This is a genomic window from Alteriqipengyuania flavescens (genome assembly GCF_030406725.1).
Taxonomy (GTDB): Bacteria; Pseudomonadota; Alphaproteobacteria; order Sphingomonadales; family Sphingomonadaceae; genus Alteriqipengyuania_B; species Alteriqipengyuania_B flavescens.
In genome coordinates this window covers 1,700,011-1,757,681 of record NZ_CP129107.1, presented here as the reverse complement: position 1 = coordinate 1,757,681, position 57,671 = coordinate 1,700,011, and the positions used below count along the sequence as shown (strand labels likewise).

The window sequence follows — 57,671 nt, the reverse complement described above, 5'->3', positions numbered from 1 at the left end:
AACGCGAACCGAAGCCCTTCCGGGTCCACGGTAACTAGGGGAGCGCCCCCCGCAGCGACGGGCTCGCTTCCGGCGATATAGCGCTGCAGCCGGGCACGCGCGGCTGCGCGCGCGGCCTCGATCCGGGTAATGGCATCCTCGATTTCGAGAAGCTCGCGCCGGATCGCGAGACTTTCGGCAGGTCGAGCCGATCTCGAAGCGACGGCACTGACGGCGACCGGAACGAAGTCCCTCAAGCCGTCCAGAGAGTCGCGCGCAAGAGCGAGGCGCTGCTGGGCATAATACAGGCCAATCCAAGCCGTCCCCGCCTCGGCGAGGATGGAACGTTCGGACAAGCCAAGACGGGCTTCGGCAATACCGATTTCGGATCCGGCAAGGCCGTATCGTGCTCGCCGCCTGGCAAGATTGGGAATTTCCTGCTCGATGCCCACCGCGAGCTGCGTCGGTAATTGCGCATAGGGATCAAATGCCGCAGGTCCGGTGACCGGCAAGTTCATCACGCCTGCACGAACGCGAGGATCGGGCAATTCGTCCGCTGCGTCCGCGGTATCGCGCCTCGCCTGAATGCGCAAAGCGCCCGCTTCAAGCATGGGCTGTTCCGACGGCGCCGCCGCAAGGGTTTCTTCATAGCCGACCGACTGCGCTTGGGCAGCCTGCGCGACCAGCAGGGCCGATAACGGCACCCAACCAATTCGCCAGTTCATAAATCTCACTCGTGCAGAGCGAGCTGACGACATAGCATGCCGCACCGGCGAAGACCGGTTCGTGCGGCTGCATCGTTCGTTAGTCTCGCAAAAGGCGCAGCGCGCCTCCAGGAAAAACTAGACGGTGAGGATTGGTTTTGGAGGAGGCGATTCCGGTCGCGGTGAATCTGTTTCAAACCACGGGGCCGCAGAAACAAGGTAGCTCGGTACCAAACGAAGGGGCGCACCCTCCATTTCAGTCGCATTCGACAGAGCCAGAGGCGGCAGGCAATTCATGGCAATCACGCAATCGAGCGTCATGCTGGAACATGGTCCTGCCGGATCGGTGGATGTATCGCTATCGGCCATCTCGGCACAATCGCTCATCTCCGCCGCCTCGATCTGAGCAAGGGCTGCCGCATTCGCTCCAACCTGGACAAAGAGTCCGAAGCCAAAAAGGATCAAGGTCAAGGTACGAGTGAACTTCACCGGCCCGAGATAGTCGGGGGCGAGGCGATTGGCAAGTAACGAGCGATTGCGGACGGGGACCGATCAGATCGCCCCGTCCGCTTTAAGCGCGTAAAATAAATAGTCTTTTGCGACTAGCAGCATCCCGCCGAAGCTGGCTCCGAACTAGCTTCGGATACCTCGCGCACGAGGTCACCCGTTTCCTTCTCAGCTGCGCTTCTGGCGATATCGGCCTGCGCAACGATGCCGCAGCATTTGCCTTCGTCATCGACCACCGGAAGCCGCCGAACCTGATTGTCTTCCATCTTGGTGCAGCATTCGTCGACGCTTGCATCGGCGGTGACAGTAACAGGTGATGATGTCATCACCTCCTCAACGCGTTGGTCGGAGGAATTGCCTTTGGCAACACAGCGGCAGGCGATGTCCCTGTCGGTCACCACGCCCACCAACGCACCGGAATCATCGACAACGGGGATTTCGCCGCAATCATTATCGACCATCAATGAAGCTGCCTCTTGCACGGTGCTCGATGGACTGCAGCATGCGGGGTTAGCTGTCATTACATCTTGGGCTTTCATGGCTTATCTCCTCATTCGTAATCGAGCTTTCAATGGAGGAAACGAGGCATTCCGAGTGTTAGTTCCGCGCATGTCGGCCACCTGTGGGGCGTAGAAGCTATCCCGTTCTGAGATTTCTGTCCGGCGTCGCCTCTTATAGCGGAGGCTTGGGTTCCGACTGCATCAGCAATGTAGATAACCAAGGGTTCGCAGCCGGATGTCAAACGCGTCGCAAATATAACCATCTTGGCCGGTTATCTGCCAAATTCGTCGACCTTGCGGTGCTCGGTACCCTCTTCGTCATGGCGATCCTTATGCGCATCTCGCAAAATGTCGATGCCGCCGTAAAGCGCGATACCCGCAACGGCGACGCCCACGACAAGATCGGGCCAGTTCGCGCCGGTAAGCATGACGATGATGCCCGCAATGATGATCCCACCGTTAGAGATGAAATCGTTGAAGCTAAAGGTCGTGGCAGCGCGTAAATTGACGTCCTTCTTTTTCATGTTCTGGAGCATTCGCAGGCAAACCAAATTCACCACACCTGCCACCGCCGCCATCACCATCATCATCACACCGCCGGGATCAGAGCCTTCGAGGAAGCGCCGAATGGCATCGGCGATGACGCCGCCAGCGAAGATGAGGAGCATGATACCGGAAAAGCGCGCGGCGCCGCGCTTCCAGGTTCGAGAACGGGTTAACGCCAGCAGGCTTAATAAATAGACGATCGCGTCTGACGAATTGTCCAGGCCATTTGCAAGCAATGCGTTGGAATCAGCGAAATAGCCGACAACGAAAAAACCTATAGCGATCGCCACATTGAGCCAGAGGACAATCCAAAGCGTATGCCGCCTATCGTCTGTGTCGAGCTCAAGTTCTGCATCGCCGCTCATGTGATACTTCCTCCACTGCGACACCAAGCTTTGGCAGCGACCGGCATGGACCGGCTCATAAGACTGTTGTGGTCGAAACTTCGAGAATTTGCGTGGGCTCGAAGTCTGAACGACGGCTTGTCTTCTGCAATTTTCAACATTTGACATCTCCAACTCATTCCGGTCATGTCACATCTTTTAATTCCCGCCGCTCTTCGCGCGTTACGTTGCGTCGCAAACGGTCCCACCATTTCTCGCGCCAGCTGCGCTCGTCATCCGAACGGTGCAGGACGAGACGTGCGATTGCAGGCAGAACGAACAGAGTCAGCGCAGTTGCGGTAATCAGTCCGCCTATAACCACCGTAGCCAATGGACGCTGCACTTCCGCGCCTGTTCCGGTGGCGATCGCCATCGGCACGAAGCCGAGCGAGGCCACCAGTGCGGTCATCAGCACCGGTCGCAGACGCGCAAGCGCGCCATCGGCGATGGCTTCATCCAGCGGCATCCCCTTTTCCAGACGCTGGCGGATGGCGGTCATCATGACGAGGCCATTGAGCACCGCCACGCCCGACAGGGCGATGAAGCCGACCGCGGCCGACACCGAAAACGGCATGCCTCTCAAAGCCAGTGCGAAGACGCCGCCAGCGAGGGCCATGGGTATGGCGCTGAATACCGCAAGCGCCGGAACCCAGCCTCCGAGCGCCATGAACAGGAGGAGCAGAACGAGGGCGAAGCAGACAGGGACAACTATAGCTAACCGTGCCTGTGCTTCTTGCAGGTTTTGATACTGGCCACCCCATTCGATGAAAGATGCGGGCGGCAGATCAACTTGGGCCGCGACACCGGCCTGTGCTTCCTCAACAAACGACCCGAGGTCACGTTCGCGCACATTGGCTGATACGATCACGAGCCGACGCCCTTGTTCGCGGCGGACCTCCGCGAGGCCGTCGACCACCTGAAAATCGGCCAGCGTGCGCAGCGGAACGGTGACACCGTTTTCAAGGACGATCGGGAGAGCCCCGAGCTGGTCGAAATCGTTTCGGGTGGCATCTTGCAACCGCACAACGACGTCGAACCGGCGATCGCCTTCGAATACGAGGCCAGCAGGCCGTCCCCCAAGCGCGATCGCCACCGATTGGGCCACCTCCTCGACAGTCAGTCCGTATCGCGCGATGGTCGGGCGATCAAAAGCGATGTCGAGCGTGGGAAAGCCGCTAACCTGTTGAACGCGAACGTCTGCCGCACCCTCGACATCACGCATAACATCGGCGACATCATCGGCTGCGGTCGTCAATTGCGCCAAATCGTTTCCATAAATCTTGACGGCAAGGTCGCTGCGGCTTCCTGCAATCAATTCGTTGAAGCGCATTTCGATAGGTTGGGTAAATTCGTACAGGTTGCCGATCAGCCCTTCCAGATCCTCCTCAATCTCTGAGATAAGCTCTTCTTTGTTCTTGGAGGGGTCTGGCCATTCGTCCCGCGGACGAAGCATGACGAAGGCATCGGAGATATTCGGGGGCATGGGGTCGCTCGCCACTTCTGCGGTACCGGTTTTCGAGAAAACCAGTTCAACTTCGGGAAAACGAACAAGCCGATCTTCAAGCCGCCTTTGCATCTCGACCGAGCGTTCGATGGGAGTCGAAGGAATGCGTATCGATTGGACCAGAAGATCCCTCTCGTCGAGCTGCGGCGTAAACTCGCTACCGAGAAACCCAAACGTGACAGCCGCGACCGCGAAGATCCCGACCCCGGTGCCAATAACCGGCCAGGGCCGCGCAATAGCCTTGCGAACTGCTGGGCCATAACGCTCCTTCGACCAGCGAATGGGCTTGACCTCCTTTTCGGTAAGCTTCTTGTTGAGCAGCACCGCGATCATCGCAGGGACGAAGGTCAGCGACAGCACGAAGGCCGAAGCCAGTGCGAGCATCATCGTGATCGCCATAGGCGAGAACGTCTTGCCCTCGATCCCGGTAAAAGTGAGCAGCGGCGCGAAGACGAGGAAGATGATCGCCTGTCCGTAAACGGTCGGTTTGATCATTTCCTGCGCTGCCAGACGCGTCTCGGTCAGCCGCTCGCCCAACGTGAGCAAGCGTCCCTCGCGATGCTGTCGCGCCGCGAGCCGCGCGACGCTGTTCTCGACTATAATGACAGCACCGTCGACGATCAGCCCGAAGTCCAGCGCCCCAAGGCTCATCAGATTGCCCGAAACACCGAGCCGGTTCATCCCCACCGCCGCCATCAGCATCGACACGGGAATAACCAGAGCTGTGATGATCGCTGCTCGAATATTGCCAAGCATTAGGAACAGCACTGCAATCACCAGCAGCGCGCCTTCGAGCAGGTTTCTCTCGACCGTTGCGATGGTCGCATCGACAAGAGACGAACGGTTGTAGACGATCTCGGCCTCTACCCCTGCAGGAAGCGAGGCGCGGACTTCGTCAAGCCGTTCAGCCGCCTCGGCCGATACCGTGCGGCTGTTCTCGCCGCTGCGCATCAAAACCGTTCCGACCACAGCTTCTTCGCCGTTCAGCGAGGCGGCGCCTGTTCGCAGATCGCCGCCGATTTCGACATCGGCGACATCGCCAATACGGATAGGCACACCTTCGCGGGTAGCGATGACGGCTTGTTCAATATCCGCGATCCCGCCGAGCCGTGCATCGACCCTTACGAGCAGAGCCTCGTCTGCGCGACTGACGAAGTTGGCACCTGCCGCCAGATTCGCCGCTTCGAGAGCATCGATCAGCGAGTCGAAAGAGAGGCCGTAACCTGTCAAACGGGCCGGATCGGGCTGAACCAGAAATTGCTTTTCGAAGCCTCCGATCGAGTCGACCCCGGCCACTCCGTTGACGGAGCGCATCAACGGTGCGACGACCCAATCCTGAACTGTGCGCAAATAAGCCGCCTTGGCCACTTCGCTTTCGAGGCGGTCGCCACGTTCGGTGATGAAGCTGCCATCGGACTGCCAGCCTGTCCGGCCGCCAGTGGTCGCACCCTTGCCGCCGGGATGCTCATACTCGATCGTATACATCAGCACTTCGCCAAGCCCGGTGGAAATCGGGCCCATCGTGGGCTCCGCGCCCTCGGGCAGCGAAGCTCCGATCGGCGCGAGACGCTCGTTTACCTGCTGGCGGGCGAAATAAAGGTCGGTCCCCTCCTCGAAGATCGCGGTGACTTGGCTGAAACCGTTGCGCGAGATCGAGCGGGTCATTTCCAGCCCCTCGATCCCGGCAAGACCGGTTTCGATCGGAAAGGTCACCTGCGTCTCCACCTGTGAGGGCGAAAGCGCGGGCGCACTGGTATTGATCTGGACCTGCGTGTTGGTGATGTCCGGCACCGCGTCGATCGGCAGGCGCAGCAAATTGAACGCGCCGTAGATCGCGGCGAACACCGTCAGGATGATGATCGCCCACCGGAAGCGCACGGCGACATCAAGAACCATCCCGATCAGGCCGTGGCGTTGGCTACCCTCACTCGAAGGCGTCGATACATGATCAGTCGTCATCTTCGACGTTCTCCTTTCCGAGTTCAGACTTCAACAGGAAGGCGTTATCGGTCGCGATTCGCTGCCCGGCGGTGAGGCCAGACAGGATCGTCACCATTCCGGCGGACCGGCTGCCGACTTCGACTTCTCGCGCCTGGAACCCACGCTGCGTTCGCACGAAGACGACATCGCGGCCTTCGAGCACCTGCACGGCATCTTCGGGAACTGCGATGCGGCTCCGGTCCACTTCGCCCGAAGGACGAATGCGCGCCTGGAGGAAAGAACCAGGCTGAAGGCCGGGAACAGCGCGCGTCAGACCGAGTACAGCGGTGGCACTGCGGCTTTCGAGATCGAGCGATGGTGTGACCGAGCGCACACGTGCACCAATCTCGCGGCCATCGCCGACGATCAGCGCCGCCTCGTCGCCAGGCTGGATGCGCGCGGCGTCTTCTGAAGGCAACGCCACCTCAATCTGGAGACCGTTCGGGTTGACGACGCGGTAAAGCTCCTCGCCGGCATCGACGAATGAGCCGAGCACGATGGGGGCAGCGGTGACGCGGCCCGAAAGTGGACTCGTCACCGCGAGCGAACGTCCATCGCCGCTTACACCTGCTGCCGCGACAGCAGCCTGAGCACGGTTCAGTTCGGAACGCGCGACGTCCAGATTGGCGCGGGCGGCTTCGAGATCCTGGCGCGCTGTTACATTCGCATCGAACAGGCGCCGCTCGCGTTCATAGGCAGCCGAAAGCTCGGTTACCCGGGCACGGGCAACGCTAAGCTGCGAAGCGAGAGCCGCGGCATCGGCGCTTTCTATACGTGCGACGGTCTCGCCTTGACGGACATAATCGCCAAGCGTCTTGCCAACGCTGCGAACAACACCAGATGCGCGCGCATCGATCCGGGCGCTAGCGGTCGGGCTCGCTGCGACGGTCGCGGGGAATACCAGTTCAACTGCCGCACCGGTTTGCACTGCGGCTACCTCGATTTCGGCCGCGCGAATCTGTTCTTCTCCGATCAGGACCAAGCCCTCTGGCAATTCGGCTTCAGCCGCTTCCTCGTCGGCATGAGTGTCAACCTGGCCATCTGGCCAGAGCATCAGCAACAGTGCTGCCGCAAGAAGGGCGATTCCGGCGATGATCGCCAATTTTCTACGGGTCATCTGAAAATTCCTCATTGTGCTGCAAGCCTGATAAGCTCGGCGGCAGCCTGTCCCCGGTCTTCCTGCGCGGCGATCAAAGCCTCGCGGATGGCATCGCGCGCTTCTGCCGCGCTCAACACCTCGATCAGCGGGAAGCGACCGTTGCGGTATCCGATGCGGACGAGCCGCAGCGCCTCCTCGGCCTGCGGAAGTGAGGTTGTTGAAAGTGTTTCAACGCGCGTTTCGGCGGCGAGATATTGCGCTCGCGCGCGGGCCACCGATTGTTCGAAGTCGGCCAGGGCCACCGCCTCGCGAGCATTGGCTGCACGTAACCTAGCTTGGGCAGCGGCAATATTGCCCTGGTTGCGATCGCGAAAAGGAAGCGGAATTGAAACGCCAACAAGGAACGCGTGGTCGTTACTTTCCTCGAAGCGCCGAACACCGGCCGAAACGACTGGGTCGGGGATGCGCAAACTGCGCTCGCGCTCGATTTCGGCGGCCGCCGCCGTGCTTTCTGCACGCGCCACCTGCAATTGCAGACCTGTCGTCGAGATCAGCACCGTCACTGGCGGCTCAATATCGGGAAAATCGCCAGGCACGAGTGGTGGCGTTCCTTGCTCGCCCCATAACGAGGCAAGCGCCGTGCGTGCCGCTACGCTGGCCGCTTGCGCCGCCTGAAGTTCCGCTCTCGCTTCCGCGAGGGCAGCCTCCGCGCGCAAGGCACGCAGCGGTGGTTCGCGGCCCACCTCGACCAGCACACCGGCTATGCGCGCAAGTTCTTGGTTACGCTCTACCACGTCGCGGGCGAGGTCGACACGCGAAGCTGCAGCAGCCGCCGCAACATAACGCTCGCGAACGAGGAAGCCGAGCTCGGCATCGGCAAGCTCGGCTCGCAAGCCCGCCAGCTGCGCCTCTGCCTGGGCAGCCCCGACACGTGCGCCGCGCTTGCCGCCCAGCTCGATCCGCTGCCCTACCGCAAGCGTGTACTCGGTCGCTCTCAGCCCGGAAAAGGCACCGCTGCCAGCAAACTCCTCGACCTCGAGAGAGACTTCAGGGTTGGGCTGAAGTCGGGCCTGCTCCACGAGCAAACGCGCGGCCTCGGCGTCCGCCCGAGGACCGACGATGCGTGGATTTAACTCCCCTTCCGTGGTTTCGCTAACTACGCCTGTCCGGGTCAACGCGTCTTCCAGCGATAGAAGCTCTTGCCCATGTGCGACCATGGGCGTGGCAATCGCGGCGATGGAGAGCCCTGCAATCAAGGCGCCCCGCCAACTTGTGGCTGACATTTTTGAATATTTCCTCTGCTGATGATCCGGTGTGCGCTGCGTGGGACAGCGCGATTCAACCTGTCAGCTTCGAGGAGGGCGTTGGGGCAGACCGTGCGCCTCGCCGGCTATTTTCACGTCTGGGAAAGAGGTAGTAATGATGACGGCTTCGCCGAACGCTTGACCATGACTATCGGATACCAATGCTGCGAACAGGTGGTGGCAATGCCCATGCGCACAGCCCTAGAGCTGCGGACCATCTTGCTCAGACCCGTCACTGGTATCCGCATCAATCGTTTCGTTCGCATAGATTGCCGAAGACATTTCATCGCCGCATTGAGCGGCTTCCACCACCGGCGACACCATCAGCGCCGCCACCGCCAAAACAGCGGCGACAATTCTAACGGAAATCAATCCATGCAGCTCAAACATCTTGGCGCCTCAAGCGAACCTAAATCGGATTCGGATTTTCAAATAACCCCTCCAGCGACTGTAGGGGCAAGCGGTTTTTCGCGCCCTCGTACCTCAGTGGGTTCTCAATGCAGCGAAATGGATTGCCGGAGCGGATGGATTCCGGCGGTGTTTCGCCACCTTCATAGCTTCTGATCGCACCGCCGCGGCACTCAGGGAGCTGAGAACGCACGGCTTCGGGTTCTTTTCTTCGCGGGCACAAAACTGGGGCGGGATTGAGAGAGCGTCTCAATGATCTTGCAGTCCGACAAGTCGCCGCCTTTGCAAGACACCACTACGTTTTCCAGCTCTGCACGCAGTGCTTCAAGATGGGTGAGGCGCTCTTCGATACTAAGTAGATGTCGTTTCGCAATATCACTCGCCTTATCGCACTTTCCATTAGGCGTGTTCTTCAGTTCCAGGAGAGAGCGTGCTTCCTCGATGGAAAAGCCCAGTTTGCGCGCCTGCCGGATGAAGGCCAGTCGTTTAACATCCCGCTCCGTATAGGTTCGCTGGCCCGCTGCCGTACGTTCGGGTTCAGGCATCAGTCCGATGTCCTCGTAAAACCTGATCGTATTGACCTTGGTCCCGGTGGCCTTTGCCAAACCTCCGATAAGCATGAATCTACTCCTTAGACACTTAACATCGCGAAACATTCGCGATTGCAGCTTGCCTCTACAGCCACTGGAGGTGCTAGCTAGTGTCCCATGTTGGAAAATGAAACATCGGATTGTGGCTGCACCGGCGATACGCAAAGAGCAGGTGTGGACCCGGCCTATCGCCGCGCGCTCTGGATAGTGGTCGTGCTCAATTTGGGATTCGGTATTGTCGAGGCCTTCGGCGGATTTCTGGCGGACAGCCAGGCGCTCAAGGCTGACGCCCTCGACTTCATCGGCGATGGATCGATCACGCTGATCGGCATCCTGGCACTTGCGTGGAGTGCCCGCGCGCGCGCGCGGGTCGCGCTGGCACAGGGCCTGTTTCTGGGCGCGCTGGGTCTTGGAGTGATCGGTCTGGCGGTCTGGCGCTCGCTTAACGCGGTCGCGCCTGAAGCCAGCTTGATGGGCGGGATCGCGGTCGCGGCCTTGATAGTCAACATCGCGGCGGCGCTTGTGCTCATGCGGTTTCGCGAAGGCGACGCACATGTATCCGCGATCTGGCTTTTCAGCCGCAATGACGCGATCGCCAATGTCGGAGTGATCATCGCTGCTGCCCTAGTCGCCTGGACCGGACAAGCTTGGCCCGATCTGCTGGTCGCGGCGGTGATCGCCCTGATCTTCCTGCATTCGGCTTACCTCATTGTAAAGCGCGCGACCGACGAACTTCGCGCGCAGCATGCTCCTGCACAGAGAAAGGCCGCCTCCAAATGACGCTACGTGCTTTTGCGGTCCAATTGATTGCTTTCCTGTCGATCGCAGTCGCAATGCCCGCTTCTGCAGGCACGCATGGCGCGGTTCAGACGACCTGGCGCCTGCTCGATTACATCGCCGTGGATTACACTGAGGCCGTCAGCGACGGTGAAGTCACGAACGAGCTGGAATATGCCGAAATGCAGGAATTTTCTGCCTCGGTAGCCAAACGCATGGCTGCTCTGCCCGCAAACGCGCAACGTGCCCAACTGGTTGCGGACGCAGAGGCTCTCGTCGAGTCAATCTCGGCGAAGGTGGAGCCTGCTGTCGTCGCGCGCGACGCGCGCAGATTGGCAAGCGAGCTGATCGCGGCGTTTCCCGTTCCGCTTGCGCCCGAGGCGGCACCCGACCTCGCGCGAGGTGCCGCACTGTACGCCCAGAACTGCGCAAGCTGTCATGGCCCAAGCGGTGGCGGCGACGGCCCTGCCGCAGAGGGACTCGATCCCCCGCCAATCGCTTTTGGCGACGTCATCCGTGCCCGCGAGCGCAGCGCTTTCGCGCTCTATCAGGTCATCGGACAAGGGCTGGAAGGAACGGCCATGCCGGGCTTTTCCGATCTCCCGGCGGAAGATCGCTGGAGCCTTGCCTATTATTCAGGGTCGATCGCATTTGAGAATGTAGAGCGCGGCAGACGGATCTGGAACGACGATCCGAAAATCCGGGCGCGTATTCCTGACCTCGCCGCTCTATCCGGCCTTACCCCGGCAGCCCTTGGCGAGGCGATCGGCACCGAGCGTGCCGATGCCGTTATGGCCTATTTGCGGGCTCATCCCGAAGCCGTGGCCAGCGATACGACCGGCTCACTCGCTTTGGCACGCGAACGCTTGCAGCAAAGTCTTGCCGCTTACGAAGCGGGTAATAAGGCCGAAGCGCGCGAACTCGCGCTCTCGGCCTATCTCGATGGCTTCGAACCTTTGGAAGCCGTTTTAAGCACGCGCGATGCAGACCTGCTCGCATCTGTCGAAACCGGCATGGCCGAGCTTCGAGCGGCAATAGGTCGCGGGGATCCGGTGGCCGCCGTCGCCCAAAGGGTGAATGCGCTCGACGTTCTTTTCTACCACGCCGAGACGGTTCTCGCCCCGGACAATGCCAGTGAGGCCTCGGCATTCGCAGGAGCCTTTGCGATCCTGTTGCGCGAAGGGCTCGAGGCGTTGCTGATCGTGATCGCGATGATCGCGTTCCTGCGCAAAGCCGAGAGAACCGAAGTTCTGCCCTTCGTCCATGGCGGATGGCTGTCGGCCCTTGTCGCCGGTGGCCTGACTTGGGTGGCAGCGACTTACCTGATCGGCATAAGTGGGGCAGGTCGCGAGCTGGTAGAGGGGTTCGGGTCGCTTTTTGCCGCTCTCGTACTGTTGTCGGTTGGCATTTGGATGCACGGCAAATCGCAGGCCGGCGAATGGCAACGCTATATCCAGAAGACCATGCAGCACGCTCTGTCGCGCAGGTCCGCATGGTTTCTGTTCGGGCTGGCGTTCCTCGTGGTTTACCGGGAGGTCTTCGAGACGATCCTGTTCTTCGCAGCGCTCTGGACCCAGGGTCATGCCGACGCAATTTTTGTCGGCGCCGCCTCCGCAATCGTGTTGCTGGCGCTGATCGCCTGGGCGATGCTGCGCTACAGTCGGCGACTGCCGATCGGAACCTTCTTCGCCTACAGCTCGATCCTGATCGGCATTCTTTCCGTCGTTCTGGCCGGGAAGGGCATCTCGGGCCTCCAGGAAGCCGGACTTTTGGGGATCACCCCGCTTCCGAATCTGCCCCGCGTTCCGATCCTAGGCATTGCACCGGCACTTGAACCGGTAGCCGGGCAAATCATTACGCTCGCCCTCATTGCTCTGGGGTACTGGCGCAACAGAAGGAAAGGCATGCAAGTCCGGACACCGCAAGCCGAGGCCGGTTGACGGCGCTCCGGGCAATGGGAAGCAATATGATCGACAGACGTTCCATTCTTGGCGGTGCGGTGCTCGGCGCAGGTGCATTCGGAATAGCCGCATTTACCGGGCGCGATCTGTTGACCGGCCGGAATGCGACGCTTGCTTCAGCAACGGCGCGCTCGCAACTTCGCATTCCTCCTCTTTATTCGGGCGAGCGAAAAAGCGGCGAGAGGGTTTTCGATCTCAATCTACGCCACGGCGTCTCGCGATTTTTTGAAGGGATCGAAACGCCGACCATCGGTATCAACCAGTCCTACCTCGGCCCCACGCTTGAGCTGAACGCCGGCGATACGGTGCGGATGAATGTCACGAGCGATCTGCCCGAAACGGCGACCGTCCACTGGCACGGTTTTCATCTCCCTGCGCGCGCCGATGGCGGACCGCATCAACCGATCGGGCCGGGAGGCAGCTGGACCGCGCGTTTCGATGTCCGCCAGCGCGCATCGATGTTCTGGTATCATTCGCATGCGCACCGTCGCTCGGGGCCACAAGTTTACCAGGGGTTGGCTGGGATGATCTATGTCCGCGACAACGCCAGCGAAGCGCTCGATCTTCCAAACGATTATGGGGTCGATGATATACCGCTGATCGTGCAGGACCGCGCGTTCGCGAGCGATGGAAGCTTCATTTACTCCACGCGAATGCACAATGTTATGATGGGAATGATGGGCGATACGATGCTGGTCAACGGCGTCGTCGAGCCCGTCTTCGAGGCAAGGTCCGATCGCCTGAGGCTACGCCTGGTCAATGGCTCGAACGCACGCTTTTACCGTTTCGGGTTCGACGATGGCCGCAGCTTTCATCAGATCGGCACCGACGGCGGTTTTCTCGCCGCGCCGCTGCCAACCGACAATGTTGTTCTCGCTCCCGGCGAACGCGCGCAGGTAATCGTCGATGTCAGTGATGGAAGGCCGGTTTCGCTGCTTGCGGACGGCCTCGAAATCATGGGCATGGGAAACATGGGCCGGGGGATGAGAGGGTCCGGGCGCATGCGCGAGTCCGACGGGCCGATGGGCAACTGGATGATGGGCGAGCGAGGTGGCCGGAACGGTATGATGGGCGAACGGGAGCGCCGCGATGGGATGATGGGCGGCATGATGGACGAGCGGCGTCAATTCACCGTATTGGACATCCGACCTGCCGAGGGCCGGACCAAGGCCATCGTGATGCCTCGCCGGCTTGCCACATTGCCCCGGATAGATCCCGGCGATGCGGTCCGAACGCGCCGGTTCGTTCTCGATATGGGCATGGGAATGCGCATGATGCGTGAAGGCGGTTTTACCATCAACGGCAAATCGATGGACATGCAGCGTATCGATGAGACGGTGCGGGTAAATACCACCGAAATCTGGCAAGTCGAGAATGCCTCCATGATGGCGCACCCGTTTCACATTCACGACGTGCAGTTCCGTATCCTCGACCGGAACGGCCGTGCGCCTGATGCGGCGGAACAGGGGCTAAAGGACACGGTTGTCGTCTATCCAGGCGAGACCGTGCGGCTCCTTTTGCGGTTCGAGGACTACACCGACGCTGATTTGCCTTACATGTACCACTGCCACATTCTCGAGCACGAAGACGCGGGAATGATGGGGCAATTCACCGTCACAGTCTGAATCACCCGCAGAGCAAAAGACTCTTCACCGACAGCCCCTCAGGCCCTTACCAACGCGAGAACCATTCCATGAAAGCATCCGATCTTCTTGTCGCCGCGTTGGAAGCCGAAGGCGTCGAATATATTTTTGCGGTTCCGGGCGAGGAGAATTTGGATTTGCTTGAATCGCTACGCACCTCGTCGATCCGCCTGATCGTTACCCGGCACGAGCAAGGAGCGGGGTTCATGGCGGCAACCTATGGACGCCTAACCGGTAAAGCCGGCGTATGCCTTGCCACGCTGGGGCCGGGGGCGACAAACCTCACGACGCCGGCAGCTTATGCCGCTCTGGGCGCTTTCCCTCTGGTCATGATAACCGGCCAAAAACCCATCAAGGTCTCGAAGCAGGCGCAGTTCCAGATCGTCGATGTCGTCTCGCTTTTCACCCCATTATGTAAGATGGCGAAGCAGATCGTGAATGGGGAGCGCATTCCTTCGCTCGTGCGCGAAGGTTTCAGGAGAGCTCAGGAAGAGCGACCCGGTGCAGTTCTGCTGGAGCTGCCCGAAGACATTGCCGAGGAAGAAACCTCCGAACCGGTCGTTGCGCCCCACCCCCGCCAATATGCGGTGGCCGGAGATGCCGCGCTAGACGAAGCTGCCGAGCGAATTCTCGCCGCGGATCGCCCGCTGCTTTTGGTGGGTGCCGGGGCCAACCGACGTAGCGCCTGCAAGGCGCTCCGAAAGTTCATCGACGATACCCAATTTCCGTTTTTTAATACGCAAATGGGCAAGGGAGTGCTCGATGAGGCAAGCCCCCTGTATCTGGGAACGGCGGCTCTATCGTCGGATGACTATGTTCATTGTGCCATCGATCGCGCAGACCTGATCGTCAATATCGGCCATGACGTGGTCGAGAAACCGCCCTTCTACATGGAGCCTGACGGACGCACCGTTATCCATATAAATTACAAGGCCGCAGAGGTCGACCAGGTCTATTTTCCGCAGCTGGAGGTCATCGGCGACATTGCCGGATCGATCGAGCGACTGGGAAACCGGCTACGCGGAAAACACCCTAGTGACCCGGCAGCCTACGCCAATGTCCACGAAAATATCGCCGCGCACATCCGCCAAGGCAGCGACGATGGCCGCTTTCCGATGGTGCCCCAGCGCATCGTTGCAGATGTGCGGACGGTCATGGGCCGGGATGATATCGTCGCGCTCGACAATGGTATCTACAAGATCTGGTTCGCCCGCAACTATATCGCGCATGAACCCAACACCATTCTGCTCGACAACGCGTTGGCGACGATGGGAGCGGGTCTCCCCTCGGCGATGATGGCAGCGATGCTCTCGCCCGAACGCCGCGTGCTCGCCGTGTGCGGCGATGGCGGGTTCATGATGAATTCGCAGGAGGTGGAAACCGCGGTCAGGCTCGGCCTCAACCTCGTGGTGCTCATTCTCAACGATGCCGCTTACGGGATGATCCGGTGGAAGCAGGAACAGCTAGGCTTTCCCGATTACGGCCTGAGTTTCGCCAACCCTGACTTCGTCACCTACGCGAAAAGTTATGGCGCCACGGGCCACCGGATCGACAGCAGCCAAGCGCTGCTTCCGACCTTGAACGACGCATTCGAAAGCGGCGGCGTTCACCTCGTGGATCTGCCGGTAGATTATTCGGAGAACCGAAAAGTTCTGATCGAAGAGCTGAGCGCGATGGAGTGCCCCCAATGACCTGGCAGGTCCTCAATCCTTACGACCAGAAGTGCATCGGCAGCGTGGACCTGGTCGACTGGTCGAAGATCGACCGCTGGCTGGACGAGGCGCGTACGTTGCACGAAGACCGGCAGGCCTGGATTCCGGTTCACGAGCGGATTGCCATCTTGCAGCGTGCGAGCTCGCTCATGCACGAGCGTGCAGAGAGCCTCGCAATGCAGATCGCGCGCGAGGGCGGAAAACCGCTTGTCGACGCCCGTGCGGAAACGAGCCGCGCCGTTCAGAGCGTCGAACTCTGCGTGCATGAACTGTTCGCGAGCGGCGGACGCCAGATTCCGATGGAGCTGACCGAGGCGGGCGCAGGCCGAACAGCCTACACCTTTCGGGAGCCGATCGGGCCCGTGGTCGCGATTTCGGCGTTCAACCATCCCCTTAATCTGATCGCCCATCAGGTTGGCCCCGCTGTCGCGACGGGATGTCCCGTTTTGGTGAAACCGGCCAAGGATACTCCGTTGTCCTGCAAGAGTTTCGTGGAAATCCTGTACGAGGCAGGCCTAGACGAACGCTGGTGCCGCTTCGTGCCCTGCACGGACGATGTCGCCGAACAAATGGTCACGGATCCGCGAACGGCGTTCTTCTCCTTCATCGGCTCAGCCAAGGTAGGCTGGATGCTCCGTTCGAGGCTCGCACCCGGTACACGTGTGGCGCTGGAACATGGGGGCGCGGCCCCGGTCATCGTCGATGAGAATATACCACGCGAAAACGTCATTCCGTCGCTCCTGAAAGGGGGGTTTTATCATTCCGGTCAGGTCTGCGTATCGGTCCAGCGGGTGTTCGTTCCGCGTGCCGAACTGCCGGACTTCGCTGCCGCGCTCGCTGCGGGCGCAAAGGCACTGAAGGTGGGGGACCCCACCAACGAGGAAACTCAGTGCGGTCCTCTCATTCGCCCTGCCGAGGTCGACCGGATCGAAGCCTGGGTCGCGGCCGCCGTCGAGAGCGGCGCCGAGCTAGCCGCAGGTGGCAAGCGCATCGGCCCGACGCTGTATCATCCCACCGTTCTTATCGATCCGCCTCGCGCCGCCAAGGTCTCGCGAGAGGAGGTGTTCGGGCCCGTTGTGTGCCTCTACGGATACGACAGTATCGATGCAGCCATTTCCCAGGCGAACGAGCTGCCTTATTCCTTTCAGGCCGCCGTATTTACCGAGCGACAGCACATTGCCGATTATTGCGTCGAGCGCCTGTCGGGCTCCACAGTGCTGGTCAACGACCATACCGCCTTCCGAGTCGACTGGATGCCCTTCGCAGGTCGACGGCACTCCGGTCTCGGAACAGGCGGTATCGGATATACAATGTCCGATATGAGCCCGGAAAAGATGGTGATAACGAGGAGCTCGTCCGGCCTCGATTAGCATCGGCTGCAATCAAACCGACGAATCACACCGCTTTCAGCGCGCTTCTGCCTCTGACAGCTTTCAAGTTTTGAGCGAAGATACCAAGGCTGTGCCGGTTGCGCTCGGAGTTGCCCGGTACAGGCGCAAGCTGCGCCAGCGCCGTGTTCACTGCCGGCATCCCGCCCGCGCATTACCGCGGTGGATCAGTGATCGGGGTCGCTAGCCGGAGGATGCGTCGGTATCAGCTGATCGTCGCATTCGGTCGCGAGGCATGCCTCGAGGGTTGCGTGAGCGATGCGGGGACCGGTCAAGCCGAAGCCACGCCCAGAATGCAAAGCAACCGGCGATCTCGGCGAATGCCGCACCGACGTAGATAATATAGGTCATCCGGAGACGATGTCGCACAAGGAGGCGCGAGCAGCAATGTCGCTGCGCTGGTCGTTTGTGGCAGCGGTAATTTGCTCAGGACATCTTGAATAGATGCGTCGAACAGCAGCGATCTTAAGCATCTAGGCCAATGCGGGAGAGGCCTTAGCTGGAACCTAGAGCAGGCGAATTCGTCGTGCCTGTAACGGAACCAACGAGCTGCCAATTAGCGGTCTGGTTGATGTCTGACTGACCCGAAGGAATTTTGATCATGCGATTTGCAATCGTAGTGTGTGCCCTCGCTGTTGCCGCCTGCAGCTCTCAGGATGAAACCACTCCTGAAGAAGTTCCAGAAACGTAGGCAACGGCAGAGCCATTAACTCCGACCATTCCGCCACCGCAGCGTGAGGAACTCGCCGCCGCTTGGGCTGAAGGATGTCCCGAAGCAGAACCTGCCAACAAGGGTCTTTGTAAATCCAAGGGCTTTGGCCACCCCGATTTCACGTGCGATTTTGCTTTGGGAGACGATGAGTATCGTCGTTACGCTGCAGAGCTGACGATGTCAGATGGGAAATGGGTCCTCGCTGAGCCGAAAAACGCGTGCGCCATCGTAGAGTAGTCCTTTGTCTTCGCGAAGTTCGACCGCTCCTTGTTCGAAGCCCTTCATCATTCGCTGGGGAAGGCCGATGCTGATGTGACTGTTTTCATATCTAGGTGATAAAATCCCACCGCCAGATGCCTTCGGTTATAATCCGCTTCTTGAGAGCCAAAGTTGGTGATGTGTGGGAGTGTGTCTGCATAGTTAGAACGTCAGGTTTAGCCATCCAATGGCTTGAAAGCGGACCGTCCGGGAGCGGCCCTATTCTGTTGAAAAACTCCTCTTGCGAATAGAGCGAGCCGCTGATTCAGTGTTCTTCGTAATCAGGAGATTTGCTGATGATGGGCGAGCGGACGGTGAAGCGGACCTGACGTTGCGGTTGTTTTAATCCTTATTCGTGGGCAAATGGTGTCCATGGGGGAAGCCACCGACAAGGTTGAACAATTCATTGCTGCCTGGCGAGATACCGGGGGGTCTGAACTCGCCAATACGCAGAGTTTCGTCAACGGCCTGTGCGATCTGATCGGTGTTCCGGCGCCGGATGGCAGCAAGCCGGATGATGCGGAGAACGATTACGTTTTCGAACGCCGCGTCTTCGCCGACAACGGCGACGGCACGACGAATTTCGGCCGGATCGACTGCTATCGCCGGGGAGCGTTCATCCTAGAAGCAAAGCAAGGGTCGGACGCAGACCGGCGCGCTGCGGAAGCAGGCGAAGAGGACCTCGATCTGTTCGGCCAATCCGCGGCACGTCGCATGAAGCGGGGCACTGCCAAGCGCGGAACGGGCGGCTGGACGGCCGCCATGATCGCCGCGAAGGGCCAGGCGGAACGCTATGCTCGCTCTCTCCCGGTGGACCATGACTGGCCGCCGTTCCTGATCGTCACCGATGTCGGTTATTGCCTCGATATCTGGGCCGACTTCTCGGGCACGGGCAGGGCCTACACACAATTTCCCGACCGCGCACGCTATCGGATCATGCTGGAGGATCTGCGCGATCCCGATGTGCGCGAGCGGTTGCGTTGCCTCTGGACCGCCCCCCTCAGCCTCGATCCTGCCGCCAAGGCTGCGCGCGTTACACGCCAGATAGCCGATCTACTCGCGAAGGTGGCTAAGCGGCTGGAGGCCCGCGATCACAATCCCGAACGGGTGAGCGGTTTCCTGATGCGACTGCTGTTCACGATGTTCGCCGAAGACAGCAGGCTGATCCCGGAGGAAAGCTTTACCGGCCTATTGAAGGCCCAGCGGGCCCACCCCGAGCACCTTGCGCCGCAATTGTCAGCCCTGTGGCAGGCAATGGATCAGGGCGAATTCGCGCCCTCCCTCGGCGTGCCGGTGAAACGGTTCAATGGCTATCTTTTCAAGGATCGCACCGCGCTCGACCTGGAAGCGGACGAGCTGGAGGTGCTGATACAGGCAGCCGAGCACAAGTGGACCGAGGTCGAACCGGCAATCTTCGGCACGCTGCTGGAACGCGCGCTCAACCCCAAAGAACGTGCTAAGCTGGGCGCACACTACACGCCGCGCGCCTATGTCGAACGATTGATCGCCCCCACCATCATGGAGCCGCTGCGCGCCGACTGGGATGGTGTTCGAACCGCTGCTGCCAGTCTGATCGATGATGGCAAGACCGATGCCGCACGGCTGTTGGTGGAGCAATTTCACACCCGCTTGGCTGGAACGAAAGTCCTCGACCCCGCCTGCGGCACGGGCAACTTCCTCTATGTCGCAATGGCGCGGATGAAGGAACTGGAAGGCGAGGTGCTGGACCTGTTGGAGGAGCTGTCTTCCAGCGATGCCGAGAAGCAATACGTCGCCGATCTCACCGGCCACACGATCACGCCCGAAAACTTCCTCGGCCTCGAGATCAATCCTCGCGCGGTCGAGATTGCGCAGTTGGTCCTTTGGATCGGTTACCTGCAATGGCACTTCCGCGTGAACGGGCAAGAGCGCATGCCGAACGAGCCGATCCTGACCGGCCTGCGCACCATCGAACACCGCGATGCGCTGATCGACTACGACGAGAAGGTGCTGGAGCGCGACGAGGAGAACCGGCCCGTCTCGCGTTGGGATGGGGAGACGATGAAACCCCATCGGGTGACCGGCAAACCGGTGCCCGACGAGACGGCTCGGGTCGAAAGCTGGCTTTATCCCAATCCCCGTCCGGCCAAATGGCCCAAGGCCGATTTCATTGTCGGCAATCCGCCTTTTATCGGTGGCAAGGACGTCCGCGACCGGCTGGGAGATGGATATTTCGATGCCCTGTTCAAAGTATCGGACGTTCCGGAAAGCGCCGATTTCGTGATGCATTGGTGGGATCGCGCGGCCAGTGCAGTGCGGGCAGGGGCTGCGCGGCGGTTCGGTTTCGTCACCACCAATTCGATCACGCAAGTGTTCAGCCGCAGGGTCACGGCAAAGCATCTCGACGCCAGGAAAGGCGTCACAATCGCCTATGCTATTCCCAATCATCCCTGGGTGGACGAGAAGGACGGCGCGGCGGTGCGGATCGCGATGACGGTGGGCGTGCCGTCGGGCACGCAAGGCGAAGGCCTGCTGCGGACCGTTACCGACGAGAGCGATGCGCCCGATACGATCCTGTTCGCTGAGCAATACGGGCGCATCGGATCCGATCTGCGTGTCGGCGCCGACGTGACCAAGGCGGTTGCGCTGAAGGCGAATGCCCGGGTTGCGTCCCGTGGCGTGCAGCTGATGGGCTCAGGCTTTGTCGTCACGCCGGAGCAGGCGGAGCGGCTCGACCCGCGTTCGCTGGCGATCGCCAGAGGAGAAGATGATACGCCGCCGCGCATCCGTTCGGGCATCGGCGACGAGCCGCAGGTGATCTTCGATTACCGCAACGGCAAGGACCTGACGGCCCGCTCGCGCGGCGTCATGGTGATCGACACCTACGGCCTTACCGAGACCGAATTGCGCGACCGGCACCCGGCGGTGTGGCAGCATATCTTCGACGAGGTGAAACCGCATCGCGACACCAACAATCGCGCATCCTATCGTGATAATTGGTGGTTATTCGGCGAACAGCGCAGCGAAATCCGGAAGGCTCTGCGCGGGTGCGAACGCTACATTGCGACCGTCGAGACCGCCAAGCACCGGGTGTTCCAGTTTCTTCCAACAGGAACTGTCCCAGATAATCGCCTTGTGTGTTTTGCGCTCCATGATGCCTTCGATCTGGGCGTCTTGACCTCGTTCGCTCACGTCGTCTGGACGCTGAGTTTGGGTGGGACACTCGAAGATCGCCCGATTTACACCAAGTCCGTATGCTTCGACCCATTCCCATTCCCGGCGGATGTCCCCGAACCGCTCGCGAATTCGATCCGCACCGAGGCCGAAGCGCTCGATGCGCTCCGCAAGCGTGTGCTGGCCGACCATGACGATCTGACGCTGACCAAGCTCTACAACGTGCTCGAAGCCCTGCGCTCCGACCGCCCGCTGACCGACACCGAGCGTGACATCCACGACCGCGGCCTCGTCACCCTGATCCGTCGCCATCACGACGCCATCGATGCCGCCGTGGCCGCAGCTTACGGCTGGCCGGCCGACCTGCCGGAAGAGGAAATCCTCACCCGCCTTGTCGCGCTCAACCGCGAACGCGCCGCCGAAGAAACGCGTGGCCTTATCCGCTATCTACGCCCCGAATTCCAGGATCCGGGCTACCAGGCGCCCGTCAACGAAACGCTGGATCTGGGCGAGACGGCAGCCCCGCTGCCCGACAATGTCATCGCATGGCCCAAGGACCTGCCAGCACAGATCGGCGCGGTTCAGTCCATCCTGTCCAGTTCGCCGGAACCCCTCGCAGCACAGGACATCGCGCGTGCCTTCAAGGGCAAGCGTGCGGCCACTGTACGCCCGGTCCTCGATGCGCTAACAGGGGTCGGTCTGGCGCGCCGCACTGTCGAGGGCAAGTACGCGGCGTAAGCCCGCCTCGCGATTTTCTCAGCGACCGGTTTGGGGTGACCTGCACCCTCATCCTAAAAGGCACTTCGTATCATCCCACGGAGTGTCAGTGCGTGTATCCGAACAACGAAACAGGCCGAAAGGCCTACGATCGCCACCAGATGAGCAGCCTACCAACGCTGCTGCCGGGACTGGATCCGGACCCTCCCGTGCTGCTCTGTGCGCGGACAAGCCTCTACGATGCGACGATCCTCGCGCAACTGCGCCAGCATGGGTGGCCGGGGACCGGACAGAATAACAAAGGCGCTGGAGCGAAGAGTCCCAAGGCAATCAAGGCCATCACGCTTGCTCGAAAAATTGCGAAAAGTTCCGATCTTTCCGATGTAGCAATCAGGCTTCTGGCCGAGCGTATTGCCTGGCTGATGCGCAATCACTTCCGCTGGAGAGCACGCGATGGGTACGCTGCTCTGGCAGCCGCCAAAGCATCGCAAGCCGCCGAAAACATGCCCGCCAAAAGCAGTCCATCGGCTCCGCAGCAGACGGCTGCGCGGATAGATCCCAAACCCCAGAAAGTGTTCGATTCCAGTCCTGGAGATGTAAGCTCCTTGGACGTGGAGCCGGCTTCTTCCAAGCGTGTACAGGGCTCCCAATCGACCCCGGTGAGGACCGACCGGCCCAATCTGCGGGTCGATAAATCGGATGGCTCCGCCGGTGTAGACGACCTTTTCGATCAGTCCCCTGCGTTGGACCGATGCGAAGGTCTCCTCGCCGAATTGGGGGGCGGCGGTGAAGCCGCCTGCGATTACCATGCGAACGATGTAGGCGAAGCTGAGGGCGGGGACGACGACCGTAGCTCGACCGCCAAACTCTTCGATATCCGGACCCCCTACATCGAGCATTTGCCTCAGGCAAAGGCGAGGGCCCTCTTGCTCGCTATCGATCACAAGGAAGCAGAGGAATCCTTGCGTCGTAAGGCCCATACCTTGTTGGCGGACAAGGATGAGCTTTCGGCGGCTCTCTCTGCGAGCGATTCGCTTGCTCAGGACATCAGCGATGCCTGCGCCGCATTGGGGATCGATCTGCCATGCTGATCCAATCCGATCCCATCACCCATTCTCTGTGTCTTGAAATTACAGGATGGGAACACTCCGTGCTCCTTCCCGTGCCGTGTCGCTGCGCTTCGTGGCACGGGTCTGAAGGAAAGGTTTCACAATGAAGCCTGAATTTTCAGAAGAGCTTTCCGCAAAGGCTAGGGCGGTCCTCTCCCCAGGTCCGTGCGAAGGACCATATCGTCATGAAATGAGGATTGCGCTCACAAGTGCGCAGAAAGCCTATCTGGAGCAGGCAGCAGGATCCGCCACGATCTCGGCATTTGTTCGCGACAAGCTGTTTTATGCCTCCCCCAATATGGTTACCGTCATTGGTGCCATTGGCGCGCTATATCAGGCCGTAGGCCAGGTCATCGAAGCGGCGGATGAGCTAAAAGTGCAGGCCGCAAAGGCTGGACGTACGATCAACAGCATCGGACAAATCGCGACCAGCAGGAACGAAGTCTGGGAAAGGTTGCCGAAAGATATCGAGTTCGCCTTTCGGCCGGTCGGCGAACAGGCAGATAGGTTGCTCAATCTGAGCGTTGAATTGCATCAGCTGGCCAACCACCTTGCGGCCCAAGATTTCCTTCGCGCGCCGAGCCGCAAACTGAGCGATGAAATCCAGTCTCGACCAAGGCCGAAGCCATGATTGCGAAGCGTATCGGAATAAAGTCTCAGCTCATGAGCGGTGCGAGCTTTGCCGCTGGCTCGCAAAAGGTCCGCGATTACGGTTGGACACTAGCCAAATACGTTGCCGGGTTGACGCTCGACCATGATGATCTCGAGCGCCTTCACGAACTGGGGCAGATGGGCAGATATCCGGTCAACGATAAAGGGGATGAAGACCGCATCCGTGATCGCGGATCAATGCATTTGGAGGGCGAGGATTACGATCAACGCGCGCTCGCATTTGCATACCTAACCGCGCAGTACGGACCACGGGCCCTCAAGCACATCGTTGTGTCCTATCGCGAAGGCCCCGTATCTCTCGAAATGGCCGAACGTCATCGCGATACATTCCTACGCGTCTTGGGCGCTGAAAACTGTGCAGGCTTTTACGGGCTTCATGGAGATACCGCACGTCCGCATTTTCACCTTGCTATCAACGCATATGATCTGACGCAGAGAAACCTGAGTAAATGGGGGCAGGGCTTCGAAATCGAGGCCCTTCATATCGCGTCGGCTCTGTGCGAACGCGACGACATGCTGCCGTGTGAACCAAACAGGCGGTACGTGGCCGATGAAACAGGGGTCTACCACACCTTGTCCGGTATCAAAGTCGCCGATGAGAACGGACGGATTCTAAATGCCTCGCGAATGCTTCGCGTCCCTGGCTTACAGCACAAGATCGAAGATGAATTTCGCACGCCGGATGGACTCGAAGAGGGGAAACCTGTTCCGGCGGAAACCTCAGTCAAAATTCTTGCGAAAGCGGCGCGGGAAAGCGCTCGAGATTGGGAGGGGTATCACCGTGGTCTCGCCCGCGTAGGCCTCCGTTACGAACCTTACGAAGCCGCGGGGAAGATTGTCGGTGGCTATTTCGTTCCGGTCGATGCCGATATTTCTAGTAAGGTGCGGGTGAAGGCGAGCGCGATCGGAGCCGGCTACAAGAAGCTCGTCAATCGTTTCAATCAGACCGAATATCAGGAGCCGCCCAAGGATATCTGGTTCAGGCCATTTCAAACGCTGGGTTATGTCGGTGAGCCTCCTGCAGACGCCGACGCCCGCGATCGCGAACGAGAGCTACAGAGAGCCGAAGAAAAACGGCTTGCGACGCTGACTGCGGAAATTGCTGCACGACATGGTCGCGATGGATTGTCAGCCCGGGCTACTCAAAAAGCGCGCGCCGCCAAAAAGCGTAAACAGCTTGGTCTATCGCTGGACCAAGATGACGATCCTCTAAATGATCAAAGCGCCAAGTATCGCACATACGAACGCGACTTCATCGAGGGGATCAAGCGCGCCATCAAGCAGGAACGAGGCGCGACGCGTGGACGCAAAAGAACGAAACCGATTGATGGCTTGTTATGGGGAGCCAGCAGCAGCGTAGTCGATGATCAACCAGCATGGCTGGACAAGTATAATCCTATGCGCCTCAACGGCGTCCGGGAATTTTATGACGGCGAGGTTCTGGCGTTCACGGAAACCCGCAATTTCGTAGCGCTTCATTCCAGCTCAAAACAACACAGGATCGATGCACTGCTGCTCGCCCAGAAAAAGTTCGGCACCATTCGGATCGAGGGCTCCCGGAGGGAACGGAAACGACTGATAAAACTGGCCGTAGAACTGGATATTCCGCTTGATCGATCACACCAAGGCGAAGCCGAGAGAATTCAACGTAGGACGGCATCAGAGCAATCAAGAGGGCGGATCAGCGAGCCAAGTCTTGAGACGCAGCCCGAGCCTCGTCAAGAAGTCAACCGCAGTCAGAGCGACTCTGGTATTGACGAAAACCCGGACAAAGCAGCGCACGCGCTGCGCAAAAACAGACAACGAAAATTAAGTGCTCTGCGCTACCTCGTGCAGCGCGACAGTCGAGAGCGGCGGCATCGGGTCGAGAGCCACTTTCCTGCCTACGAAATGTCTTGGCTGCAACAAGACAACGAGAGTGCCGCAGATGTCCGCGGCCCTAACCCGCCCCCGAATGAATCCATTCGCGCTCGCAGGAAGCTTGAAAGCATTGATCCCAACAGGCTGATGCTGGCTTCCTCGCAGGAATGCTACAAAGGATACCGTTTTCTTGACGATAAGGTCCTAACGACGGTCTTCACCGCGCCGAAACGCTGGCTGATGCTGCCCGAAATCCAGAAGCATCTGAAAGCGCTGGCTGCGATCCAAATGCATGAGCGCCGCTGGATTGCTTCGGCCGTGCAGTCTGGTCGCGTCACGATCGAAAAGGGAGAATTGTTTGCGGTCAGAAAGACCGACGGCTGGGCAACCGAATTCTATCGTCGACAACGAGACGATCCCCGCTTCCAAGCTACAATACTTCTCGCGAAGGTGGCGCCGAACCGGTTCGCATTGAACCTCGATGTTCACCCCGGACTTGCGGCTTGGCGGCAAGCCCACCGGAGCCAAGACGCGGATATAGCGAGCTACATTGCGTATGAACTCAACCGAACGGCAATCAAGCATGGCGCGGCGAGCGTGCCGATTGGTGCTGAAGCAAGAGACGGCAGGACTTTAACGTCGCTTCGTAATGATGCCGCAGACGAGTTCCGCAAGCTGATCGCCTCACCGCTAAGCCGAGATGAGCGCGAAGCGTTGTCCAAAACGCGTTCGGTCACTGCGACCGTTTTTGCGCAATTCCCATGGGCCTCGATCCGTTCGCCGAAGCGGATGAAGCGGTATGCGCGAAAACAAAGGTTCCGGCACATCGATACGGCGGTGCACGATAGGAACGGTCGATAAATCCGTTTCCAACTATCTTGAACCCAAAAGCGTTAGAAGCCGGAACGCAGAACCGTCTAATAAGGTGGAATATTTGACTGAAGAGAGACCTGCCGGTTGAAGCCGGCAGGGCGAAAGGAAAAGGGATGCGGAAAGCGCGTCCCGCGCCTCGCCGGTTTCGACGAAACCGGAGAATAGGAATGATCAACACCGACCACCTGTCACCAGACGCCGAAGCGTTGGCGGCTGAGCTTCAACGCAGCGACGATTATCGCGTGCTGCGGCGCGTCCCAAAACCCTATCCATCGATGCCCCACATGGGACCTGTGCCCGATGGTCGTTGCGTCGCCATTGTCGATACCGAAACGTCGGGTCTTTCAGCAGAGCACGACGTCATCATTGAGCTCGCAATCATGCTCTGCTTCGTCGACGATGGTAGCGAGCTCATAGGCCACTTCGGACCGTTCAGCTGGCTGCAGGATCCAGGCCGTGAACTCGATCCCAGGATCAGCCTCATCACAGGGCTCGGCGCGCAGCATCTGAAGGGCCAGAAGATCAACGATACTTTCGCGCGCGGTCTGCTCGATCGCGCTGACCTGATCGTCGCACACAATTCGCGCTTCGACTCCAAGTTCATAGAGCGCCGTTATCCCGATCTGGCGGGCAAAGCCTGGGCCTGCTCGTGCAGCGAAATCGATTGGCTGAAATTGGGCTTCGACGGCCGCTCACAGTCCGCGCTTCTCGCGCATGCCGGATGGTTTTCGGACGCGCATCGCGCTGCATCTGATGTCTGGGCTTTGCACTGGCTCCTGCAGCACCGTCAGCGTGATCCCGGCGGTGGTCCGATCCGCACACACCTCGCGCGGTTGATCGAGGCCGCCGACACGCCCTCGGTGATAGTGCAAGCCGAACGCGCTCCCTTCTCGAAAAAGGAACTGCTGAAAGCGCGTGGCTACCGGTGGAATCCCGAAGGCCCGTTCTGGCAGATCGAGCTGCCGCCCGAGAAGGTCGAGCGCGAACAGGCCTGGGGCTATCGCAACGGCCTTCCGGCAATGACCACGCGCACAGTGACCGCACACGAGCGGCATCGCTGATCGCGTCCGTTTCTCAATTCACAATTCAACGCAAATGCGCCGGTGCACTTCTCGGTTGGCACCGGTGCGCCATAAGGAAATACATCATGACCAATATCGTACCGCTGGGCGGCGAACTCGAGCGCCTGTCTCGCAAGCTCGAGCACGAAGCGCAGATGTTCCTCGCACGCAAAAGAGACGGACATCTCGCCACCGCGCGCCGTTGGCTGATCTTCGATCTAGAATTTCTTTTCGATCGCTCGCGTCACCAAGGTTACACGCAGGCCGAAGGAAAGGATGCCGAGCTGTCGATCCGTTGGCCGTTCCATCAGGTCGCAGCGGTCAGCTGGATGACGCTGGAGTTCGTCGCCGGCGAAACCGTTCCGGTGGTCCAAGGACCGTTCGTGTTGACCACCGAAGATGCTGACGAGCGGACCATCGTCACGGCGTTGTTCAACGCGCTTGAACAGGAACACGGCGCGGTCGCAACCACGTGGGGAGGTGAGGCTCGCGACCTTGCCGTCCTGCGCCGTGCAGCGGCGACCTATGGACTGGTGTTGCCGCACCAGCTGATCGACGGCTCTCCACATGCGAGAGGCCGGCTCGATCTGTGCCGGGCAAGCTGCGTTCAGGCATCCAGCGTGCACCTGCCCGAACTTGCAGCAGCGGTCGGTGTTCCATCCAAGCCGACGCCTTCGGAAGACATCGGCAAGCATTGCGAAGCGGGCAATTGGGCGACGGTGCGTGACCAGGTGCTCGCAGATGTCCTCACCACAGCCGTTCTGACAGTCCGGCACCTGGCCGCGCACCGCCAAATCGAATGCCATCAGCCCAATACGCTAGTGGCTATCGCGGACGCTGCAGGCGCGGCACTGCCGAATAGCGAATTCATCCGTCGGTCCTTTGCACCGTGGGCACGAGGCAAGAAGGCCGAAAGCGGCCTACGCGGTACGGTCTACCGAGCCGCAGCATAGCAGATAGAGAACTCGTCATAAGCATGACGGAAAAGAGTGAGCTGAAAGAGAGGAGGAAAAGATGACTTAGGAAATGCCAACAGGAGCCCGGCACGGGCCTCGAAATACATCATCGTGCCGCGAAGGATCTGCCGCAAGCAGACCGTACCCGAGCCGCTCGTCCACCGAGGATGCGCGGCATTTTTTATGCCTGAAGGAATTTCAAAATGCCCAAGAAGAAATCGAACGGCGGCCGTGCTGTCGCGACCGCCAAAAACACCAACCTCGCTCGCCTGCCCGAGCGCATCGCCATCGGCGATCACGAGGTGAGGCCCGAACAACTCTACATCATCAAGAAGCGCCAGCCGCGAGGGTCCGGACCGTGGACCGATGAGAAGTTCGACAAAGTCGCCTGGAACGACGCTGAGACAGGTCTCGACTGTATTCTCCTTCGTCAGGCATCGGGTGTCTGGGGTGGGTTCGTCGCGGTTCCTCCCAGCCACCCGCTCTACGGGTACCGCGAGGATGCCGTCCCGGCGGCAATCGGCCTCACGCCGCATAGGGGCATCGATTACGCCGAAGCCTGCTCGCGGTACGAGGACGAGGCAGTGCGCGTATGCCACGTCCATAGCAGGCGCAATGGACCCCAAGCTGAGGATCAGACAGGGGACAACGCGTGGTGGTTCGGTTTCGCTGCGGACAGGCCGGGCGATCTGGTGCCATCGGATTCCAAGCCGATCCTCGCGCGCGAAGAGGGCGAGATCTACCGCGGCATCGACTACATGTATTCGGAAACGGTGCAGCTGGCCCGGCAGCTGAAAGCGATCGATGACAGCAGCGTTGGCAAGGCCGACCCCGTGCTGGCACCGCCGCCGCCGCGGCTTGGCAAGCCGGGAGGGCGCTGATCATGGACCAGCACGAGATCCCCTATGAAAAGCGCCGCAACCCGAACCTGCCTTTCGGCTACTGGTGTATCGCGGATCCGGACGGCTACCCGCACCTCATCGACGAGTATGGAAAGCGCTGGAAATCACTGCGCGAATACATCTGGTGCGGTCGCCTTGGCATGGCGCGGGGCTCCAACTGGGAGTTCACCGCCATGACCGAGTTCTTGCTCGCCGTGCTCGCTGCCATTGATCGACGCATCGTGCACATCGAGGAGCGGACCAACGATCTGTTCGGCGGGGCCTGGGATGGCGAACGCCATTACGCATCGTGGCTCGAAGGGCACAAGCTCGCCGAAGGCTTGACCGGCGATCTCACCCCGGAGGGAAGAGCCATCCTCGTTGCGCTGGCCAGCACGCGCGGTGCCGAGGCAGCTCCCATCCCGATTGGGCTGCCCACGATCGCGCAGTGGCGCGGTCTCGATGGCGGAGACACCCGCGACGAGCGCGAACGCTTGTTGAAGGTCAACGAGGCATTCGCCGAAAATCTGCCGGGCCGGTTCGTGCGCGAACAGATCGCGAGGGAATGGGGGATCAAACTTATCGGTGCGCCCGAAGGTGCGAACATCCCGCTCGGCCGCGTGCTTTGGACCATGACGTTTCCCGACCAGTACGCGCGCGATCGTCTGTTCGCCTGGCTGGTTCACCGGATCGACCGCTGGGAAGCGTGGACGGCGCTTGCGAGCAAGGACGGAGCACAGGCGTTCACCGAGCATATCCTGCGATTGCGGTTCGCCGACGAGACAATCGACTTGGGCTGATCGCAAGCGCTCACCTTCAATCCAATCAGCGGCGGGCGGTTCTCGAAAGGAACCGCCCGCTGCGCTTTTCCTAGGATATTTTTAGATGCGATTTCGTAATTATTCGCCCTTCCCTGAACGCATGGTTGCGCTTTCCATCCTGCCCCCGCCTCTGGCTCTCGATCCGCCGGCACCATTCGGGTTTGGGGCATTCATCGTCACCCGTCGCTGGCGTGATGAGGCGGAGTTTGCCTCATATGCGCACGGCTACGGCGCCGGCTACGATCCTGAGCGTATGCGCAGCCACATCGAAACGCTCTTCACACCGGAGACAATGGCATTGATCCACACTGCCGCACCATCGTTTTCACGGCCTCATAAAATGGCACCACTTCCTTATTCTTCGTCGTACTCAAAGTACGTTCCACGATCCGGGCTCAAACGGAACATCCACGCCGTGATCCCGCACGATCAACTGGTTCACGCAGCACGGGTCGGCGGAATTTCGATCCATGGACCGAACCCGACAGCAATTCAGCGTATCGGCCGCCTCCACACCGAGGCGCAGGCCGCGTGGTTGTACTGGGTGATCGCAGCCTGCCCGCCACGCATCCGCAGAAGCGTTTTGGCAGGCTATGTGGCTTGGACAAAGCTGCAAAAAGCGAAAGGGTCTGGTTCGTCAGTCTGACGGATAGAGGCGAGGTGATCCGCGCCCCTTTTTTTACATCCACACTCGTCCCAGACCCGACCAGATTAGCACGCTAGCATCGGCTCCCTCCCCGAAGGGGAATCCTGCACCGGGGGCGTACTACCGACGGTTCTGTTATAACCCTATGCGATAAAAGGATTTAGTAAGAAATTAGGGGTATCAGAATTCCGATGCGGAAATCCGATATGACCCCCTTCATGAAACGCATGCGCAAAGGGACATGCCTGCGCCCAGAAAGCGCCCGCGCAATCCTTCATGCAGAGCGGTATGCCTATGCCGCACGAAGGCCGCTCAATGTTTTCATTACCATGAAATTCCCTAACGTCAGCAAGTCTGGCGACAAACCTTATGACGTTTTCCGCAAAAAGTTCTGGGAGAATACAAGAAGACGTTGGAATACGATGGTCAAGGAGAACAGGTCGTTCTCACCATTCGACGCGATTGCGGTATTCGAAAACCCGCCAACAGCGAACAATTCCGGACGAAGGCATCATGGCCCGCTCCATGTGCACTGGATGCTTCGTTGGCCTTTCAGGAAGTGCGGCCGCCTAATGTATTTCTTACGGCGACAATTCCATAGGGAATTTGGTGTTGCACCTCCGAGCTCCGTTCGAATGCAACGGGTTCGATACGGTCCCAGAGCTGCTGCCTATCTTGCGAAAGGCATCGATGCACCATTCGCGAAGCACTTCCACATAGATCACGCCCCCCAAGGGCCCATTGCCCATCGCAGGATGATCATCTCACGTTCGTTAGGGCCAACCGCGCGAAAGCGTGCAAAAGCCGCTGGGCGAGATCCGCTCCCGAAAAAAAGAAAGGGCTATTACAGGAAGTTTCGGCCCGTTGATCTAACTCGTCTTATCGGAAGCGTGGGATGGAATGCGATGCCGCAAGCTCCAAAAAAATCCTCCAAGAATTCCAAGAACCATCGTCCTCCAAATGCGCGCAGCGCATTTGCAATGGGTAGACGGAAGCGGGTGATGGACCTCCGGAATACCGCCGTTTCCATTCAGCCGTAATTGTTCGCGGTGACCAGCGAGTGTTCAGATCGGTAATTCGATGCAATGAAGTTATCTGCCGATCACCTCGTGCATCTTAGGTTGCTGGCTGCGGAGTGCTGACGAAGGCCAGCGCATGATTCTGCAGGACGAACTCTAATGCCACGACCGCACTTGGGCCGCAAGCCGACTGTCCGATGTTAGCGGCGTGAGCGCACAAGGCTGCCATTCAGCTAATGACCCAACCGAAATTCGACGGGCTCGCCGACCACGGCTTAATAAAACCAGGGCGCTATCGCCATGATCACGGCGCCTGAGACGATTGCAGCTGCAACCCAGCGAATGTCGGCACTCGCGCGGCTGCGATCCGAAGGCGATGAAGCCGGCGGCGTTCTGTCTTGCTCCAACCGGCGGATCGCTGCCCGGATCAGGCGCGGCGCATCATCTCCGATCTTGAGCAATTCCCAGGCGACGCCCTGCAGAACGGGAGCCCAGTGCTCGGGCGACAACCGCGCTTGCGCGATTCGAAACGAAGAGCGTCGCATGGCATGCGTCAGGTCGAAATCCGGTTCAATTTTCGATAACACGCCGTCCATCGTGATCAGCGCCTTGAAGATCAGGAGAAGATCAGGTGGTAACGTCATGCGCTCGTCGCGCATCAGCCCTAGGAAATCGGTTACCATGGCGCCCAGAACCAATCGACCGCTGCCATGGCGCGCGATCAGCCGTTCGGATGCGGAGAGCACGCGGTCGGCCGGAACGTCGTCGCCCACTGACCACCGCGTCAGCACGTCGGCGAGCTGCGCGGGGCTGCCAGTGCTGAGCGCTTGCACGAAGCTGACGAATTCCTCTCTCCTGCGCGGAGATACATAACCAACCATGCCCAGGTCCAGCAGAGCTATATGGTTGCCCGGCAGGCAGAGAAGGTTCCCCGGGTGCGGATCGCCGTGGAACCGGCCGTTCACCAATATCATGTCGAGCACCATGTCGGCGCCCAGCGCTGCTATTCTGGTCGGATCGAGCCCTGCAGCGACCAGAGCCTGCGCATTGCTCGGCGGCACACCGTTTATGTAATCCATGACGAGCAACGTCTCGGACGTCCATTCCCAGTGGATTTCGGGCACAACGACACTGGGCTCGTTCGCGAAATCCGTCCGCAGACGATCAGCATTGCGCGCTTCATTCGTGAAGTCGAGTTCCTCGACCATCGCGTCCGCAAGCTGCCGCATCATCCGGCTCGGTCCGAAGCGCTTGGCTTCGGTGCTGCCGCGTTCCGCAAGGGTCGCAATATGCGCAAGGAGCCGGATATCAGCCTCCACCCTCGGACGAATGCCGGGCCGGCGGATTTTGATCACCACCGCGCGCCCGTCGTGCAGCGTCGCACGATGGACCTGCGCCATGGAGGCCGCCGCCAGCGGTTCTGTATCGAATTCCGCAAAGGTGCATTCGGGCGCCTCACCAAGCGCCTCCTCGACAATCGGTCGCAACTCCTCGAAGGGAAGCGTCGGCGCCTTGCTATGCAATTGCTCGAGTTCGGCGATCCATTCCGGAAATAGGAGATCGGCGCGTGTCGCCAGGATCTGGCCGAGCTTCACGAAGGTTGGCCCAAGCTCTTCCATGGCAAGTCGAGTGCGCCGAGGCAGGCTATGTGACGACCCGTCGCCGGCATCGTCGCTGCCCGTCCGGTCCAGCCCTATCCGCGCCAGCAGAAGGCCGAGTCCATAGCGGGAAGTGACGCTGAATAGTTCCTCCAAGCGCTTCCGGTCCCGGCGTGCGATACGAAGGGTCTTCAACATGGCTTAGCATATGGGCACGCTGCAGCTTCTGTTCCACAGCTAACTTGCTTGGGCGATCGCGCCCAATTGTCCAAGCGGAGGAAATCTGGCGTAGCTTATCCCACGTGGGGGTTGCGTTGCGGCCATGTTGTCCGCTGCACTGAAAGGCTATTTAAGGTCCAGCGACGTCGGCGTTCCACGCTAATTTTCGGGCATCATCAATACGATATTGACTTCCCGAGTTCGACCGTCAGCACGCCTGCACTCGATGACAAATCATGGGCCGTTTGCTGAAAGGCAGGTTCCGGGCCGCGAAAGGCGGGAAGCTGCCGTTCGATCGCCACTGAACAATGGCGGCCCGCGACCAGGGTCAGTCGTTCGCTTCTGGCGGCGCGAATGTCGCAATTTGACAGGAGCGGTCATTTGGTTTGCGGCGGGCTGACCGGCGGGAACCGTCGCACGGAGCGTGTGCGTTCATCTGTCTCGTGCAGCCTAGTTTCATGCAAATCATTTTCTTGTTGGAGGTTCACATATTGTTCTAGTCTACCCACATGCCAAAGCAGCTCACTCCTAATCAGATACTTGGCGAGATCGGCGAGAACGCCGTCCGTGGCCGCTTTCTGTCCATGGGCTTCCAGTTCGACGGCAGATCGAGGTTGGAGGCCGGCATCGACGGAATCGCCGAGGTGATGGAAAAGGGCCAGCCTATGGCCCGGATGATCGCGGTCCAAGTGAAGGCCAAGGATGATGGGCGCTACGCCTCTGAGACCGACGACGGGTTCGCCTATCTGCTTCGTCGGCAGGATCTCGACTACTGGAAGGGATCGAACCTGCCGGTGATCGTCGTCTTCTTCCGGAGGTCGGACAACAGTTTCTACTGGAAGGAGGTATCGCGGGACAGTGACCAGGCGGAACGGCGCCTGCAGATCGACAAGGCCGCCGACGTGCTCGACAACAGCAGCGTCAACCGGCTCGCGGGCCTGACCGTGCCGAAGGCCGGGTTCGGCTACTACGTCCCCGCCCTCGGCGGCGGCGAGGAGGCGCTGGTCAACATCTTGCCGATTGAGCTCCCGAAGGAGATCTACGTCGCCTCCACTCCATACGATGGTCGACGTGCGACCGCGACCCTACTCGACGGTGAGGACACGCCCCGCTTCGACTGGTCCATCGCGGGTGGGACTTTCTGGTCGTTCCACGACCCCCGCAGTTCGGCCTGCAGCCAGATCGTGGATCTCGACCAGGTCGACGCCATCGACACCGTCGACCTGGCCTTCCACGACGACGTCGACGAGCAGAACCGGTTCATGCACCTGCTGCGTCAGGCACTTCGGCACCAGACGCGTGACGATCTAAACTGGAGCAAGGACCGCAAGATCCTCTACTTCCGGGCGATGGAGAAGGACGTTCCCCGCAATTTCGCCTATGAATCCGCCAAGAAGAAGACCGATGCTGACGTGGTGATGGTCGCCATGAGCGATAAAGAGGACGGCAGGGTCTCGTTTGTCCGCCACCACGCCTTCTCGCCGCGCTTCGAGCGCCTCGGCGACAGGTGGTATCTGATCGTCTCGCCCACCTACTACTTCACCACCAACGGCTTTACGCCCCATCCGCATCCCGGCGCCCTTCTCGCCGGAAAAAAGCGGCTCGACAAAAGTGCGGCGCTGCGGGGACAGGTCATCATGTGGCATCGCTTCCTGACCCAGGCTGACCGAGATGCCGAGCGGGCCGCTGGCGGCCTTTTCGGCGTGGAGATGACGACGGAACCTAGGCTCCGCTTCGGTGAGCCGCCTACGGTTCAGCTTGAGACGCGAGTCCCAGAGGACGGCTGGGGAGGCGGAAAAAAGAAGGCTGAGGCATCCGATCAGCAGGAGGGGCTATTCGCATGAACTCCTTCGACACTCGAATCTTCAAGGAACCCGAATTGGAGTTCGGTGACCATCATTACCATCCCGATCCCCGCCTCGGCCTGTTCGAGGCTGGACCTCTCCAGCCGTTCGTTGGGGACGTCATCAAGATCGGCGTAGTGGGCAACGCCAAGACGATCGAGGACACGCGGAAATTCCTCGAGACGGCTGCGAGCGGCGTCGATGGCAAGTCCGAGAAGCACCCTAACATGCATCCGGCGTTCCCAGGCTTGGGCAACCAAAGCCCATACCGCTGCCGCTTCGAGATTGAGGAAGGCGCCACGGCGGCGCTTTCACAGAGTAAGCTCGATAGGATCGCGAAGGAACCCGACCACCAGAAGGCCGTCGAGATGGCGGTGGACGAGATCGTCGCCGAGCTCGAAGCCCTCGCCGATGGCGGCAACCGCCCCGATGTGGCGATCGTCGCGCTGCCAGTGCGACTGCTGGAACGAGTGTGGAACGCGAAGGTGGATGCGGGTGGCACGACCGAGAAGGACGATAGCAGCGGTTCGGACGCGCCGAACTTCCGGGGTATGCTGAAGGCGCGCGCGATGCATCTCGCCTTCCCGATCCAGATCGTCTGGGAGGATACGGTCGACGACAAGGTGTCGATCCCGCAGAAGATCAAGGAGAGCAGCGCCAGGAAGATCCAGGACGTGGCCGGCCGCAGCTGGAACCTGCTTACCACGCTCTATTATAAGGGTAGCGGGCGAATTCCCTGGCGGCGCATGCCGAAGGAGGGCGAGTTCACCGCCTGCTATATCGGCATCAGCTTCTACCGCGAAGCTGGGGGCCAGCAGCTCTTCACCAGCGCCGCCCAGATGTTTGACGAGCGAGGCCGCGGCTTCGTGCTGAAGGGCAAGCGCGCCTACACCGAAAGCCGCGGGCGCCATCCCTACATGACGCGCGAGGACGCGCGCGAGATCGTCGAGAACGTACTCGCCGCTTACAAGACTCACCACAAGACGCTCCCAGCAAGGGTGATCGTGTTGAAGACGTCGCGCTTCAAGGACGATGAGGCCGATGGCATCTTGGAGGCGCTTGAGGCTGCCGGTACCGAGATGCGTGACCTTGTCTGGGTCCAAGAGTCTTACTCGGTTAAGCTGCTCCGCGACGGAAACTATCCTGTCCTCCGCGGCACCTTCGTCGACCTCGGCGGGAACGGCCTGCTCTACACAAATGGGAGCATGCCCTATTATGGTACCTACCCCGGCATGTACGATCCACGCCCGCTGCTGCTATGCCCCCATCCGAGCTGCGACAGCACCGTCTCTCAGCTGGCCGAGGAGGTGTTCTCCCTCACCAAGATCAACTGGAACTCGACCCAGATGAATCAGCGCCTTCCCATCCCCATCCGGGCGGCACGCATGGTCGGCGAGATTTTGAAATACATGAAGGAAGGCCAGGTCGAGAGCACCGACTACCGCAAATACATCTGACCGGCCGTGAGGCGATCCGCATCGCGAAATATGCCAGCAAAGATCTGCTGAACCATTTTGAGAAGGGGATCACGCCAAAGCCGGGATCGGATTACGATTCTATAACCTGCCATTACGAACTGACCGCGAGACCGAACCTTGCAGACAGAACTTAAGCGCATCTTAGAATGGTCGGTATCGGTGTAACCGGACATTTCCTGTTGCGGTGCCGACCGGCAGGAAAGTCCTAAGGCCCGGCTGTTCGGGCTGATCGAAAGATATGTCTGCTTTCGGGCAATCGGCGGGCGGACTGCAATGACCGATATTGGGGCGCGAAGCTGCCTTCCGTTGCGAAGATCTTCTGCTAGCCTATTTCAATGACCGATAGAATTCCTCCGTGGTCGCCATACGAAGGGCGGACATCATTGGTCTCTGATGGTCGCACTGCATTGACTGCTGCTTTCTCGGACGTGGTGCGTGTACGAGCGGGCTTCGCTTCCCATGAGCTGCCGGAAATATTTTCAGCTCCCGCTGATGATGGTGAGAATGACGCTGCTCGCGATCTTGTAAGGCACGATGCCGAACATATGACGCGAATGTTCGTAAATGGTCGCATAGCCACTTTCGCGCGACCGCTGGGTGGTGGCGATGTCGTTGCCATTTCACCAACCGCTTGGGAAATCGACGACCCGCTTAACCGTTTCGCCACCGGCGCATTGAATCTCGATCATTGGTCGGAAATTGAGTCACCGCCCTCCCATCGTATCTTTATCGACCGACCACAATTCGACGAATGGCTAGCCGGGTTGAAACCGCTAGGCTTTCTAACCAGTCGCCAAGTCGAGGAGATCGTCGATCCACAGTTGCGCGCGCAACGAGCCGTCGCCGAGCGACGATGGAAAAGTGAGCTTCCGCAAAGCGCGAGCCTGGAATCTGATAAATCCTACAATAAGCAAGGCGCAGGTGATCCCCCAGGCGTGGGTCCGTTATTGCTTACCGTCAGCGAGGTAAGTGAACTGATCGGTAGAAGTACTTCGACAATCTACGCCGACGTGAAAAAGGGAGCTTTTCCGGAAGGCATCAAACTGGGCTCAAGCACCAGGTGGAAGAAAACGGAAGTTCTGGCATGGATCGAAGAGCAGGCCGGGAAGCGCGGAGATCGTTAGCGCCGCTTGCGACGCGGACTATCAATAATTTCTTCCGGTGTGATAGCGCCTTCAAGAATCATGTCGGCCCAGCGCTGAGCGAGTTCTCGCCGGCGAGGCATATATGCGGCACGGTTGTAGCGAAGCTCGCTGGCGCTCATGCCCTTCGGCGTATGTGCGAGCATCAGATCGATAATCATGCGATCGGCGAGTAACCGCACATCGCTGCCAAGATCGCGCTCGGCCTGTTCGTTCATTATGGTTGAAAAGCTGGAGCGCCAGCCGTGTGGCACGTGCAGCCCCTTATAACCTTCCCGGTTGTACAAATACCCGATAGCGTTCTCGCTGATCGGCTTGAGCCCCGATCGCGCACCCGGGAAGACGAATGGCGATCGTCCCGTCAACCAGCGGACTGCCCTAAGTGCTTCGACCGCTTGGGCGGAGAGCGGGACCGGGTGCTCAAAGGCTTCGTCGCTACGAAGTTGAAGTTCCTGCTTAATTTTCTCAGCCGGGACCTTCCATAATGCCGTGCCGCTTTCCGAACTGCTGTCGCCCCAGTCGATACCGGTTATGTCTTCCCACTCCATGAAACGGACCATGCCGGGGCGCTGCGCCGTCAGCGCGAGTAGGCGACCTGCCAGACGATTGACCGGCGAAGCGCCAGCACGGTCGATGTCTCCTATCAGGGTCCGGATTTCGTCTATCTTCGTCAGGGCTGGGTATCGCTTCGATGGCGGTAACGGCTTCAGCGCATCATTGATATCGGTCGCGGGGTTTTCGAGCTTCGCGCCCTTTGCGTTGGCAAAGCGGTAGATGGCGGCCACACGCTGCTTGATGCGCCGGGCCGTCTCGATAGCCCCACGGTTTTCGATCTTGCGCAAGATCGACAACAATAAGGGCTTGTCGATTTCTTCCAGAGGCATTGCGCCTAGGTGAGGAAAGACATCGCGTTCTAAACTGGTGATTACATCGTTCGCGTGAACCGGTTTCCAGCGGTCAATCTGCAATGCATGCCATTCGCGGGCCACATTTTCGAACGACGCTGCCGGTTCGTTTTGGCCCACCAGCCGGTTACGCGTGGCGCTGTGCCGAGGGTCGCGGCCAGCGCGTAGAATTTTTTTCGCTTCGTCGCGCTTTTCACGAGCATCGGCCAAGGACAGTTCGGGGTAAGCACCTAGGGTAAGGAGGCGTTCTTTCTTGTCGAAACGGTATTTATAGCGCCAACTTTTATGTCCGCTCACTGCTATGTGCAGGTGCAAACCGCGGCTGTCGGCAAGCTTGTAAGCCTTTTCTCTCGCCGCAGCCGCTCGCACCGCCTTGTCCGTCAACATCCGATACCCCCAATACCTTCGGGCCAATACCCCCAATTTACCCCCACCTTCGTTCGGCTAGGGATGGGCAGCGTTGGACACCATAGGAGTCGGAAATGGCGGAATTGTAAAGCCTTCCGCACGAGATTGGAGAGGATTGGAAGGCCTTACAAAGGCCGGTGGCGGAGCGGGTGGGATTCGAACCCACGATACGGGGTTACCGTATACACACTTTCCAGGCGTGCGCCTTCGACCACTCGGCCACCGCTCCGCATTCCCGTTTGCACTATCGCTTCGCTACTTGAGTGCGAGGGTGAAGGCACACACCCTCCGGCCTCAAGCAGCGCTTCGCGCAACAGGCCAACTTCTGCCGGCCTCAAGTAGCGCTCGGCGCGATAGGCCGACCAGAAAGCGCGCCTCTAGCTGTATGGGGTTGCGGGTGCAAGGCCGTCGCGCCATGGGTGGGCGATGACGCGCACGATCGGCCTCGCCCCCTCTGCCGACGAGATGGAAGCCATGGGCCGCGCAACTCTGGATCGCCTGCCCCCGCAATTCGCCGAGCACCTCGGCGCGGTGGTCTTCAGCGTCGAGGAATATGCCGACGACGAGACCCTGCAATCGGTCGGCTGCGAGCATCCCTACGAGCTCACCGGCATTTACGAAGGCGTTGCTTTGACCGAGCAGTCTATCGAGCATTCGGGGACCATGCCCACCCGAATCCGCCTGTTCCGCCGCGCGATTCTGGACGAATGGGCCGAGCGCGGAGACGAGACGCTGGAGCACCTCGTCGCCCATGTGGTGATCCACGAGGTCGGCCATCACTTCGGCCTGTCGGACGACGATATGCACGCGCTGGAGGAGATGGCGGACTAGCGCTGCGCCCGCCTGCGTGGCAGACCCTTGCCATGAAGAGCCTCCTTACCGCCGCCGCCACGCTGTCGCTTGCCGCCTGCGCCACCGTCCCGCCGCCCCAGCCCGTCGCCGCTGGCGAACCCGACGGCACCACGCCGGCCGACATGGTCGCGCTGGCGAGCGAGGCGGACTGGACCGCGATTGCGCCCGAGGACCTGCTCGTCATGGACCTGGCGCCCAATAGTGCGGGGCAACCGCGCCGGATCGTGATCCAGCTGATGCCGGAGCCGCTGTCGGAAGGCTGGGTCCGGAACGTGCGCACGCTCGCCCGGGCGCACTGGTGGGACGGCACGACCGTCTATCGCGTGGTCGACAACTGGGTGGCGCAGTGGGGCGACGGGGAGGATGACCCGGCCAGGGCCAAGCCGCTGCCGGATGGGCTGCTGAGCGTGCCGGAAAACGAATATGTGACGCCCCGCCCGCGCGACGGACGCACGGCGGCATTCCCCGGAATTACCGATCCCTATGCGCCCCACGCGGGCTTCCGTGACGGGTTTCCGGTGGCGTGGAACGAGGGCACGATCTGGCCGACCCATTGCTATGCCAGCGTCGGCGTGGCGCGGGACCTGTCGCCGAACACCGGCACGGGGGCGGAGCTGTATGCCGTGATCGGCCATGCGCCGCGCCGGCTCGACCGCAACATCGCCGTAATTGGCCGGGTCATCGCGGGGATCGAGCATCTCTCGGTCCTGGCGCGCGGCACCGGCGATGCGGGCGTCTATGCCGATGCGGCGCAGCGGGTGCCGATATTAAGGGCGCGGCTGGCCGACGAATTGCCGCAGGGCGAGCGGCCGCGCTTCCGCACGCTCTCCCCGACCAGCGAGGCATTCGCGCGGATGGTGGGCGTCACCGCCAACCGTTTCGACAGCTTCTACCGCGTGCCTGCCGGGGGGGTGGACGTGTGCGGCGTGAGCGTGCCCGTCGAGCGGCTGGATGCTGGAGACGCACCGTGAGGGCGCTGCTCGCCACCGCAGCGGCGCTCGCGCTGGCCCTGCCCGCTGCCGCGCAGGATGAGGCTCCGCTGTCGCCCGGCGAGATCGTGACGCAGGCCGATGCGGCCGAGTGGCAGGCGATCGCGGCGGAAGACCTCGTGGTCATGACCCTCGCCCCCGATCGCGACGGCAAGCCGCGCGAAGTCATCATCCAGCTGATGCCGAAGCCGTTCAGCCAGGGCTGGATCGCAAATATCCGCACTTTCGCCCGCAGCGGCTGGTACGACGGCATTTCGGTCAACCGCGTGCAGGACAACTACGTCGTCCAGTGGGGCGATCCGAATTACGACAATCCCGAGGCCGATGGCGAGGCCAAGCCGCTGCCCGAAGGGTTGAGGGTGATGGAGGAGGCCGAATAGGAGGCGCCAAGAGTGATGTCTGGCACACGGAACGATCTCGATCCTTCGCGTGAGGACAGATTTTTGGACGCGTACGGATTGGGCGCATTTCTGAAGGGTTGGCCAATGGCCATAAAGGGAAACTCACACTGGCCCGTCCACTGCTACGGCATGGTCGGCGTGGGGCGGAATTACTCGCCCGACACGGGTTCGGGCGCGGAGCTTTACACCGTGATCGGCCATGCGCCGCGGCATCTGGACCGCAACATCGCGCTCGTCGGCAGGGTGATCGAGGGGATCGAGCACCTCTCCAGCCTGCCGCGCGGGACCGGGGCGCTCGGCTTCTACGAGACGGCGGAGGAACGCGTGCCGATCCTGCAGGTCCGCGTCGCGAGCGACTTGCCGGTGTCCGAGCAAGAAAAATTTGAATACCTGTCGACCGAGAGCGAGAGCTTCGCCGCCTATGCCCAGGCGCGCGCGAACCGCCGGGGCCCCTTCTTCATCGTTCCGGCAGGCGGCGCGGATATCTGCAACATCCCGGTTCCGGTGCGCCGGGTGCAGCCCTGACAGGGGCCTTGCCCGGCGACAGGATCAAACGCGCTGCATGATCTCGATGCGGTTGCCGAAAGGATCGGCGACATCGCCGCGGCGATAACCGTCGAGCGGCTTGCCGTCGCGGAACTGCACGCCCGCCCTTGCAAAAGCGGCGCGGGCATCGTCGAGATTGTCCACCAGCAGCGCAGGATGCGCCTTTGCCGCCGGGCGGAAGCCGTCTTCCCGGCCGAGGTGCAAATGGACGCCGCCGCCCGCAAACCAGCAGCCACCGTTCGCGGAAAGCGATGCGGGCTTGGGCACTTCGGCAAGGCCCAGCACGCCGCGATAAAAGGCGCGGGCGCGGTCTTCCCCGCCCGCCGGCATGGCGAGCTGGACGTGATCCAACCCGATGACTTTCATCAGATCCGTTCCGCCTGCGCCACCGCGTCGCTGGCGCGCAGGGAGCTGAGCGTGCGGGTCAGATGCGCCAGGTCCTGCACCTCCAGGTCGATCTCGTAGGTCTGGAAGGGCTCGTCCCGCTGGGTCATTTCGAGATTGACGATATTGCCGCCGTTCCGCGCGAATATGCCCGCCATTTCCGCCATCGTGCCGGGCCGGTCGTAGAGCACCACGCGCATGCGGCCCGGCGCGCCGGCGCTGCGTTCGCCCCATTGCAAATCCATCCAGTCGGCATCGATGCCATTGGCCAGCTGCAGGCAGTCGATGGCGTGGACTTCCACCTTTTCGCCTTCCTGCCGCAGCCCCACGATCCGGTCGCCCGGCACCGGGTGGCAGCATTTGGCCAGCTCGAAGCCGACGCCCGCAGTCAGTCCCTTGATCGACAGCTTGTGATCGCGCCGCGCGGCAAGCTGCGCGTCGTCGAATTCCGCCGTCGAGCCGGGGACCAGCGCCTCCATCAGCTCCGCATCGGTCAGCTTGGCTGAGCCGATGCGGAACATGAGGTCTTCCTCGTCCTCCAGCTCCAGCCGCTTGATCGCGGCCCTGGTGGCCTTCTTGCCGATATTGGCGGGCATGCGCTCGGCAATCTCGTCGAAGAGCTGGCGGCCGATGGAGGCGATTTCCTCGCGCTCCTTCTGCCGCACGGCACGGCGGATCGCGGCGCGCGCCTTGCCGGTGACGACGAAGCCCAGCCAGCTCATCTGCGGTTCGCTGTTTTCGGACTTGATGATCTCCACCACGTCGCCGTTCGCCAGCACCGTGCGCAGCGGCACGTGGCGCCCGTTGATCTTCGCGCCCACCGCCTGCGCGCCCAGGTCCGTGTGGACGGCAAAGGCGAAATCGACCGGCGTTGCGCCCTTGGGCAGCTGGTGCAGCGCGCCCTTGGGCGAAAAGGCGAAGATGCGGTCCTGGTAGATCGCCATCTTCGTGTGTTCGAGCAGTTCGTCCGCATCGTGCGCGGCATCGACGATCTCGATCAGGTCGCGCAGCCAGCCAACCTGCCCGTCGGGCCGCTCGTCCTGCTTGTAGGCCCAGTGCGCAGCGAGGCCGAATTCGTTGGTCCGATGCATGTCGCGGGTGCGCACCTGCACTTCCACCCGCATCGAGTTTTCATAGATCAGGCTGGTGTGGAGCGAGCGATAGCCGTTGTTCTTCGGCGTCGAGATGTAGTCCTTGAACTTCCCCGGGATCATTTGCCACGTGGTGTGGAGCACCCCCAGCGCGCGGTAGCAATCGACCTCGTTCTCGCAGATCACGCGGAACGCCATGATGTCGGTCACTTGTTCGAAGCTGACGTGGCGTTCCGCCATCTTCTTCCAGATCGAATAGGGGTGTTTTTCGCGCCCCGACACCTCGACGTTGAGGCCCGCTTCGGCCAGCGCCTGCTTCATTTCGAAAGCGATGGCATCGACCTGCGCGCCGCCTTCCCCCCGCAGTTCCTCCAGCCGGCCGGTGATCAGCTTGTAGGCTTCGGGCTCCAGCTGTTCGAAGGCGAGCAGCTGCATTTCGCGCATATATTCGTACATGCCCACACGCTCCGCCAGCGGCGCGTAGATATCCATCGTCTCGCGCGCGATGCGGGCGCGCTTATCGGGGTTCTTGATGAAATGCAGCGTGCGCATGTTGTGCAGCCGGTCGCCCAGCTTCACCAGCAGGACGCGGATGTCCTCGCTCATGGCGAGCAGGAACTTGCGCAGGTTTTCCGCCGCCCGCTCGTCTTCGGGCATCTGCTCGATCTTGGACAGCTTGGTGACCCCGTCCACCAGCCGCGCGACCTCGGGGCCGAACTTGGCCTCGATATCCTCGATCGTGGCGAGCGTGTCCTCCACCGTGTCGTGGAGGAGCGCGGTCATTACCGTGTCCTGATCCAGCTGCAGGTCGGTCATCAGCCCGGCCACTTCGACCGGATGGCTGAAATAGGGATCGCCGCTGGCGCGCTTCTGCGTGCCGTGCTTCTGCACGGTATAGACATAGGCGCGGTTGAGCAGCGCCTCGTCGGCGTCCGGATCGTAGGCCTTGACCCGTTCTACCAGTTCGTACTGCCGCAACATCGCACCTGCGAATGTGCGGTGCAGCATTCGCAAGCGCAAGGCCTAAAACGCGCCCCTTGAACCGAGAAGGGCGCGCCCGCTAGCTGCCGTTCACGATCCGGTCCACGGTGCCGGTGGTTACCGCGTGGTAGCTGGGCCGGGTCCGGGCATAGATCCGCCGCGCGATCGGCTGGCCCCATTCGCCTTCGCCCATCAGAGTGGCGAACAGCGGGGCCACGAACTTGCGCCGGCCGACATTGGCGAGGAACGTCTCCGTCCGCGGCACGACGGCGTCATAGCGATTGGCGAGCGCAAGGTTGAGCCACAGGAAAAGCTCTTCGTTGTTCGTGCCCTGGGTCAGGCCCAGCGACCGGTCCATCCGGGCCAGCCCTGCAGCGTCGATTTCCTGCGGCAGGCCGCGCAGGTAACGCTGCCTCTCTGCCGAATTCCAGCTCGCCCAGCGTGCCGACGCGACGGGTCCGCTCGCCGGATAGGCGGCAACCGCCGCATCCACTTCGGCAAAGGCATCCGCCGCGGGGCGGGCGACGTTGCCCGGCAGGCCGGGGCCGTAGACCCATTCGTCCAGCATCAGCCGCTCTTCCAGCGCCGCATCGCCCCGCACCAGGTTGGCGCGGATATCGGCCAGCATCATCGCACTGGTCGCGGGCTCGAACGCATGGCGGTCGAACCAGCTTTCCAGCCATGCGTCGAACCGCTCGCGCCCGACGATGCTTTCCACCGTGCGAAGGAAATAGGCGCCCTTGTCATAGATGATCGCGCTGCCGACCGGGTCGACGTTCTCCGGCTGGTAGAGCGCCGTGCCCGGCGCATTGCCGACTTCGGCCAGCGTGTCCTCGATATTGGCGAAGGCGAGCGCGGCTTCCTGTTCGGCGCGCTCCTTGCCGTAGAGTTCTTCGAGAATGCGGTTCTCGAAATAGCTGGTCACGCCTTCGTTCAGCCAGCTGTCGGCCCACACGGCATTGGTGACGAGGTTGCCCGACCAGCTGTGCGCCAGTTCGTGCGCGACGAGGCCGTTGAGGCTCTTGTCGCCGGCGATGAAGGTCGGCGTCAGGAAGGTCATCACCGGGTTTTCCATCCCGCCATAGGGGAAGGCCGGCGGCAGGACGATCATGTCGTAGCGGCCCCAGCGATAGGGGCCGTAAAGCTTCTCCGCCGCCACGACCATGCGTTCCGTATCGGCGACTTCGGCGGCTGCGGCATCGAGCATGGAGGGTTCGGACCACACACCCGTACGGTCGCTCAGCGCGCGGAATTCGATGTCGCCAGCGGCGATCGCGATGAGATAGGGCGGGACCGACTTGTCCATTTCGAAGCGGAAAGCGCGGCGGCCGTTGCCAAGGTCCTCTGGCGCGCCTTGCGCGATCCCGCTCATCACCACGGTCAGGGGCTTGGGCGCAGTGATGCGCGCTTCCCACGTCTGCCGGATGCCGGGGCTGTCCTGCGTCGGGATCCAGGTGCGGTTGAGGATCGCCTGGCCCTGGCTGAAGAGATAGGGATGCTCCCCGCCCGCTGTCTGCGCCGGGCTCAGCCATTGCAGCGCCTCGGCATTCTCCGCCGCGCGATAGGCGATGCGGACCTGGCGCGCGTCGCCCATGCGGATGGTCAGCGGCGCGCCCTTGCCCCCTTCGGCGACCATCGCGCCGATCTCGTAATCGAGCGCGTTGCCCGCCCCGTCGGTGACCAAGTCGATCCGCAGCCCGTTGCTGTCGAGCACGATAGCTTCCGCTTCATCGCGCGCAGCGATGTCGAGCACGGCCGTACCGCCGAGCGACTTGCCCGCGAAATCGAGCGCGAGGTCGAGCGCGACGTGGGTCACACGGGCGACCTGCGGCTGCGCGTAGCTTGAGCTATCGACCGCGTCCGCGCTCGTCAGAATCGGCGCGACCATGTTCGGCTCGCCCACATTCGTCACCGTGTCCATCGGCATCGTGGTGCAAGCGGTGCCGGTCAGGAGCAGGGCTGCAAGCGGCAAGGTAAAAATGGGGCGCATGGGTCGGTCTCTCCGGGAAATTCGAATGTCGTAGTTCGCTTAACGGCCAGCGGCTTACGGTGCGCTGAAGCGCCTGTCGATGGCGTTATGGGCCGATGAGGTTGTGGGGGGGCCTTCGGTGCGGGCGTCAGCCGCCGCAGCGGGCGAAGCCTTCGATATCGGCGATGCGGCCCGATACGACCAACTCGTCGTCCGGCAGGATCAGCGTGTCGGGCGTCGCGTGGAGGAAGTCTTCCCCCGCCCGCTTCACGCCGACCACCGTCACGCCGAACCGGCTGCGGCATTCGCTCGTCACCAGCGGCAGGCCGACGATGGTGGCGGGCGCCGCCAGCCGCGCAATCGCGAATTCGTCGCCGAACGCGATGAAATCCTTCAGCCGCTCGTTCAGCAGATGCGCCACCCGCTCGCCCATCCGCTGTTCGGGGAAGACGACGTGGTGCGCGCCGGTCCGCTCCAGGATGCGGCCGTGCTTGTCGTTCGTGGCCTTCGCCCAGATCGACTGCACGCCGAGATCGGACAGGGCGAGCACGGTCAGCACGCTCGCTTCGATATCGGTGCCGATGCCCACCACGGCGGAGCGGAAGGTGGCCGCGCCCAGCTTCTCCAGCGTGGCCATGTCGGTGGCATCCGCCTCCAGCACCTGCGTCAGCGCGCCTGCGTTTTCCTGCACCAGCGCGGGATCGCAATCGACCCCCAGCACCTCGTGCCCCATCCGCTCCAGCGATCCGGCCACGGCGCTGCCGAAGCGGCCGAGGCCGATGACGAGGACGGGTTCGCGCTTGTCAGCCGACAATGGGGTTCTCCTTCGGGAAACGATAGGGCCGTTCGGACGAGCCTGTAGCCAACGCCGTCGCCACCGTAATGGTCCCGACGCGGCCGACGAACATCAAAATGCACAGGACGACTTGCGAGGAAACCGGCAAGTCGGCGGTGATCCCGGTCGAAAGACCGACCGTCGCAAAGGCGGAAATCGTCTCGAACAGCACCTCGTATATCCGCAAGGGCGTCGTCGCGAGGATGAAAATGCTCGCCGCCGTGACCAGCAAGACGGCCATGACGGCGATGGCCAGCGCCTGCCGCTCGACGCGCTGTTCGATCCGGCGCCCGAACATCGCGGTGTCGCGCTCCCGCCGGATTTCCGACGCCACGGCAGCGGCCAGCACGGCAAAGGTCGTGACTTTGATGCCGCCGGCAGTCCCCGCACTGCCGCCGCCGATAAACATCAGGCCGTAGTTCAGGATATAGGTTTCCTGGTGGAAAGCGCCCACGTCGAGGCTGTTGAAGCCTGCCGTACGCGGCATGACCGCATGGAAGGCGGCATTCAGCAGCTTGGCGCCGGTCGACATCGGGGCCAAAGTTGCCTCGTTCGACCATTCCATGGCCAACATGCCCGCAAATCCGACGAGGAGGAGCGCGATGGTCCCCGCCACGGTGATCTTGCTGTGCAGCGAATAGCGCCGCCAGGCGAGGCCGTGGGCGCGGATGTCCTGCATCACCGGGAAACCCAGCGCCGTGATGATGACGGCCAGCATGATGGGGACAAGGATCGCGGCGTCCGACTGGTAGGACATCACGCTGTCGGAAAAGCTGGAAAATCCCGCGTTGTTGAATGCGCTGACCGAGTGGAACACGCCGTGCCACAGCGCCTGTGCGAACGGCATGTCGTAAGCGAGCGCGAAGCGGGCTGTCAGGATGGCGGCGATCACGGCTTCCGCGACCAGGGTGATGGTCAGCACCAGCTTCAGCACCGACCGCGCATCGCCCACTTCCAGCCGGTCTCGTTCCACCTGCGTCGCCATCCGGTCGCGCAGGCCGAAGCCGCGCCCCGCGATCAGGCCGAACAGTGTCGCCGCGGTCATGATCCCGAACCCGCCCACCTGGAACAGCAGCAGGATCACGCCCTTGCCGAAGGGGGACCAGTACGTGGCGGTATCGACCACGATCAGCCCGGTCACGGCTACTGCGGAAGTGGAGGTGAAGAAGGCCGTCGACAGCGCGGCCTGCGTCCCGTCCGCCGTCGCGATGGGCAGCCACAGCAGCAGCGTGCCGATCGCGATCGCCGTCATGAACAGCAAAGGAATCAGCCTGACCGGGTTGCGCAAGAACCGCATGGTTTCGCCCATAGCGAAATCGGTCAGCGGCGCATCCGTTATTTCGTGTCCCGCCGCCCCTAGTGCGCATGGACTAGCTACATCTGTCCTACAGACGCCGGCGCACACGCCGCATTACGTTCAACGCCTCTGACAACCACAAGGGGAGTTACCATGAACAACGTCACCAAGCGCGCCGGCATTGCCTTTGCGGCCCTCGCAGCACTTGCACCGTCCTTCGCTTCTGCGCACGACGTCTACGTGTCGTGCAACCAGTATTCCGGCGAATGCGAAATCATCGAGTGCAGGGACGTCCCCACCGAGCCGAGCGGCCTGCCCGGTTACGAAAACCCGTTCCCGAGCACGACCGAAGTCTGCTCCTCGGTCGGCACGTTCGGCGGTTTCTGACCCCCGCAGGCGGGCGCGCCGGACTCGTGTCCGGTGCGCCCGCCCTGCCCAGCCTTGCCGCCTAGTTCCAGCTGGCTTCGGGCGGCAGGCTCATCAGGATGGCGTCGATATTGCCGCCGGTCTTGAGGCCGAACAGGGTTCCCCGGTCGTAGACCAGGTTGAATTCGGCATAGCGGCCGCGCCATTCCAGCTGCCGGCGCTTGTCCGCCTCGTCGAAGCTGGCTGCCATGCGCCCGCGCACGAGCTGGGGATAGATGTCGAGGAACGCCTCGCCGACATCCTTCGTGAAAGCCAGATTGCGCTCGAACGCGGCCGCGTCGTCGCATTCCAGGTGGTCGTAGAAAATCCCGCCCACCCCGCGGTGCACGCCGCGGTGGGGAATGTAGAAATAGTCGTCCGCCCACTTCCTGAACCGCTCGTAATAGGTCGGGTTGTGGGCCGCGCAGGCCGCGCGCAGGCGGGCGTGGAAGGCCTCCGTGTCCTCGGCATAGGGGATCGGCGGATTGAGGTCCGCACCGCCGCCGAACCACGACTTGCCGGTGGTCAGGAAGCGCGTGTTCATGTGCACGGCGGGCACGTGCGGGTTGGCCATGTGGGCAACCAGGCTGATTCCGGTGGCGGTGAAGCCCGGATTATCGGCGCTGGCGCCATTCACCTGCCCGGCGAACTCGGGCGAGAAATTTCCGTGCACGGTCGAGACGTTGACGCCGACCTTTTCGAACACCTTGCCTTTCATCACCCCGCGCACGCCGCCGCCGGGATTGTCGTTGCCCTCTTCCTCCCGCGCCCATTCGGCATAGTCGAATGAGGCATCGGAGCCGGCTTCACGCTCGATGGTCTCGAACTCCCCGCAGATGCGGTCGCGCAGGGTTTCGAACCACGTGCGCGCGGTTTGCGTCCAGTTGTCGGTATCGGTCATGGCATGCCACTTGCCATCGCTGAAACCTTGCGGCAATAGCCGGTCATGGTTCCCGTTTCGTTCGCCCCTTTCGAATTTGCCGGTGAAGAGCTCGTCCTGACCGAGGGGCGCACGCTCTACTGGCCGCGCGAACGCGCGCTGCTGGTGGCGGACCTGCATCTCGAAAAGGCGAGCTTCTACGCCACGACCGGGCAGTTCCTGCCGCCATACGACAGCCGCGAGACGCTGGAGCGCCTGTCGGAGGAAATCCGCCTTACCGACGCGCGGCGGGTCATCACGCTGGGCGACAATTTCCACGACAGCGCGGGCGTCGACCGGCTGGAGCCGCATGCCGCGGGCATGCTCGCGGCGCTGACGCGGGCGACCGACTGGGTGTGGATCACCGGCAACCACGATCCGCAGCTGAAGAAGAAACTGGGCGGGACGCTGGCGAAGGAAGTGGAGCTCGGCGGCTTCATCCTGCGGCATATCGCGCGGAAAGGTGAAACCCGGCCCGAGATTTCCGGTCATTTTCACCCGCGCCTGCAGTTGAAGATTCGCCGCCGGGCGATCCGCCGGCCCTGCGCGGTGGTGGCGCGCAGGGCGGACGGCGCGCGGATCGTCATGCCGGCCTTCGGCGCGCTCACCGGCGGGATGGATGCGGGCGATCCGGCGATCCTGAAGGCGCTGCAGCCCGCCAATACCATCGACGCGGTGGTGCCCACCCGTGGCAAGCTCGCCACATTTCCGCTGTGGCGTGCGGCTGCCTGACCTGCGCCTACTAGCGCGGCGGGGGATTAGCCCCTACATGGAAGGCTGATTTCAACGAGTCACAGGAGAAAGACTTATACCTCGTCCCCCCCGGCGTATGAACACGCCCCCCGTTAAGAGCGGGCCCCGCTTCGACAATTTCATCCAGTCAGACAAGGTTCGCGTGATCGACGATCAGGGCGAGAACCTGGGCGTGATGTTCACGCGCGAAGCGATCGAACAGGCCGCCGCAGTCGGCCTCAACCTCGTCGAAGTTTCACCCAATGCGGACCCGCCGGTCTGCAAGTTCCTCGATGTCGGCAAGCACCGTTACGATGCCCAGAAAAAGGCCAACCTGGCGCGCAAGACGCAAAAGACCCAGGACATCAAGGAAGTGAAGATGCGCCCGAACATCGACACGCACGACTACGACGTGAAGATGCGCAACGTGGTGAAATTCATCGAGAACGGGGACAAGGTCAAGGTCACGCTGCGCTTCCGCGGCCGCGAGATGGCGCACCAGAACCTGGGCATGGACCTGCTCAAGCGGGTTCAGGACGACACGACCGAAATCGCCAAGGTCGAAGCATTCCCCCGCCTCGAAGGCCGGCAGATGCTGATGGTAATCTCGCCGAAATAGGCCGGTGCAAGACCGAATAAGGAAAAGGGCGCCGCACCGGGCGCCCTTTTTTGTTTGTGAAGGTTACTCGACCCGGAAGTCGAGGACAGTCATGCGAGCGGGGCCGGTCGCGTAGACGCCGTGCCCGCGGCCGCCGCGCGAACCGAGGGTGAAGCCGACCGCGCCGGTATTCCGCAGGGCCGCCTGGAACGCGCGCGGACTATTCTTGGCATAGGACCTGCCGACCGCTTTCCAGTTCTCGTCGAGCGAAACGGTGACCGTGTGTGTGCCGCGCGTCAGCGGCATCATCTTTGCCGGGGGCGAATACCAGCGATACGCCTCGTACTCTCCGCGCCCGCTCCAGTTATCGCCGCGACGCTGGAAATGCAGCGACAGCATCGCCGCTTGCCGCGGATTTTCGCGCGGCACGATCCGCGTTCCCGCATCCATGTCGATCCGATAGCGCATCACGATCCGCCGCGCGCCTTCGAGAGAGCCCGGGTTGAAGGTCACGTAATGAACGTGCCCGTCCCGCTCGGTCGGACCGGGCAGGTCGATGGCGATGTTCGACCCCGACTGCATCGGGTGACGCGGCATGCCGACCGAATAGTTCCGCCCCTGCACGATCGGTCCGATGGTCCACGCCTGCGCCTGCGGCGTTCCGGGCGCGGCTGCGGTTGCGGGCAAGGCGGCACCGCACAATGCGAGCGAGCCGGCGGCGGCAATGGCGATATTCCTGAACATGATGCCTTTCTAGCCCTGGTGCGCTTGAGCGGTCCTGAACGCGGCTGTTGCCTGACAGCAAGCTTGCGCCTGGCCACGCGAACCCTGACGTGGCGCGCAATGGGGGAGTTCCGGTAGTGACGGCGGGCAGGATCGGTCTGGTGGCGGGAGCGCTGGTGCTCGCATTCACGGCGTTCGTGCCCGCACCCGCGGGCCTGTCGCAGCAGGCCTTCATCGTCGCCGGCCTCGTCGTGCTGATGGCGGCGTGGTGGATGACCGAGGCGATGCCGTCGCCACGGCAAGCGCCATCATCCCCATCGTCGCCAGCCTGGTCGTCGCGCTGGGCGCCGATCCGATGCTGCTGGCGATGCCCGCCGCCCTCGCCGCCAGCTGGGGCTTCATGCTGCCCGCCGGGACCGGTCCCAATGCCATCGCATGGTCGACCGGCAACATCCGCATCGGCCGGATGGTGCGTGCCGGCTTCGTCCTCGACCTGTGCGGCATCGCGCTGATCGTCGCGGTCTGCTTCGCCGCCGCCGGGCTGAGCTGACCGCAGCGGCGCAAAAGCCTGCCATTCCGGTTGAAATCGGTACCCGCCGGCGATAGTCGCTGCCGGCGACCGCACAGCCTGGCGGAGATGCGTTCCTGCGGAGGTTAGGATCGCCAGCGCCCCGGGCCGCGCCCGATCCGGCTCCTGCCTTCCTGGGAGCGACCGTTACAGGAAGCACCGTCATGACCGACGCCATCGACGCCACCGACAAGCCCACCCCGCGCCGCAATCCGAAGCCCGAAGTCGGCAAGCTGAACGGCCGCCAGATGAAGCCCGCCACGCTGATGATGGGGCACGGATACGACCCCGCCCTGTCCGAAGGCAGCCTGAAGGCGCCGATCTTCCTCACCAGCACGTTCGCGTTCGAGAATGCGGCGGCAGGCAAGCGGCATTTCGAAGGCATCACCGGCCAGCGCCCCGGCGGCGCGGAAGGCCTGGTCTATTCCCGCTTCAACGGTCCGAACCAGGAAATCCTGGAAGATCGGCTGGCAGTCTGGGACGGCGCGGAGGATGCGCTGTGCTTCTCCAGCGGCATGACCGCGGTAACCGTGCTGATGCTGGCCTATTGCAGCGCCGGCGACGTCATCGTCCATTCCGGCCCGCTCTACGCCGCGTCCGAAGGGTTCGTGTCGAAAGTCCTGTCCAAATTCGGCGTCACCTATCTCGACTTTCCCGCCGGTGCCACGCGCGAGGAGCTGGACGATGTCCTCGCCAGGGCGAAAGCGCAGGCCGACGAACAGGGCGGCAAGGTCGCCATGGTCTATCTCGAAAGCCCGGCCAACCCGACCAACGCGTTGGTGGACGTGCAGGCGGTGCGTGATGCGCGCGATGCGGCGTCACTCGAGTCTCCCATCGCTATCGACAACACCTTCCTCGGCCCGCTGTGGTCGCGCCCGCTCGACCACGGGGCGGACATCGTGGTCTACTCGCTGACCAAGTATGTCGGCGGCCATTCGGACCTCGTCGCAGGCTCCATCGCCGGCGCCAAGAAGTGGATGGACCCGGTCCGCGCGCTGCGCAACACGATGGGCGGCATCGCCGATCCCAACACCGCGTGGATGCTGTTGCGCAGCCTCGAAACGGTCGAACTGCGCATGCAGCGCGCGGGCGAAAATGCCGCGAAGGTCTGCGAATTCCTGCGCGGGCGCGACAAGGTGGAAGGCCTCGGCTACCTCGGCTTCATTTCCGACGCGCGGCAGAAGGACATCTACGACCGGCACGATCTGGGCGCCGGCAGCACATTCAGCCTGTTCATCAAGGGCGGGGAGGAAGAATGCTTCCGCTTCCTCGACGCGCTGAAAATCGCCAAGCTGGCCGTCAGCCTCGGCGGGACCGAAACGCTCGCCAGCCACCCGGCCAGCATGACGCATCTGTCCGTGCCGCATGCGCGCAAGCAGGCACTCGGCATTTCCGACAACCTCGTGCGCATTTCCATCGGGATCGAGGATGCGGACGACCTGATCGCAGATTTCGACCAGGCGCTGGGCGAAGTCTGACACATGGCGGCCCGAATCGGCTTCCTTGCCTGTCCGGGCACGCTTCCCGCCTCGCCCGAACGGCGCAGCGACGCCTACGAACACGACCGGCAGGTGGATGCCCTGCGCCCCGCGCTGGCGGACCGCGGGTTCGAGCTGGTGGAGATCGACTGGGCTGCGCCGCTCGATCAATTCGAGGGCCTCGCGCTGGTGATGCTGGGCACGGCGTGGGATTACCAGGACCGGCTGAAGGAATTCCTGACCCGGCTAGAGGCGTTGGAAGCGCGCGGCATCGCGGTCTGCAATCCGCCGCAGGTGGTACGCTGGAACGCCCGCAAGACCTACCTGCAGGACCTGGCGGAGCGCGGCGCGGCGACCGTGCCGACGCTGTGGCTGGACGATGCCTCGCGCGGCGATGTCCTGTCCGCCTTCGATCGTTTCGGAACGGACCGCGTCGTGGTGAAGCGCCAGGTGGGCGCCGGCGCGCTCGGCCAACACAGCTTTACGCGGGACGATCCGCCTGCTGCCGGCTGGACGCTCGGCCATCCGGCGATGATCCAGCCTTTCCTTCCCGCCATCGCGGAAGAGGGCGAATACAGCTTCGTCTTCGTCGGCGGCGCTTTCAGCCACGCGATCCTGAAACTCCCGGCGGCGGGCGATTACCGAATCCAGTCCATGTTCGGGGGCATCGACACCGCAATCGAGCCCGCCCCGGCCGACCTTGCCGCGGCCGAGGCCGTGCTCGCCAGCCTGCCCTTCGACGACCTGCTTTATGCCCGAATAGACATGATCCGCGCGGGCGGCACGCTGGCAGTGATGGAAGCGGAACTGATAGAACCGTTCCTCTATCCGCTCGAAGGGCCGGGCCTCGGGACACGCTTCGCGGAGGCCCTAGAGAAAACCCTGGAAACAAAAGTTTACTATCAGTAGGAATCAATCTATAGGATACACGCTTATCCGCATAGGCTCAGATTGACCTCTACATTTGCGGTTATTTTTATCAAGCCAGAGGCGCGCGATGTCTATCCCAGCTTCCGTATCGTTGCTAACGTCAATTCTTGGTTTCAGTTTATTCGCTGTATTCGATGAACCTGAAGTGGGTGACTATTTCAACTCATCTAACAGCGAAAACTTCCGAGGATGGACGTCGGCAGGGGGCGGATTGACGGAAAATCAAATGCGTACATACGAGGTCTTCTACCGCGAAGACCTTTTCATACTGAGCCTGAATGAAATTGTTACGCGGCGCCAAACTGGAGGCGTTGAGGTAGTGAAAATTCTTTCTACTACGCGGACCTCGATCAAAGAGGGAGAAGTGTGGACAAATTGCTATTTTGCAGGAACGATGGCTTCACTTTCGTTTTATAACGAAGACACCAACACTGTTCGTGGCTTTTTCCCTGTCGGAGACGGCTTCGAAGAGCGCGAATGGATAGCGGGCCCGGACGACTGTTACATGGGTGAATAAGACGACGCCTCGCTGAAGGTGCCGTCCTAAACCTACTGGTCACGAGCCGCGCCACTCGCGGCGTTCCTCGGCGGCTTTCAGGACTTCGTAGGCCACGCTCACGGCCTGGAATTGCTTCGCCGCCTCCGCATCGCCGGGCTTCACGTCCGGGTGCACTTCCTTGGCCTTGGCGCGGAAGGCCTTCTTGATGTCGGCGAATTCGACATGGGGTTCCAGTTCCAGCACCTCGAGCGCGCGCATCTCGTCGGCGCTGCGGGTGCCGTCTCCGCTGCCGCCCCAGCCATAATGCGCCGCTTCGGCATAGCCCGCATTCTCCGCCTGTTCGGCGCTGGCGCGCTTGGCCGCCTCTTCCTTGTCGAGGCCTTCGAAATAGTCCCAGTCCTTGTTGTATTCCGCTGCGTGGCGCTGGCAGAAATACCACCGGTCGGGGCTGTTCGGGCTCTTGGGAGCGGGGCAATCGCCCTTCTCCTCGCACCCGTGGCGGTCGCACAGGCGCACGGTTTCCGCCTCGCGACTGGCTTCGTATCCGCGCCAGCGGGGGAAACCCCAGTCGTTGCTGCGGCCCTTAGCGGCCATGGTCGTGCGTGCGCCTCATTTCACGGGCCGAGATAGGGGACAGGGAGCGAAAGTGCCACCCGGAGGGGGAACTTAACCCGCAATCAAGGTTTCAAAGTGCAATGTTGCAGTTGCACAATCCAGCTGCGATCCCGAACTGCAAGAGATGATGAGCAAGCAACTCGCCCTGTCCGCCGCCGCGTCGGTCTTCGCCATGTCGGCCTTTGCGCTGTTCGCACCGCATATCGCGGGCGACGGCAAACGCGGGGCCGCGCCCGCTTTCCTGCAGATCGAAGCGCAGGCGCCGGACATCCCGGCGCCTGCGGACTTCTTCAGCCGCTGATCAGTTGACCACCACGGTCACGGCACGGCGGTTCTGCGCCCAGGCCGCCTCGTTCGAACCGAGCGCGACCGGGCGTTCCTTGCCGTAACTGACGGTGCGGATGCGCGCGGCGCTGATGCCGAGGCCGACGAGGTAATTCTTCGCCGCATTCGCGCGCCGTTCCCCCAGCGCGAGGTTGTAATCGCGCGTGCCGCGTTCGTCGGCATGGCCTTCCACCGTCACGGTGACGTTGGGATACATGCCGAGATAGCGCGCCTGCGTCTGCAGAGCGGCGGCATCGGCGCTGTCGATGTTGTAGCGGTCGGTGTCGAAATAGATCACGTTCTGCCCGCTCACGCCGGCGACGAAATGCTCCTGCGTGCCGGGCTGGGCGACGCCTGCAGTGTCGTCGCCATAGTCCGGCATGCCGCCATTGTCGGTCACGGGGGGCAGCGGTTCGGGCGGCAGTTCCTTCGGTTCCTTGGACGCGCAGGCGGAAAGCGCCAGCGCGCCGGCGGAGGCGATCAGGATGGTATGGAAACGTGTCATCGGCATAACTCCAAAGAGCCGTTGAGTTGGTTTGCGACCCAAACTCGAAAACAGAAATCGATCATGGCAGGACCGGTCCCCAGGCGGGGTCGGACGCGCCCACGGGCGTCGGCAGGCGGCGTTCGTTGCGGCCCGTCAGGTCGACCTGCCACAAGGCCGCCTCGCCCGAACCGCGCGCGGTGCGGAAATACTGGATGATGCGGCCGTTGGGCGCCCAGGTCGGCGCCTCGTCCTGCCAGCTGTCGGTCAGGTAACGCAGGCCGCGGCCCTGCGGGCTCATCACGGCGATACGGAAATTGCCGACGATGTGGGTGAAGGCGATCTGGTCGCCGCGCGGGGACCATTCGGGCGTTGCCGCACGGCCACCGAAGAAGGTGATCCGCCGCTGGTCGCTGCCGTCGGCATCCATGACATAGACCTGCTGGCTGCCGGACCGGTCACTTTCGAACACGATCTGGCGCCCGTCGGGGCTGTAGGAGCCGCCGACATCGATCCCCGGCGCATCGGTCAGCCGTGTCCAGCTGCCGCCGCTCGCGGGCACGGAATAAATGTCCGTGTTGCCGTTCACCGCCATCGAGAACAGGATCGTGCGCCCGTCCGGCGACCAGCGGGGGGCGAAGGTCGGGTTGCCCGTTTCCGCGACCAGCGTCTGCTTGCCCGAGCCGATATCGTAAATGTAGATGCGCGGATTGCCGTCCTTGTACGACAGGTAC

47 protein-coding genes, 1 tRNA gene and 1 pseudogene (2 of these 49 only partly in view) are annotated in these 57,671 nt (G+C 61.7%); 28 read left to right on the top strand and 21 right to left on the bottom strand.

Annotation, left to right across the window (positions count from 1 at the left end):
* The 8 genes from QQW98_RS09120 to QQW98_RS09085 form a co-directional block, all read right to left on the bottom strand.
* Window positions 1-704: the 5' portion of a TolC family protein gene (locus tag QQW98_RS09120; RefSeq protein WP_290134647.1), read on the bottom strand. Its footprint begins 532 nt before the window's first position; only the first 704 of its 1,236 coding nucleotides appear in the window; the start codon lies at window positions 702-704; the stop codon falls past the left edge of the window.
* Between the two features lie 581 nt (window positions 705-1,285).
* Window positions 1,286-1,729, bottom strand: a complete 444-nt coding sequence (locus QQW98_RS09115; protein WP_067468590.1) for a CBS domain-containing protein — start codon at window positions 1,727-1,729, stop codon at window positions 1,286-1,288.
* Between the two features lie 233 nt (window positions 1,730-1,962).
* Complete coding sequence (locus QQW98_RS09110) at window positions 1,963-2,601, bottom strand: cation diffusion facilitator family transporter (RefSeq protein ID WP_290134646.1); 639 nt, start codon at window positions 2,599-2,601, stop codon at window positions 1,963-1,965.
* A 163-nt stretch (window positions 2,602-2,764) separates the two neighbouring features.
* Window positions 2,765-6,028, bottom strand: coding sequence for an efflux RND transporter permease subunit (locus tag QQW98_RS09105; RefSeq protein WP_156320627.1), 3,264 nt, complete (start codon window positions 6,026-6,028; stop codon window positions 2,765-2,767).
* A gap of 43 nt (window positions 6,029-6,071) precedes the next feature.
* Window positions 6,072-7,220: an efflux RND transporter periplasmic adaptor subunit gene (locus tag QQW98_RS09100; RefSeq protein ID WP_290134645.1), complete on the bottom strand. Its 1,149-nt coding sequence runs from the start codon at window positions 7,218-7,220 to the stop codon at window positions 6,072-6,074.
* An 11-nt stretch (window positions 7,221-7,231) separates the two neighbouring features.
* Complete coding sequence (locus QQW98_RS09095; protein ID WP_290134644.1) at window positions 7,232-8,458, bottom strand: TolC family protein; 1,227 nt, start codon at window positions 8,456-8,458, stop codon at window positions 7,232-7,234.
* 249 nt (window positions 8,459-8,707) lie between these two features.
* A complete protein-coding gene (locus QQW98_RS09090) occupies window positions 8,708-8,896 on the bottom strand; it encodes a hypothetical protein (RefSeq protein WP_290134643.1) in 189 nt (62 codons plus the stop codon).
* 191 nt (window positions 8,897-9,087) lie between these two features.
* Window positions 9,088-9,534, bottom strand: a complete 447-nt coding sequence (locus QQW98_RS09085) for a MerR family transcriptional regulator (RefSeq protein ID WP_050775903.1) — start codon at window positions 9,532-9,534, stop codon at window positions 9,088-9,090.
* A gap of 87 nt (window positions 9,535-9,621) precedes the next feature.
* Between QQW98_RS09085 and QQW98_RS09080 the strand changes: the two genes are divergently transcribed.
* The 14 genes from QQW98_RS09080 to QQW98_RS09015 all read left to right on the top strand — a co-directional run bounded on the left by QQW98_RS09080 (window position 9,622) and on the right by QQW98_RS09015 (window position 30,704).
* A complete protein-coding gene (locus QQW98_RS09080; protein WP_290134642.1) occupies window positions 9,622-10,284 on the top strand; it encodes a cation transporter in 663 nt (220 codons plus the stop codon).
* Complete coding sequence (locus tag QQW98_RS09075) at window positions 10,281-12,221, top strand: cytochrome c/FTR1 family iron permease (RefSeq protein WP_290134641.1); 1,941 nt, start codon at window positions 10,281-10,283, stop codon at window positions 12,219-12,221. Before QQW98_RS09080 ends, QQW98_RS09075 begins: the two co-directional genes overlap by 4 nt.
* Before the next feature lie 26 nt (window positions 12,222-12,247).
* Window positions 12,248-13,867, top strand: a complete 1,620-nt coding sequence (locus QQW98_RS09070; protein ID WP_290134640.1) for a multicopper oxidase family protein — start codon at window positions 12,248-12,250, stop codon at window positions 13,865-13,867.
* A 68-nt stretch (window positions 13,868-13,935) separates the two neighbouring features.
* Window positions 13,936-15,576, top strand: a complete 1,641-nt coding sequence (locus QQW98_RS09065) for an acetolactate synthase large subunit (RefSeq protein ID WP_290134639.1) — start codon at window positions 13,936-13,938, stop codon at window positions 15,574-15,576.
* The gene (locus QQW98_RS09060; protein ID WP_133496373.1) at window positions 15,573-16,967 is read left to right on the top strand and encodes an aldehyde dehydrogenase family protein; all 1,395 of its coding nucleotides are present in this window, start codon (window positions 15,573-15,575) and stop codon (window positions 16,965-16,967) included. Before QQW98_RS09065 ends, QQW98_RS09060 begins: the two co-directional genes overlap by 4 nt.
* A gap of 1,360 nt (window positions 16,968-18,327) precedes the next feature.
* Window positions 18,328-21,846: a class I SAM-dependent DNA methyltransferase gene (locus QQW98_RS09055; protein ID WP_290134638.1), complete on the top strand. Its 3,519-nt coding sequence runs from the start codon at window positions 18,328-18,330 to the stop codon at window positions 21,844-21,846.
* A gap of 92 nt (window positions 21,847-21,938) precedes the next feature.
* Window positions 21,939-22,916: a hypothetical protein gene (locus QQW98_RS09050; protein WP_290134637.1), complete on the top strand. Its 978-nt coding sequence runs from the start codon at window positions 21,939-21,941 to the stop codon at window positions 22,914-22,916.
* 121 nt (window positions 22,917-23,037) lie between these two features.
* A complete protein-coding gene (locus tag QQW98_RS09045) occupies window positions 23,038-23,565 on the top strand; it encodes a hypothetical protein (RefSeq protein ID WP_160765886.1) in 528 nt (175 codons plus the stop codon).
* Window positions 23,562-26,327, top strand: coding sequence for a relaxase/mobilization nuclease domain-containing protein (locus tag QQW98_RS09040; protein ID WP_290134636.1), 2,766 nt, complete (start codon window positions 23,562-23,564; stop codon window positions 26,325-26,327). Before QQW98_RS09045 ends, QQW98_RS09040 begins: the two co-directional genes overlap by 4 nt.
* Window positions 26,328-26,506: 179 nt before the next feature.
* Window positions 26,507-27,400 (top strand): 3'-5' exonuclease, encoded by an 894-nt coding sequence (locus QQW98_RS09035; RefSeq protein WP_290134635.1) that lies wholly within the window; start codon window positions 26,507-26,509, stop codon window positions 27,398-27,400.
* 86 nt (window positions 27,401-27,486) lie between these two features.
* Window positions 27,487-28,353 carry a hypothetical protein gene (locus QQW98_RS09030; protein WP_290134634.1) on the top strand — a complete coding sequence of 289 codons (867 nt, stop codon included), beginning with the start codon at window positions 27,487-27,489 and terminating at the stop codon, window positions 28,351-28,353.
* A 206-nt stretch (window positions 28,354-28,559) separates the two neighbouring features.
* A complete protein-coding gene (locus QQW98_RS09025; protein ID WP_290134633.1) occupies window positions 28,560-29,237 on the top strand; it encodes a hypothetical protein in 678 nt (225 codons plus the stop codon).
* A 2-nt stretch (window positions 29,238-29,239) separates the two neighbouring features.
* Window positions 29,240-30,037: a hypothetical protein gene (locus QQW98_RS09020; RefSeq protein ID WP_290134632.1), complete on the top strand. Its 798-nt coding sequence runs from the start codon at window positions 29,240-29,242 to the stop codon at window positions 30,035-30,037.
* Between the two features lie 85 nt (window positions 30,038-30,122).
* On the top strand, window positions 30,123-30,704 hold the full coding sequence (locus QQW98_RS09015) for a hypothetical protein (RefSeq protein ID WP_290134631.1): 582 nt from the start codon (window positions 30,123-30,125) through the stop codon (window positions 30,702-30,704).
* A gap of 1,294 nt (window positions 30,705-31,998) precedes the next feature.
* Here the strand turns inward: QQW98_RS09015 and QQW98_RS09010 are convergent.
* A complete protein-coding gene (locus tag QQW98_RS09010) occupies window positions 31,999-33,519 on the bottom strand; it encodes an ABC1 kinase family protein (RefSeq protein ID WP_290134630.1) in 1,521 nt (506 codons plus the stop codon).
* 530 nt (window positions 33,520-34,049) lie between these two features.
* On the opposite strand from QQW98_RS09010, the gene QQW98_RS09005 reads away from it, so the two are divergent.
* From QQW98_RS09005 to QQW98_RS08995, 3 genes are all read left to right on the top strand, one after another.
* The gene (locus QQW98_RS09005) at window positions 34,050-35,384 is read left to right on the top strand and encodes a DUF4365 domain-containing protein (protein WP_290134629.1); all 1,335 of its coding nucleotides are present in this window, start codon (window positions 34,050-34,052) and stop codon (window positions 35,382-35,384) included.
* On the top strand, window positions 35,381-36,841 hold the full coding sequence (locus tag QQW98_RS09000; protein WP_290134628.1) for an argonaute/piwi family protein: 1,461 nt from the start codon (window positions 35,381-35,383) through the stop codon (window positions 36,839-36,841). The genes QQW98_RS09005 and QQW98_RS09000 overlap by 4 nt, the downstream gene beginning before the upstream one ends.
* 356 nt (window positions 36,842-37,197) lie before the next feature.
* Window positions 37,198-37,986: a helix-turn-helix transcriptional regulator gene (locus tag QQW98_RS08995; protein WP_290134627.1), complete on the top strand. Its 789-nt coding sequence runs from the start codon at window positions 37,198-37,200 to the stop codon at window positions 37,984-37,986.
* Here QQW98_RS08995 and QQW98_RS08990 read toward each other — a convergent pair.
* The gene (locus tag QQW98_RS08990; RefSeq protein ID WP_290134626.1) at window positions 37,983-39,296 is read right to left on the bottom strand and encodes a tyrosine-type recombinase/integrase; all 1,314 of its coding nucleotides are present in this window, start codon (window positions 39,294-39,296) and stop codon (window positions 37,983-37,985) included. The two genes, QQW98_RS08995 and QQW98_RS08990, sit on opposite strands and share 4 nt — an antisense overlap.
* A 159-nt stretch (window positions 39,297-39,455) precedes the next feature.
* A tRNA-Ser gene (locus QQW98_RS08985) sits at window positions 39,456-39,546 on the bottom strand.
* A gap of 197 nt (window positions 39,547-39,743) precedes the next feature.
* Here QQW98_RS08985 and QQW98_RS08980 point away from each other — a divergent pair.
* From QQW98_RS08980 to QQW98_RS08970, 3 genes and pseudogenes are all read left to right on the top strand, one after another.
* Window positions 39,744-40,148, top strand: coding sequence for a metallopeptidase family protein (locus QQW98_RS08980; RefSeq protein ID WP_290134625.1), 405 nt, complete (start codon window positions 39,744-39,746; stop codon window positions 40,146-40,148).
* A gap of 32 nt (window positions 40,149-40,180) precedes the next feature.
* Window positions 40,181-41,140, top strand: a complete 960-nt coding sequence (locus QQW98_RS08975; RefSeq protein ID WP_290134624.1) for a peptidylprolyl isomerase — start codon at window positions 40,181-40,183, stop codon at window positions 41,138-41,140.
* Window positions 41,137-42,084: pseudogene (locus QQW98_RS08970) on the top strand (peptidylprolyl isomerase). Before QQW98_RS08975 ends, QQW98_RS08970 begins: the two are co-directional and overlap by 4 nt.
* Before the next feature lie 24 nt (window positions 42,085-42,108).
* Here QQW98_RS08970 and QQW98_RS08965 read toward each other — a convergent pair.
* From QQW98_RS08965 to QQW98_RS08945, 5 genes are all read right to left on the bottom strand, one after another.
* Entirely contained in the window at window positions 42,109-42,471 is a 363-nt protein-coding gene (locus tag QQW98_RS08965; RefSeq protein ID WP_290134623.1) for a VOC family protein, read from the bottom strand.
* Window positions 42,471-44,561: a RelA/SpoT family protein gene (locus tag QQW98_RS08960; RefSeq protein ID WP_290136908.1), complete on the bottom strand. Its 2,091-nt coding sequence runs from the start codon at window positions 44,559-44,561 to the stop codon at window positions 42,471-42,473. The genes QQW98_RS08965 and QQW98_RS08960 overlap by 1 nt, the downstream gene beginning before the upstream one ends.
* Window positions 44,562-44,640: 79 nt before the next feature.
* Entirely contained in the window at window positions 44,641-46,551 is a 1,911-nt protein-coding gene (locus QQW98_RS08955; protein WP_290134622.1) for a M1 family metallopeptidase, read from the bottom strand.
* Window positions 46,552-46,678: 127 nt separating this feature from the next.
* On the bottom strand, window positions 46,679-47,344 hold the full coding sequence (locus QQW98_RS08950) for a potassium channel family protein (protein ID WP_290134621.1): 666 nt from the start codon (window positions 47,342-47,344) through the stop codon (window positions 46,679-46,681).
* A complete protein-coding gene (locus QQW98_RS08945; protein WP_290134620.1) occupies window positions 47,334-48,662 on the bottom strand; it encodes a TrkH family potassium uptake protein in 1,329 nt (442 codons plus the stop codon). Before QQW98_RS08945 ends, QQW98_RS08950 begins: the two co-directional genes overlap by 11 nt.
* A gap of 153 nt (window positions 48,663-48,815) precedes the next feature.
* Here QQW98_RS08945 and QQW98_RS08940 point away from each other — a divergent pair, with 153 nt between their 5' ends.
* Window positions 48,816-49,049: a hypothetical protein gene (locus QQW98_RS08940; RefSeq protein ID WP_290134619.1), complete on the top strand. Its 234-nt coding sequence runs from the start codon at window positions 48,816-48,818 to the stop codon at window positions 49,047-49,049.
* 61 nt (window positions 49,050-49,110) lie between these two features.
* Here the strand turns inward: QQW98_RS08940 and hemF are convergent, their stop codons facing one another.
* Window positions 49,111-49,968, bottom strand: coding sequence for an oxygen-dependent coproporphyrinogen oxidase (gene hemF / locus QQW98_RS08935; protein WP_290134618.1), 858 nt, complete (start codon window positions 49,966-49,968; stop codon window positions 49,111-49,113).
* Between the two features lie 45 nt (window positions 49,969-50,013).
* Between hemF and pdeM the strand changes: the two genes are divergently transcribed.
* The gene (gene pdeM, locus QQW98_RS08930) at window positions 50,014-50,718 is read left to right on the top strand and encodes a ligase-associated DNA damage response endonuclease PdeM (RefSeq protein ID WP_290134617.1); all 705 of its coding nucleotides are present in this window, start codon (window positions 50,014-50,016) and stop codon (window positions 50,716-50,718) included.
* Window positions 50,719-50,815: 97 nt separating this feature from the next.
* Window positions 50,816-51,337, top strand: coding sequence for a translation initiation factor IF-3 (gene infC / locus QQW98_RS08925; RefSeq protein WP_290134616.1), 522 nt, complete (start codon window positions 50,816-50,818; stop codon window positions 51,335-51,337).
* A gap of 63 nt (window positions 51,338-51,400) precedes the next feature.
* Here the strand turns inward: infC and QQW98_RS08920 are convergent, their stop codons facing one another.
* Window positions 51,401-52,060: a hypothetical protein gene (locus tag QQW98_RS08920; protein WP_290134615.1), complete on the bottom strand. Its 660-nt coding sequence runs from the start codon at window positions 52,058-52,060 to the stop codon at window positions 51,401-51,403.
* Window positions 52,061-52,307: 247 nt separating this feature from the next.
* Here QQW98_RS08920 and QQW98_RS08915 point away from each other — a divergent pair, with 247 nt between their 5' ends.
* From QQW98_RS08915 to QQW98_RS08900, 4 genes are all read left to right on the top strand, one after another.
* Window positions 52,308-52,589: an anion permease gene (locus tag QQW98_RS08915; protein WP_290134614.1), complete on the top strand. Its 282-nt coding sequence runs from the start codon at window positions 52,308-52,310 to the stop codon at window positions 52,587-52,589.
* A gap of 182 nt (window positions 52,590-52,771) precedes the next feature.
* Window positions 52,772-54,085 (top strand): cystathionine gamma-synthase family protein, encoded by a 1,314-nt coding sequence (locus QQW98_RS08910; RefSeq protein WP_290134613.1) that lies wholly within the window; start codon window positions 52,772-52,774, stop codon window positions 54,083-54,085.
* A gap of 3 nt (window positions 54,086-54,088) precedes the next feature.
* A complete protein-coding gene (locus QQW98_RS08905; RefSeq protein ID WP_290134612.1) occupies window positions 54,089-54,994 on the top strand; it encodes an ATP-grasp domain-containing protein in 906 nt (301 codons plus the stop codon).
* Window positions 54,995-55,160: 166 nt separating this feature from the next.
* The gene (locus tag QQW98_RS08900) at window positions 55,161-55,532 is read left to right on the top strand and encodes a hypothetical protein (RefSeq protein WP_290134611.1); all 372 of its coding nucleotides are present in this window, start codon (window positions 55,161-55,163) and stop codon (window positions 55,530-55,532) included.
* Between the two features lie 39 nt (window positions 55,533-55,571).
* Here the strand turns inward: QQW98_RS08900 and QQW98_RS08895 are convergent, their stop codons facing one another.
* Window positions 55,572-56,108 carry a J domain-containing protein gene (locus QQW98_RS08895; protein WP_290134610.1) on the bottom strand — a complete coding sequence of 179 codons (537 nt, stop codon included), beginning with the start codon at window positions 56,106-56,108 and terminating at the stop codon, window positions 55,572-55,574.
* A gap of 148 nt (window positions 56,109-56,256) precedes the next feature.
* Here QQW98_RS08895 and QQW98_RS08890 point away from each other — a divergent pair, with 148 nt between their 5' ends.
* Window positions 56,257-56,430, top strand: a complete 174-nt coding sequence (locus tag QQW98_RS08890; RefSeq protein WP_290134609.1) for a hypothetical protein — start codon at window positions 56,257-56,259, stop codon at window positions 56,428-56,430.
* Here the strand turns inward: QQW98_RS08890 and pal are convergent, their stop codons facing one another.
* A complete protein-coding gene (pal, locus tag QQW98_RS08885; protein WP_290134608.1) occupies window positions 56,431-56,958 on the bottom strand; it encodes a peptidoglycan-associated lipoprotein Pal in 528 nt (175 codons plus the stop codon).
* A gap of 61 nt (window positions 56,959-57,019) precedes the next feature.
* Window positions 57,020-57,671 carry the 3' portion of a Tol-Pal system beta propeller repeat protein TolB gene (gene tolB / locus QQW98_RS08880; protein ID WP_404800792.1) on the bottom strand. It continues 746 nt past the right edge of the window, so the window shows 652 of its 1,398 coding nt (coding positions 747-1,398); the start codon falls outside the window, past its right edge — the gene reads right to left on this strand; its stop codon occupies window positions 57,020-57,022.

What these genes read in the sequence shown, in the direction of transcription:
- QQW98_RS09090 (WP_290134643.1), bottom strand. Translation starts at nt 8,896, where the DNA reads ATGTTTGAGCTGCATGGATTGATTTCCGTTAGAATTGTCGCCGCTGTT.
- pdeM (WP_290134617.1), top strand. Translation starts at nt 50,014, where the DNA reads ATGGTTCCCGTTTCGTTCGCCCCTTTCGAATTTGCCGGTGAAGAGCTC.
- QQW98_RS08905 (WP_290134612.1), top strand. Translation starts at nt 54,089, where the DNA reads ATGGCGGCCCGAATCGGCTTCCTTGCCTGTCCGGGCACGCTTCCCGCC.
- QQW98_RS08990 (WP_290134626.1), bottom strand. Translation starts at nt 39,296, where the DNA reads ATGTTGACGGACAAGGCGGTGCGAGCGGCTGCGGCGAGAGAAAAGGCT.
- QQW98_RS08995 (WP_290134627.1), top strand. Translation starts at nt 37,198, where the DNA reads ATGACCGATAGAATTCCTCCGTGGTCGCCATACGAAGGGCGGACATCA.
- QQW98_RS08910 (WP_290134613.1), top strand. Translation starts at nt 52,772, where the DNA reads ATGACCGACGCCATCGACGCCACCGACAAGCCCACCCCGCGCCGCAAT.
- QQW98_RS09075 (WP_290134641.1), top strand. Translation starts at nt 10,281, where the DNA reads ATGACGCTACGTGCTTTTGCGGTCCAATTGATTGCTTTCCTGTCGATC.
- QQW98_RS08975 (WP_290134624.1), top strand. Translation starts at nt 40,181, where the DNA reads ATGAAGAGCCTCCTTACCGCCGCCGCCACGCTGTCGCTTGCCGCCTGC.
- QQW98_RS08940 (WP_290134619.1), top strand. Translation starts at nt 48,816, where the DNA reads ATGAACAACGTCACCAAGCGCGCCGGCATTGCCTTTGCGGCCCTCGCA.
- QQW98_RS08890 (WP_290134609.1), top strand. Translation starts at nt 56,257, where the DNA reads ATGAGCAAGCAACTCGCCCTGTCCGCCGCCGCGTCGGTCTTCGCCATG.
- QQW98_RS09115 (WP_067468590.1), bottom strand. Translation starts at nt 1,729, where the DNA reads ATGAAAGCCCAAGATGTAATGACAGCTAACCCCGCATGCTGCAGTCCA.
- QQW98_RS09110 (WP_290134646.1), bottom strand. Translation starts at nt 2,601, where the DNA reads ATGAGCGGCGATGCAGAACTTGAGCTCGACACAGACGATAGGCGGCAT.
- infC (WP_290134616.1), top strand. Translation starts at nt 50,816, where the DNA reads ATGAACACGCCCCCCGTTAAGAGCGGGCCCCGCTTCGACAATTTCATC.
- QQW98_RS08960 (WP_290136908.1), bottom strand. Translation starts at nt 44,561, where the DNA reads ATGTTGCGGCAGTACGAACTGGTAGAACGGGTCAAGGCCTACGATCCG.
- QQW98_RS09015 (WP_290134631.1), top strand. Translation starts at nt 30,123, where the DNA reads ATGCGATTTCGTAATTATTCGCCCTTCCCTGAACGCATGGTTGCGCTT.
- QQW98_RS09100 (WP_290134645.1), bottom strand. Translation starts at nt 7,220, where the DNA reads ATGACCCGTAGAAAATTGGCGATCATCGCCGGAATCGCCCTTCTTGCG.
- QQW98_RS08945 (WP_290134620.1), bottom strand. Translation starts at nt 48,662, where the DNA reads ATGCGGTTCTTGCGCAACCCGGTCAGGCTGATTCCTTTGCTGTTCATG.
- QQW98_RS08980 (WP_290134625.1), top strand. Translation starts at nt 39,744, where the DNA reads ATGACGCGCACGATCGGCCTCGCCCCCTCTGCCGACGAGATGGAAGCC.
- QQW98_RS09055 (WP_290134638.1), top strand. Translation starts at nt 18,328, where the DNA reads ATGGGGGAAGCCACCGACAAGGTTGAACAATTCATTGCTGCCTGGCGA.
- QQW98_RS09000 (WP_290134628.1), top strand. Translation starts at nt 35,381, where the DNA reads ATGAACTCCTTCGACACTCGAATCTTCAAGGAACCCGAATTGGAGTTC.
- QQW98_RS09030 (WP_290134634.1), top strand. Translation starts at nt 27,487, where the DNA reads ATGACCAATATCGTACCGCTGGGCGGCGAACTCGAGCGCCTGTCTCGC.
- QQW98_RS09045 (WP_160765886.1), top strand. Translation starts at nt 23,038, where the DNA reads ATGAAGCCTGAATTTTCAGAAGAGCTTTCCGCAAAGGCTAGGGCGGTC.
- QQW98_RS09010 (WP_290134630.1), bottom strand. Translation starts at nt 33,519, where the DNA reads ATGTTGAAGACCCTTCGTATCGCACGCCGGGACCGGAAGCGCTTGGAG.
- QQW98_RS09025 (WP_290134633.1), top strand. Translation starts at nt 28,560, where the DNA reads ATGCCCAAGAAGAAATCGAACGGCGGCCGTGCTGTCGCGACCGCCAAA.
- hemF (WP_290134618.1), bottom strand. Translation starts at nt 49,968, where the DNA reads ATGACCGATACCGACAACTGGACGCAAACCGCGCGCACGTGGTTCGAA.
- QQW98_RS09005 (WP_290134629.1), top strand. Translation starts at nt 34,050, where the DNA reads ATGCCAAAGCAGCTCACTCCTAATCAGATACTTGGCGAGATCGGCGAG.
- QQW98_RS09020 (WP_290134632.1), top strand. Translation starts at nt 29,240, where the DNA reads ATGGACCAGCACGAGATCCCCTATGAAAAGCGCCGCAACCCGAACCTG.
- QQW98_RS08895 (WP_290134610.1), bottom strand. Translation starts at nt 56,108, where the DNA reads ATGGCCGCTAAGGGCCGCAGCAACGACTGGGGTTTCCCCCGCTGGCGC.
- pal (WP_290134608.1), bottom strand. Translation starts at nt 56,958, where the DNA reads ATGACACGTTTCCATACCATCCTGATCGCCTCCGCCGGCGCGCTGGCG.
- QQW98_RS09060 (WP_133496373.1), top strand. Translation starts at nt 15,573, where the DNA reads ATGACCTGGCAGGTCCTCAATCCTTACGACCAGAAGTGCATCGGCAGC.
- QQW98_RS09065 (WP_290134639.1), top strand. Translation starts at nt 13,936, where the DNA reads ATGAAAGCATCCGATCTTCTTGTCGCCGCGTTGGAAGCCGAAGGCGTC.
- QQW98_RS08955 (WP_290134622.1), bottom strand. Translation starts at nt 46,551, where the DNA reads ATGCGCCCCATTTTTACCTTGCCGCTTGCAGCCCTGCTCCTGACCGGC.
- QQW98_RS09070 (WP_290134640.1), top strand. Translation starts at nt 12,248, where the DNA reads ATGATCGACAGACGTTCCATTCTTGGCGGTGCGGTGCTCGGCGCAGGT.
- QQW98_RS09080 (WP_290134642.1), top strand. Translation starts at nt 9,622, where the DNA reads ATGTTGGAAAATGAAACATCGGATTGTGGCTGCACCGGCGATACGCAA.
- QQW98_RS08965 (WP_290134623.1), bottom strand. Translation starts at nt 42,471, where the DNA reads ATGAAAGTCATCGGGTTGGATCACGTCCAGCTCGCCATGCCGGCGGGC.
- QQW98_RS09085 (WP_050775903.1), bottom strand. Translation starts at nt 9,534, where the DNA reads ATGCTTATCGGAGGTTTGGCAAAGGCCACCGGGACCAAGGTCAATACG.
- QQW98_RS08920 (WP_290134615.1), bottom strand. Translation starts at nt 52,060, where the DNA reads ATGTTCAGGAATATCGCCATTGCCGCCGCCGGCTCGCTCGCATTGTGC.
- QQW98_RS09040 (WP_290134636.1), top strand. Translation starts at nt 23,562, where the DNA reads ATGATTGCGAAGCGTATCGGAATAAAGTCTCAGCTCATGAGCGGTGCG.
- QQW98_RS09035 (WP_290134635.1), top strand. Translation starts at nt 26,507, where the DNA reads ATGATCAACACCGACCACCTGTCACCAGACGCCGAAGCGTTGGCGGCT.